At 65.5% G+C, this 56667-nt stretch carries 53 protein-coding genes and 1 pseudogene (1 of these 54 only partly in view); 35 read left to right on the forward strand and 19 right to left on the reverse strand.

The window, feature by feature from the left end:
• From GGR43_RS18175 to GGR43_RS18190, 4 genes and pseudogenes are all read right to left on the reverse strand, one after another.
• Positions 1 to 393 (reverse strand): annotated as a pseudogene (locus GGR43_RS18175) (hypothetical protein); the annotation flags it as partial.
• Positions 390 to 1274 carry an HpcH/HpaI aldolase/citrate lyase family protein gene (locus GGR43_RS18180; protein ID WP_021244057.1) on the reverse strand — a complete coding sequence of 295 codons (885 nt, stop codon included), beginning with the start codon at positions 1272 to 1274 and terminating at the stop codon, positions 390 to 392. The gene GGR43_RS18180 and the pseudogene GGR43_RS18175, both read right to left, overlap by 4 nt.
• Positions 1271 to 1723, reverse strand: a complete 453-nt coding sequence (locus tag GGR43_RS18185; protein ID WP_021244056.1) for a MaoC family dehydratase — start codon at positions 1721 to 1723, stop codon at positions 1271 to 1273. Before GGR43_RS18185 ends, GGR43_RS18180 begins: the two co-directional genes overlap by 4 nt.
• Before the next feature lie 25 nt (positions 1724 to 1748).
• On the reverse strand, positions 1749 to 2525 hold the full coding sequence (locus GGR43_RS18190; RefSeq protein ID WP_021244055.1) for an enoyl-CoA hydratase/isomerase family protein: 777 nt from the start codon (positions 2523 to 2525) through the stop codon (positions 1749 to 1751).
• Between the two features lie 117 nt (positions 2526 to 2642).
• Between GGR43_RS18190 and GGR43_RS18195 the strand changes: the two genes are divergently transcribed.
• The 18 genes from GGR43_RS18195 to GGR43_RS18280 all read left to right on the forward strand — a co-directional run bounded on the left by GGR43_RS18195 (position 2643) and on the right by GGR43_RS18280 (position 20484).
• Complete coding sequence (locus tag GGR43_RS18195; protein ID WP_021244054.1) at positions 2643 to 3347, forward strand: glutathione S-transferase family protein; 705 nt, start codon at positions 2643 to 2645, stop codon at positions 3345 to 3347.
• A gap of 247 nt (positions 3348 to 3594) precedes the next feature.
• Entirely contained in the window at positions 3595 to 4809 is a 1215-nt protein-coding gene (locus GGR43_RS18200) for an acyl-CoA dehydrogenase family protein (protein ID WP_021244053.1), read from the forward strand.
• A 79-nt stretch (positions 4810 to 4888) separates the two neighbouring features.
• Positions 4889 to 5482: an NADPH-dependent FMN reductase gene (locus GGR43_RS18205; RefSeq protein ID WP_031290697.1), complete on the forward strand. Its 594-nt coding sequence runs from the start codon at positions 4889 to 4891 to the stop codon at positions 5480 to 5482.
• 198 nt (positions 5483 to 5680) lie between these two features.
• Positions 5681 to 6295 (forward strand): winged helix DNA-binding protein, encoded by a 615-nt coding sequence (locus GGR43_RS18210; RefSeq protein ID WP_021244051.1) that lies wholly within the window; start codon positions 5681 to 5683, stop codon positions 6293 to 6295.
• 166 nt (positions 6296 to 6461) lie between these two features.
• Positions 6462 to 7652, forward strand: coding sequence for an acyl-CoA dehydrogenase family protein (locus tag GGR43_RS18215; RefSeq protein ID WP_021244050.1), 1191 nt, complete (start codon positions 6462 to 6464; stop codon positions 7650 to 7652).
• Positions 7649 to 8524, forward strand: a complete 876-nt coding sequence (locus GGR43_RS18220; protein ID WP_021244049.1) for an SDR family oxidoreductase — start codon at positions 7649 to 7651, stop codon at positions 8522 to 8524. Before GGR43_RS18215 ends, GGR43_RS18220 begins: the two co-directional genes overlap by 4 nt.
• Complete coding sequence (locus tag GGR43_RS18225) at positions 8514 to 9296, forward strand: SDR family oxidoreductase (protein WP_021244048.1); 783 nt, start codon at positions 8514 to 8516, stop codon at positions 9294 to 9296. Before GGR43_RS18220 ends, GGR43_RS18225 begins: the two co-directional genes overlap by 11 nt.
• Before the next feature lie 28 nt (positions 9297 to 9324).
• On the forward strand, positions 9325 to 10092 hold the full coding sequence (locus tag GGR43_RS18230; RefSeq protein ID WP_062066107.1) for an SDR family NAD(P)-dependent oxidoreductase: 768 nt from the start codon (positions 9325 to 9327) through the stop codon (positions 10090 to 10092).
• 5 nt (positions 10093 to 10097) lie between these two features.
• A complete protein-coding gene (gene kce / locus GGR43_RS18235; protein ID WP_021244046.1) occupies positions 10098 to 11021 on the forward strand; it encodes a 3,5-dioxohexanoate:acetyl-CoA acetone transferase in 924 nt (307 codons plus the stop codon).
• 33 nt (positions 11022 to 11054) lie between these two features.
• The gene (locus GGR43_RS18240; protein WP_021244045.1) at positions 11055 to 11831 is read left to right on the forward strand and encodes an enoyl-CoA hydratase-related protein; all 777 of its coding nucleotides are present in this window, start codon (positions 11055 to 11057) and stop codon (positions 11829 to 11831) included.
• 42 nt (positions 11832 to 11873) lie between these two features.
• Positions 11874 to 13046 carry an acetyl-CoA C-acetyltransferase gene (locus tag GGR43_RS18245; protein ID WP_021244044.1) on the forward strand — a complete coding sequence of 391 codons (1173 nt, stop codon included), beginning with the start codon at positions 11874 to 11876 and terminating at the stop codon, positions 13044 to 13046.
• A 14-nt stretch (positions 13047 to 13060) separates the two neighbouring features.
• On the forward strand, positions 13061 to 13813 hold the full coding sequence (locus GGR43_RS18250; protein WP_021244043.1) for an enoyl-CoA hydratase/isomerase family protein: 753 nt from the start codon (positions 13061 to 13063) through the stop codon (positions 13811 to 13813).
• A 124-nt stretch (positions 13814 to 13937) separates the two neighbouring features.
• The gene (locus GGR43_RS18255; protein WP_021244042.1) at positions 13938 to 15470 is read left to right on the forward strand and encodes an AMP-binding protein; all 1533 of its coding nucleotides are present in this window, start codon (positions 13938 to 13940) and stop codon (positions 15468 to 15470) included.
• Positions 15467 to 16942: an acetyl-CoA carboxylase biotin carboxylase subunit gene (locus GGR43_RS18260; protein ID WP_021244041.1), complete on the forward strand. Its 1476-nt coding sequence runs from the start codon at positions 15467 to 15469 to the stop codon at positions 16940 to 16942. Before GGR43_RS18255 ends, GGR43_RS18260 begins: the two co-directional genes overlap by 4 nt.
• On the forward strand, positions 16942 to 17433 hold the full coding sequence (locus GGR43_RS18265) for an acyl-CoA carboxylase biotin carboxyl carrier protein subunit (protein ID WP_021244040.1): 492 nt from the start codon (positions 16942 to 16944) through the stop codon (positions 17431 to 17433). The genes GGR43_RS18260 and GGR43_RS18265 overlap by 1 nt, the downstream gene beginning before the upstream one ends.
• Positions 17433 to 19043 (forward strand): acyl-CoA carboxylase subunit beta, encoded by a 1611-nt coding sequence (locus GGR43_RS18270; RefSeq protein ID WP_021244039.1) that lies wholly within the window; start codon positions 17433 to 17435, stop codon positions 19041 to 19043. The genes GGR43_RS18265 and GGR43_RS18270 overlap by 1 nt, the downstream gene beginning before the upstream one ends.
• A gap of 55 nt (positions 19044 to 19098) precedes the next feature.
• Positions 19099 to 20064, forward strand: coding sequence for a nuclear transport factor 2 family protein (locus GGR43_RS18275; protein WP_021244038.1), 966 nt, complete (start codon positions 19099 to 19101; stop codon positions 20062 to 20064).
• Positions 20065 to 20157: 93 nt separating this feature from the next.
• Positions 20158 to 20484, forward strand: coding sequence for a DMT family transporter (locus GGR43_RS18280; RefSeq protein WP_021244037.1), 327 nt, complete (start codon positions 20158 to 20160; stop codon positions 20482 to 20484).
• Between the two features lie 282 nt (positions 20485 to 20766).
• Here the strand turns inward: GGR43_RS18280 and GGR43_RS18285 are convergent, their stop codons facing one another.
• Both GGR43_RS18285 and GGR43_RS18290 read right to left on the reverse strand, forming a co-directional pair.
• The gene (locus tag GGR43_RS18285) at positions 20767 to 21630 is read right to left on the reverse strand and encodes an alpha/beta fold hydrolase (RefSeq protein WP_021244036.1); all 864 of its coding nucleotides are present in this window, start codon (positions 21628 to 21630) and stop codon (positions 20767 to 20769) included.
• Between the two features lie 32 nt (positions 21631 to 21662).
• Positions 21663 to 22403, reverse strand: coding sequence for a dienelactone hydrolase family protein (locus GGR43_RS18290; RefSeq protein WP_021244035.1), 741 nt, complete (start codon positions 22401 to 22403; stop codon positions 21663 to 21665).
• 109 nt (positions 22404 to 22512) lie between these two features.
• Here GGR43_RS18290 and GGR43_RS18295 point away from each other — a divergent pair, with 109 nt between their 5' ends.
• The 6 genes from GGR43_RS18295 (at position 22513) to GGR43_RS18320 (ending at position 29205) form a co-directional block, all read left to right on the forward strand.
• A complete protein-coding gene (locus tag GGR43_RS18295) occupies positions 22513 to 22995 on the forward strand; it encodes a MarR family winged helix-turn-helix transcriptional regulator (protein ID WP_021244034.1) in 483 nt (160 codons plus the stop codon).
• On the forward strand, positions 22992 to 24974 hold the full coding sequence (locus GGR43_RS18300) for an FUSC family protein (RefSeq protein ID WP_188073380.1): 1983 nt from the start codon (positions 22992 to 22994) through the stop codon (positions 24972 to 24974). The genes GGR43_RS18295 and GGR43_RS18300 overlap by 4 nt, the downstream gene beginning before the upstream one ends.
• A complete protein-coding gene (locus tag GGR43_RS18305) occupies positions 24971 to 25183 on the forward strand; it encodes a DUF1656 domain-containing protein (protein WP_021244032.1) in 213 nt (70 codons plus the stop codon). Before GGR43_RS18300 ends, GGR43_RS18305 begins: the two co-directional genes overlap by 4 nt.
• A 10-nt stretch (positions 25184 to 25193) precedes the next feature.
• Complete coding sequence (locus GGR43_RS18310; protein ID WP_062066109.1) at positions 25194 to 26102, forward strand: efflux RND transporter periplasmic adaptor subunit; 909 nt, start codon at positions 25194 to 25196, stop codon at positions 26100 to 26102.
• 2 nt (positions 26103 to 26104) lie between these two features.
• The gene (locus tag GGR43_RS18315) at positions 26105 to 27526 is read left to right on the forward strand and encodes an efflux transporter outer membrane subunit (RefSeq protein ID WP_188073381.1); all 1422 of its coding nucleotides are present in this window, start codon (positions 26105 to 26107) and stop codon (positions 27524 to 27526) included.
• Between the two features lie 569 nt (positions 27527 to 28095).
• A complete protein-coding gene (locus tag GGR43_RS18320; protein WP_223177517.1) occupies positions 28096 to 29205 on the forward strand; it encodes an aminotransferase in 1110 nt (369 codons plus the stop codon).
• A gap of 22 nt (positions 29206 to 29227) precedes the next feature.
• On the opposite strand, the gene GGR43_RS18325 is transcribed toward GGR43_RS18320, so the two are convergent.
• The 6 genes from GGR43_RS18325 to GGR43_RS18350 all read right to left on the reverse strand — a co-directional run bounded on the left by GGR43_RS18325 (position 29228) and on the right by GGR43_RS18350 (position 37469).
• Positions 29228 to 29929 carry a glutamine amidotransferase gene (locus tag GGR43_RS18325; protein ID WP_188073383.1) on the reverse strand — a complete coding sequence of 234 codons (702 nt, stop codon included), beginning with the start codon at positions 29927 to 29929 and terminating at the stop codon, positions 29228 to 29230.
• Positions 29892 to 30743 (reverse strand): uroporphyrinogen-III C-methyltransferase, encoded by an 852-nt coding sequence (gene cobA / locus GGR43_RS18330; RefSeq protein WP_188073384.1) that lies wholly within the window; start codon positions 30741 to 30743, stop codon positions 29892 to 29894. Before cobA ends, GGR43_RS18325 begins: the two co-directional genes overlap by 38 nt.
• Positions 30736 to 33336 (reverse strand): molybdopterin-dependent oxidoreductase, encoded by a 2601-nt coding sequence (locus GGR43_RS18335; protein WP_188073385.1) that lies wholly within the window; start codon positions 33334 to 33336, stop codon positions 30736 to 30738. Before GGR43_RS18335 ends, cobA begins: the two co-directional genes overlap by 8 nt.
• A gap of 1 nt (position 33337) precedes the next feature.
• Positions 33338 to 33676, reverse strand: coding sequence for a nitrite reductase small subunit NirD (gene nirD / locus GGR43_RS18340; RefSeq protein WP_188073428.1), 339 nt, complete (start codon positions 33674 to 33676; stop codon positions 33338 to 33340).
• 83 nt (positions 33677 to 33759) lie between these two features.
• Positions 33760 to 36246, reverse strand: a complete 2487-nt coding sequence (gene nirB, locus GGR43_RS18345; protein ID WP_188073386.1) for a nitrite reductase large subunit NirB — start codon at positions 36244 to 36246, stop codon at positions 33760 to 33762.
• The gene (locus tag GGR43_RS18350) at positions 36246 to 37469 is read right to left on the reverse strand and encodes a nitrate/nitrite transporter (RefSeq protein ID WP_188073387.1); all 1224 of its coding nucleotides are present in this window, start codon (positions 37467 to 37469) and stop codon (positions 36246 to 36248) included. The genes nirB and GGR43_RS18350 overlap by 1 nt, the downstream gene beginning before the upstream one ends.
• Positions 37470 to 37576: 107 nt before the next feature.
• On the opposite strand from GGR43_RS18350, the gene GGR43_RS18355 reads away from it, so the two are divergent.
• Entirely contained in the window at positions 37577 to 39265 is a 1689-nt protein-coding gene (locus tag GGR43_RS18355) for a bifunctional protein-serine/threonine kinase/phosphatase (RefSeq protein ID WP_188073388.1), read from the forward strand.
• A 328-nt stretch (positions 39266 to 39593) separates the two neighbouring features.
• Here GGR43_RS18355 and GGR43_RS18365 read toward each other — a convergent pair whose 3' ends face one another.
• On the reverse strand, positions 39594 to 40805 hold the full coding sequence (locus tag GGR43_RS18365; protein WP_188073390.1) for a CmpA/NrtA family ABC transporter substrate-binding protein: 1212 nt from the start codon (positions 40803 to 40805) through the stop codon (positions 39594 to 39596).
• The gene (locus tag GGR43_RS18370; protein WP_188073391.1) at positions 40802 to 41383 is read right to left on the reverse strand and encodes an ANTAR domain-containing response regulator; all 582 of its coding nucleotides are present in this window, start codon (positions 41381 to 41383) and stop codon (positions 40802 to 40804) included. The genes GGR43_RS18365 and GGR43_RS18370 overlap by 4 nt, the downstream gene beginning before the upstream one ends.
• A gap of 187 nt (positions 41384 to 41570) precedes the next feature.
• Between GGR43_RS18370 and GGR43_RS18375 the strand changes: the two genes are divergently transcribed.
• The gene (locus GGR43_RS18375) at positions 41571 to 42500 is read left to right on the forward strand and encodes a hypothetical protein (protein ID WP_188073392.1); all 930 of its coding nucleotides are present in this window, start codon (positions 41571 to 41573) and stop codon (positions 42498 to 42500) included.
• A gap of 7 nt (positions 42501 to 42507) precedes the next feature.
• On the opposite strand, the gene GGR43_RS18380 is transcribed toward GGR43_RS18375, so the two are convergent.
• A complete protein-coding gene (locus tag GGR43_RS18380) occupies positions 42508 to 43998 on the reverse strand; it encodes a lipopolysaccharide biosynthesis protein (protein WP_188073393.1) in 1491 nt (496 codons plus the stop codon).
• A 14-nt stretch (positions 43999 to 44012) separates the two neighbouring features.
• Positions 44013 to 45470 (reverse strand): UbiA family prenyltransferase, encoded by a 1458-nt coding sequence (locus GGR43_RS18385; RefSeq protein WP_188073394.1) that lies wholly within the window; start codon positions 45468 to 45470, stop codon positions 44013 to 44015.
• 533 nt (positions 45471 to 46003) lie between these two features.
• On the opposite strand from GGR43_RS18385, the gene GGR43_RS18390 reads away from it, so the two are divergent.
• Both GGR43_RS18390 and GGR43_RS18395 read left to right on the forward strand, forming a co-directional pair.
• Positions 46004 to 47524 (forward strand): hypothetical protein, encoded by a 1521-nt coding sequence (locus GGR43_RS18390; RefSeq protein WP_188073395.1) that lies wholly within the window; start codon positions 46004 to 46006, stop codon positions 47522 to 47524.
• 43 nt (positions 47525 to 47567) lie between these two features.
• Positions 47568 to 47936 carry a small multi-drug resistant family protein gene (locus GGR43_RS18395; protein ID WP_188073396.1) on the forward strand — a complete coding sequence of 123 codons (369 nt, stop codon included), beginning with the start codon at positions 47568 to 47570 and terminating at the stop codon, positions 47934 to 47936.
• Between the two features lie 253 nt (positions 47937 to 48189).
• Here GGR43_RS18395 and GGR43_RS18400 read toward each other — a convergent pair whose 3' ends face one another.
• Genes GGR43_RS18400 through ligK form a run of 3 tightly spaced genes read right to left on the reverse strand, consistent with a single transcriptional unit; the run spans position 48190 to position 50819 of the window.
• On the reverse strand, positions 48190 to 49083 hold the full coding sequence (locus GGR43_RS18400; protein WP_188073397.1) for an amidohydrolase family protein: 894 nt from the start codon (positions 49081 to 49083) through the stop codon (positions 48190 to 48192).
• A gap of 1 nt (position 49084) precedes the next feature.
• A complete protein-coding gene (locus GGR43_RS18405) occupies positions 49085 to 50152 on the reverse strand; it encodes a 4-oxalomesaconate tautomerase (RefSeq protein ID WP_188073398.1) in 1068 nt (355 codons plus the stop codon).
• Positions 50145 to 50819 (reverse strand): 4-carboxy-4-hydroxy-2-oxoadipate aldolase/oxaloacetate decarboxylase, encoded by a 675-nt coding sequence (gene ligK / locus GGR43_RS18410; protein WP_188073399.1) that lies wholly within the window; start codon positions 50817 to 50819, stop codon positions 50145 to 50147. The genes GGR43_RS18405 and ligK overlap by 8 nt, the downstream gene beginning before the upstream one ends.
• 112 nt (positions 50820 to 50931) lie before the next feature.
• Between ligK and GGR43_RS18415 the strand changes: the two genes are divergently transcribed.
• From GGR43_RS18415 to GGR43_RS18445, 7 genes are all read left to right on the forward strand, one after another.
• Entirely contained in the window at positions 50932 to 52095 is a 1164-nt protein-coding gene (locus tag GGR43_RS18415; protein ID WP_188073400.1) for a LysR family transcriptional regulator, read from the forward strand.
• Between the two features lie 88 nt (positions 52096 to 52183).
• Complete coding sequence (locus GGR43_RS18420) at positions 52184 to 53053, forward strand: NAD(P)-dependent oxidoreductase (protein ID WP_188073401.1); 870 nt, start codon at positions 52184 to 52186, stop codon at positions 53051 to 53053.
• Positions 53050 to 54075, forward strand: coding sequence for an amidohydrolase family protein (locus GGR43_RS18425; RefSeq protein ID WP_188073402.1), 1026 nt, complete (start codon positions 53050 to 53052; stop codon positions 54073 to 54075). The genes GGR43_RS18420 and GGR43_RS18425 overlap by 4 nt, the downstream gene beginning before the upstream one ends.
• On the forward strand, positions 54072 to 54533 hold the full coding sequence (gene ligA, locus GGR43_RS18430; protein WP_188073403.1) for a protocatechuate 4,5-dioxygenase subunit alpha: 462 nt from the start codon (positions 54072 to 54074) through the stop codon (positions 54531 to 54533). The genes GGR43_RS18425 and ligA overlap by 4 nt, the downstream gene beginning before the upstream one ends.
• Position 54534: 1 nt before the next feature.
• Positions 54535 to 55428: a class III extradiol dioxygenase subunit beta gene (locus GGR43_RS18435; RefSeq protein WP_188073404.1), complete on the forward strand. Its 894-nt coding sequence runs from the start codon at positions 54535 to 54537 to the stop codon at positions 55426 to 55428.
• Between the two features lie 150 nt (positions 55429 to 55578).
• Positions 55579 to 56529, forward strand: coding sequence for a Gfo/Idh/MocA family oxidoreductase (locus GGR43_RS18440; protein ID WP_188073405.1), 951 nt, complete (start codon positions 55579 to 55581; stop codon positions 56527 to 56529).
• Positions 56526 to 56667, forward strand: partial view of an aldo/keto reductase gene (locus GGR43_RS18445; protein ID WP_188073406.1) — the beginning only. The gene runs 860 nt beyond the window's last position; the window shows 142 of its 1002 coding nt (coding positions 1-142); the start codon lies at positions 56526 to 56528; its stop codon lies off the right edge, out of view. The genes GGR43_RS18440 and GGR43_RS18445 overlap by 4 nt, the downstream gene beginning before the upstream one ends.

Below are 56667 nucleotides of genomic sequence, written 5' to 3' on the forward strand. Positions count from 1 at the left end.
ACCGCAAGATCGCCGCTTAATATCAACCCCAGGACGAGGCCCGCACTCCGCTAATTTACGCCGCGAGTTGTGCCAAATGTTCTGACGACGGACAGCGCCGAACAGGCGGAGCGCCATGTCCACAGGCCGCCGTTCGGGCCGCATCCAGCGATCGACATGCTTGAGCGTATGCCGCAAGGTCTGGAGCGACGCGACAATGTCGTAGAGCTGGGACTGCTCGCGCGCGCGGACACCGAAATCCTCAGCCAGCGCGTGGCAGAACCGGGACTCATGACTCGACAGAGCCTCAATGGCGCGCCGCAGGCGGTCCTTGCGCAGCGCAGCCGATACGGGCGATGGATCGCGCGATTGCGCGCGCTGGCTTTCAAGGATCGCGCCCGGATCGTCGGTCATGATTGAAGTACCTCTCCTGTTGTCGCGAGCAGCCGTTGCGCGGCTACAAGATGCGGACGGTCCAGCATCCGGCCGCCAAGTCCCACGACGCCGCTTCCAGGCGACGCGGCGAAGGCCGCGACGACTGCCCTGGCGTCCTCGATCTCCGTCTCGCTCGGCGCGAAGACCTCGTTGATGACGGAAACCTGATCGGGATGGATCGCAATCTTGCCCGCAAAGCCGGCGTGCCGTGCAGCAAGACCGGCTGCCCGCAATCCTTCGCCGTCACGAAAATCGGCATGAAGCGTATCGATCGCAGGCACGTCGCACGCCGCCGCGGCCAGAAGGGCAAGCGCGCGCGCCAGGCGAAAGCTGTCGTCCCATTCGCCGGACGGACGCTTGTTCCCGCGGGCGCCAAGCACTGTCGCCAGATCCTCGCCGCCCCAGGTCAAGGCATGAAGCCGCCCGATCGGCGCGGTGAGTTCCGGCAATCTGAGCACCGCCGCAGCCGTCTCGGTAACGACGGGGAGAATGCCGATGGCACCGGGAGCGATGCCCTTCGCGCTCTCCGCCATATCCAGGTAATGCCCGCAACGATCGATGTCGTGACGGCCGCAAGCCTTGGGGAGAACGATGCCGGCGACGGCCGCGTGAGTCGCCGCGAGTAGGTCTTCGAGTACATGGGGGCTGTCGAGCGGATTGATCCGCACATAGAGCTTGGGCACAGTGCTGCCATCGAGATCGGCGAGTTGGCCGGCGAGCAGCTTCCGGGCCTCCGCCTTGCGGTCGGGCGCCACGGAATCCTCCAGATCGAGGATCAAGGCGTCGGCTTCCGATTGCAGCCCTCGGGCGATCTTCCGCTCATTGTCCGCGGGGACAAAGAGGAAGGAGCGCAGCATCATACCGATCGCCGCAGCATCAGTGCGGCGCGCAGGCATCGGGCGACAAGTTGGTCCTTCTGGTTGAAGGCCTGATGCTCGAAGGTGACGATGCCGGCATCATCCCGCGATTTGCTGATGCGGGCCTCCTTGACCGTGGTTCGAGCCTTTATGGTGTCGCCCACGAATACGGGAGCCGGAAAGCCGACATCTGTCATGCCGAGATTGGCGATGGTCGTGCCCAGCGTGGTGTCGCCAACCGAAAGACCGATCATAAGGCCAAGGGTGAAGATGCTGTTGACGAGCGGCTGCCCAAATTCCGTCCGCGCGCAATAGTCCGCGTCGAGATGGATCTGCGCGGGATTCATCGTCATCGTCGTGAACAGGACGTTGTCCGTTTCAGTAACGGTGCGCCTGGTTGCATGATCCAGGATCAGGCCCGGCGCCAATTCCTCGAAATATAATCCGGCCATGTCGATTCTTGATGTCCTTGTTGGTTCAGCCTTGAAAAACCGGCTGCTTACGGGTTGCGATGGCGTCGATCGCGCAGGGCACCTGATCGCCCGATGCAAGGGCGACAATTTCGGTGGCTTCGCGATCGAGATGGTCTGCCAGTCCCGATGTCCTGGCCGCCTCGGTGAGGCGCTTGATGGCCGCATAGGCCGCTGTCGGCCCCGAAGCCAATTGATCGGCGAAGGCCACCGCTTTGCCCTGAAGGTCCGCTTCGGGCACGACCTCATCCACGACTCCGATGCTTCGCGCCTCTTGCGCCGACAGGAAACGTGAACTGATCAGAAGCGCCGTCGCGCGCCTGGCCCCCAACGCGCGGGTCAGGAAGTAGCTGACGCCCGCGTCGGCGCTCAGGCCCAGGCGGGAATAGCCGGTCGAAAACCGAGCCGTGTCGGCGCACAGAATGAAATCGGCCGAAAGCGCGAGTCCGAAGCCGCCGCCAATCGCATTGCCCTGGACGGCGGAAACAATGGGCAGGGGCAGTTCGCACAACTTGAGCTGGGCTTCATGGAAGCGGGCGGCCATATCGCGCAGGACATCCGCCACGCCATTTCCTGAAGCGGCGAGATGACGAACATCACCGCCAAGACTGAAATTCGCGCCGCGCGCGTCAATCAGGATCGCGCGGCCCGGATCGGCGCAGGCGGCCTCAATCGCTTTTGCGAGATCGGCAATGAACTCAGGGTCGACGGCGTTTCCTGCTTCCGGGCGGTTGAGGGTCAACCGCCCTACCGCGCCTTCACGCGCATATTCGACAAGGGCCATAGGACGCTATCCTCTCATTGCCGAGCTTGTGATGTGCATTGACCCAAGCTCGCCCAAACCCTATCTTCCCTAAATAGTGTCGTCAATGCACAGTTTTAAGAATGACGGGAGAGCGCCGTGGCAGGGATCATCCTCCATCAACTGGAAATTTCACCGTTTTGCGACAAGGTGCGGCGTGTTCTCACCTATAAAGGCCTCGACTATGCGGTGCATAATGTGCCCATGGCGGACCTCGGCAAACTCAAGCGGCTGTCGCCGGTCGGAAAGGTTCCGATCCTTGAACTGGATGGGCGCGTCCTGCACGATTCGAGCGACATCTGCCGCGCGCTCGACCTCCACGCCCCCCAGCCCGCCCTTTTTCCGCAGGAGCCGAAGGCCCGCGCGCTGGTCGACCTGCTGGAAGACTGGGCAGACGAGAGCCTCTATTTCTTCGAGATGACGATGCGGTTCACCTGGCCTTATGACCGCGAACGCTGGGTGAGCGAAATCCTCAAATATGACAATGCGTTGATGCGGCGCATCGCCCGGCCGCTGGTTCCCTATCTCACGCGAAAGCAAGGAACCGGACAGGGCCTCGCGCGCCGGAGCGAAGCCGACATTCTGGAAGAACTGAAACGCCACGCGCGGGCGCTTGGCGCCCTGCTGGATGGTCGGGACTTCCTCGTTGGCGAGAGCCTCACGCTGGCGGACATTGCGGTGGTGTCCCAACTGGAATGTGTCGCCGGTTCCGGGCGCGGCCTGGACGTGCTGCGCAGCGAGCCTGCCATATTGCCGTGGATGGAGCGCGTAGAGGCCCTGACGGGAGGCCCCGCCATCCGGTGAGACAGCGCATCGCAAGCGCCATTTTGTTCATTCAATAAACACTTGCCAAAATGCAGTGTTTGGCTAGATAGAACCCCAAGTGCTGATCGGGAACATGCCGTGATCGAGGCCGAACCGCTTACATTTCCGCCCGGAAACAGGTTGGATTTCAAGCGATCGAGTCCCTGCCCTGGTGCGACCGATCGGCGCGTAGCCAGTCGCAAGATCGCCCATTTTCGCGATCTCTGCAGATGCGAAGGAGAGGCCCATGGGCAAGCATAGTATCGAAATCACACCGGCCGAACGTGACGATCTCGTGGCGCGTGCGCGCAAGCTCGCCGAGAGCTTTTCGGCGGTAGGCGCCAAGGCCGACGAAGAAAACCAACTGCCGCTCGAACTCGTCCCCCTCTACAAGGAAAGCGGTCTCGCGAAGCTCATCGTTCCCAAGAAATATGGTGGCTTCGGCGCCGACCTGTGGACCGTGGCGCTGGTCGAGAAGGAACTGGCTTCCTGGGGCGATCCGGCGATCACCCTGTCCTTCAACATGCACCATGTGATGGTGGGCATCTTTCGCGATCTCTTGCAGGAGGAAGCGCGAACCAGGCTGTTCAGGCAGGTGGTCGAGGACAATGCCCTGATCTCCGGTCCGTTCAGCGAGGAACGCGCCGGCTTTTCCACCATCGCGGATACGGTTGCCGTCCCCGACGGCAATGGTGGATGGCATGTTTCGGGCAAGAAGAACTGGGCAACCTTCATCGAGGGGGCGGACATCGTCACCTTCAACGCCACCATTACCGACGCCGATGGAAAGGTTCCGGAGGACTATGAAGAGCACAAGGCACGCGAGTCGGTCTTCATTGTTCCGGTGAACACGCCGGGGATCAGCATCCAGCGTACCTGGGATACGTTCAGCATGCGGGCTTCGGGCACGCAGACCTGCGTGTTCGACAAGGTGCCGGTGCCCGCCGACGGTTATGGCGGCCCGTTCCGCACCGGCCTGATCGGCGAAATGGAATGGGTAAGCTTCCCGTTCGCCGGCGTCTATCTGGGCGTTGCGGACCGGGCCTTGCGCCTGGTTCGGGATTCGCTCGCGAAGAAGTCGCTCGGCCATACCGTGTCGGGCGCGAACGTGATGGTCCGGGACGTGGGGCATATCCAGCACCAGCTCGGCCAGGCGATCGTGGAACTGGAACTGGCTGAACGCGCAGTGCGCGGAACCGCCGACCTTCTGGCGGCAGGCGAAGATGCGAACTGGAGCGCGGCTGAGCGCCCTGCACGGATTTCGATCGCGAAGATCGCCGCGACCGAGGCCGCCGTGCGGGTTTCCGATATCGCCATGCGCCTGACCGGCGGCGGAGCGATCCGGCGCGGTGGACCGCTGGAGCGCGCGTTCCGCGACGCGCGCGCCGGCATCTACCACCCACTTTCCGGAGATGCCGTTTACGAATTGCTTGGGAAATCGCAACTCGGCGTACTTGGCTAAGGTCGCTGTCCGGCACCGGCACGTAAGCGCCGGTGCCGGCCCCTGGGCTCGCCCTCTTCCCGGCGAAGGTAATTATTTCATGACTGCTGCATCGCCCTTCATTCTCGGCATAGGCGGAACGGTCTCTCCTGGGGGATCAACCGAGCAGGCCCTTGCCATGGCTCTCGCAACGGCCGAACAACTGGGTGCGCGGACGCTGTTGTTCGGCGGCGCGGACCTGGGCCGACTACCACACTACCTCAGCCCTCGCGCCATGGATGTTCCGGAGGCGAGAACGCTGGTTGACGCGGTGCGGCGCGCCGACGGCGTGATCATCGCCAGTCCGGGATATCACGGGTCGATTTCCGGCCTGGTCAAGAACGCGATCGATTATGTCGAAGAAACCGCGAAAGATCCCCGTGCCTATCTGGACGGTGTTCCGGTCGGTTTGATCGCTACCGCCTATGGCTGGCAGGCAACAGGGTCTACCCTCGCTGCGCTTCGCTCGATCACCCACGCCCTGCGGGGATGGCCGACGCCGCTTGGCGCGGCTGTCAACAGTTCCGGAGGCCTGTTCAGGGATGGCAGATGCACGGACGCGGCCGTTTGCGATCAACTCGCTTTGGTCGGGCGCCAAGTATATGATTTCGCGCGGCTCCGCACGGCTAGCGGCGGCGGGGAACCCGCACCATAGCCTGATTGTAGCACATTTATCGGCTGGTCGGAGAGGCGCTTTGAGAGATTTGCTCTTTCATGGAGACGCCCCCAAATCGCACGCATACGCCACATCAGATCGCACAATAATACACTTTCGTCATTGTCCTTTGATTGTAATGTTTTCAAGCGCCACTGAATATTCTATGAAGGGCGCAGGCAGATATCGAGGACGTAGATGACGGCGCAAACGGCCACCCGGCAGAAGAGGAAGGATGATGCGGTAGCCGAGCCGGCATATGGCCCGCCGCTCCCGTTGGTCGGCGAGTTGCTGAACTTCTTCTATCCGATCCACTATCGGATCGGCATGGACCTCGAAACGGTGATGTGTCAGGGGCGCATCTCTCGCAAGCAGGCGGCGATCCTGTGGCTCATTCATTCGCGCGCGGATGCAGCCGGTTGGGTGCGGCGCAAGGATATCGAAACTCGCCTCGCCACTTGGTTCGAGATGAGCAATTCAAACGTATCGAAGCTGTTGCGCGAATTGTCCAAGCCGCCCCTCTCTCTCGTTTCGCAAATCGAGAATCCTGATTCGGGGCGTGAGAAAGTCGTCAGACTGACAAAGGCCGGCGAGAAGTTCGTCGACGGAATGGTCAAGGCGTCGGTCGACTATCTGGCGGGCCAGTTATCGCATCTAACCACGGATGAATTGCGCTGGGGCGTCGATTTCTTTGCCTTATCGTTCCGCAATTCAGCCCGTGAAGCGCGCCTCAACGGCGCAATCCCGCACCTTGCGCCCCCGCCCGGTGAGATCGAAGGGGCCAACGAGCGGTCGCATCCGCCAACACGCTAAATTCAGCGTCATTCTCTTTTCATCGCGGCCTTCGCATGAGGGCCGCGTTTGCATGCCCATTTGCCGCAGTTCTGAATAGTGTCGTAATAGAATACTTGCCATAATGCACATTCCTGCTAGGAGACGATTCACAGCCTGATCAATGGCGGAAGAGGATGCATGCGGCATGGCGGAAAGCGATCAATCCGAGGCGTGGACATATCGGCTCAATACCGAGCGTCAGGAGATTCTCGACCAGGCCGACCGTTACGCGCGCGCCGAACTCTATCCGCTTGCCGAGCGGATGGATGGCGAGGAATGGTGGCCGGTCGATATTATGAGGCGGCTTGGCCATGCCGGCTATCTCGGCATTACGACTCCGGCGCAGTTCGGCGGGCTTGAGTCGGACATTTTCACCGCTGGACTTGTCGCGCAAGCCTTCGCACGATGGAACCATGCCCTCGCGCTCAGCTGGGTCGTTCACGAAAATCTTTGCCTCAACAACATCTATGCCAATGCTGACGACGAGCAGCGTACGCGCTTCCTGCCAAGGCTGTGCTCGGGCGAATGGACCGGTGCGCTTGGGCTGACGGAACCCGGTGCCGGTTCGGACGCGCTCGGTTCGATGCGCGCCACCGCGCGCCGGGATGGCGACGACTATGTGCTCAACGGCACCAAGATCTTCATCACCAACGGCCCGGTCGCTGACGTGGTGCTGGTCTATGCCAAGACCGATCCGGCGGCGGGAGCCAAGGGAATCTCGGCCTTCGTCGTCGAAACGGATCGGCCGGGTTTCCATGTTGCCCAGAAGCTCGAGAAAATGGGCTGGCGTGGCAGCCAGACCGGTGAGCTGGTATTCGACGAATGCCGCGTACCGGCCGCCAATCTGCTGCGAGAGGAGAATAGCGGCGTCCGGGTCGTCATGAGCGGCCTCGATCTCGAACGCGCGATGATCTCGCCCCTGTGCCTGGGCATTTGCGAACGGGCGCTCGAATTGTCGGTCGATTATGCCAAGACCCGCGTACAGTTCGGCAAGGCCATTGGCGAGTTTCAGATGGTGCAGTCGCGCCTCGCCGATATGTATGTCGCCGTCCAGACGCTGCGCGGCTTCTGCTATCAGGTTCTCTCGCGCTGCTCCGAACTGGGGCATGGCGAGGGCGGACGCGGCGAGATTCACGCCCTGACGGCCGCCTCGGTCCTCTACGCCGCCAACACCATGAACCAGGTGCTGGACAATGCGGTCCAAGTGCATGGCGGCACCGGCTATATCTGGGAGTCGGAGATCAACCGGCTCTTCCGCGCCACCAAGCTCATGGAGATCGGCGCGGGAACCACAGAGGTCCGCAAGCTCATCATCGCCGGCGAACTGCTCAAATGAGCGCGCGTACTGTCGATGATCTTCGGCTGGACGATGCTCCGCTGGCGCTTGCGTCCGGCCTGCTCGACGGGCGCACGGCCATCGTGTCGGGCGGGGGCAGCGGGATCGGCAAAGCGGCGGCATGGGTGCTGGCGCGTCTCGGTGCAAGGGTTGCGATTTGCGGGCGCAACCCCGAACGGCTCGAAGCGGTGCAATCAGCCTTCGACGCGCGTGGTTGGCCCATCCTCGCCCACCCCTGCGATATTCGCGACGAGGCCGGGATAGAACGGCTGCTGGACGCCGTAGCGGCGCGTTTCGGCTTGCCGGATATCCTCATCAACAATGCCGGCGGCCAGTTCGCGCAAGGCGCGTCGCAGATCGCGCCCAAGGGCTGGCGGGCCGTCATAGAAACCAATCTGACGGGGTGCTGGCTGATGATGCAGGCCGTGGCCCGGCGATGGATCGACGGAGGCAGGGGCGGTGTCATCGTCAATGTCACGGCCGCCAACGGCCGCGGCATGCCGGGCATCGCGCACAGCGCCGCCGCGCGCGCCGGCGTCGAGAATGTGACCCGCACCGCCGCGGTCGAATGGGCGCCCCATGGCATCCGCATCAACTGCCTCGCGCCCGGTCTTGTCGATAGCGGCGGCCTCTCTGTCTATCCGGAAGCCGCACGCGCCGCCTTCGCCCGCGCCAATCCCCAGCGCGCGACCGGCGATCCCTGGGACATCGCCCAGATCATCGCGTTTCTCGCCAGCGACACCACGCGATTCCTCACCGGCACGACCATCACGGCCGATGGCGGCGGCGCCCTGTGGGGCGACCTCTGGACGATCGAGCGTCCGGTCTATTTCTCCGACTCCTTTCAGAAAGCAGAAATCCATGTCGCTTGACCCGCAATGTCTCTCGGGCCGCAATGCCATCGTCGTCGGGGCGTCGAGCGGTATCAACCTGGGCGTCGCCCATCGGCTGGGTTCGTTGGGCGCGCGCCTGGCGATCGTCAGCCGCTCCGAGGATCGCATCGCCGCAGCGGCCGACACGCTGCGCGCCGATGGCGTGGACGTCACGCATCATGCCGGTGATGTCCGCGAGCCTGCCGCCCTGCAGGCGATCATGGAAGAGGTGGCGAATGCCAAGGGGCCGATCGATATCGTTCTCTCGGGCGCGGCGGGCAACTTCTTCGTGCCGGCGGCCAAGATGTCGCCCAACGCTTTCAAGACGATCGTCGACATCGACCTGATCGGCACATTCAACGTGCTTTCGGCCGCCTATCCGCATCTCAGGCGTCCCGGCGCCGTCCTCGTTAACATCACGGCGCCCCAGGCCCAGCGCGCCATGCCCATGCAGGCCCATGCCTGCGCGGCCAAGGCGGGCATCGACATGCTGACCCGTTGCCTGGCGCTCGAATGGGGCGCGGAAGGGATCAGGGTCAACGCTGTCTCCCCCGGCCCGATCGCGGACACCGAGGGGCTGGCGCGGCTCGCGACCGATGCGGACCTCGCCGAACGCATTCGCGGCGCGCTCGCGCTCCCCCGGTTCGGCCAACGTATCGACATCGGCAATGCGGTGGCCTGGCTGTGCAGCGAGGCGGCCAGCTTCGTGACCGGAACCACCATCGACTGTGACGGCGGCATGCGCCTCGGCAACCTCTACGCGCCTGAATGAAGCGCGCAAACCATCAAGGAGCAAACCCATGGATATCGGCAACAAGGTAGCGATCGTCACCGGCGGCGGCTCGGGCCTCGGCGAAGCGACGGCGATCAGGCTTGCGGAGGGCGGCGCCAGGGTCGCGGTCGTGGATCTCAACGCCGATGCGGCGAACGCGGTCGCGGAGAAGATCGGCGGCAAGGCGTTCGCCATCGACATTGCGGATGCACAGGCAGGCGAGAAGGCGGTCGCGCAGATCGTTGCCGAACTCGGCACGCCGCGTATCCTCGTCAACTGCGCGGGCGTCGGCACGCCGATGAAGATTCTTGGCAAGGACGGTCCGCTGGCGCTTTCGGCCTTCGAGAAGGTCGTACGCATCAACCTGATCGGCACCTTCAACATGCTGCGCCTCGTCGCCGACGCGATCGCGCGTGATCAGGAGCCGGGTGACGGCAAGCAGACCCAGGGCGTCATCATCAACACCGCCTCGGTCGCCGCCTTCGATGGACAGATCGGCCAGCCCGCTTATTCTTCCTCCAAGGCCGGTGTCGTCGGCCTGGCGCTTCCCGCCGCGCGCGAACTTGCGCGTTACGGCATCCGGGTGCTGACCATCGCGCCGGGCATTTTCCTGACGCCGATGCTCAAGATCCTGCCCGATGAGGCGCTGGAATCGCTCGGCCGCTCGGTTCCCTTCCCGCCGCGCCTCGGCGAGCCGGAGGAGTTCGCCAAGCTCGCGCTCCACATGATCGACAATGACATGCTGAACGGCGAGGTCGTCCGTATCGACGGATCGATCCGCATGGCCGCGAAGTAAGTTCCATGTCCAAGGTCATCATCAGTTGCGCGATCACGGGGTCGATCCACACACCTTCGATGTCGCCCCATCTGCCGGTGACGGCCGCCGAGATCGCGCAAAGCGCGCTGGAGGCGGCCGAAGCGGGTGCCGCGATCGTCCATCTGCACGCCCGCGATCCCGAAACCGGCAAACCCGTTCACACGCCGGAGGATTTCGAGCCGTTCCTCAAGGTCATCAAGCAGGGCAGCGATGTCGTGGTGAATATCACCACGGGAGCCTCGCCCTATATGCCGGTGGACTATCGGGTGAAGCCGGCGGAAGTGTGGAAGCCCGAAGTCGCCAGCCTCAACATGGGGTCGATGAACTTCGGTCTGTTCCCGATGCTCAAGAAGGATCGGACATGGAAGCACGCCTGGGAGCCGGAAATGCTCGAGGCCAGCCATGACCTCGTCTTCCGCAACAGCTTCCAGGACATTCGCTACGCGCTCGACACGCTGAACGCCACTGGCACGCGCTACGAATTCGAGTGCTACGACACCAGCCATCTGCATAATCTCCACTATTTCTGGACCGAGGGGCTGGTTCAGGCGCCTCTGTTCATCCAGACCTGCTTCGGCCTCCTGGGCGGCATCGGCGCGCACCCGGAAGAAGTGCTGCACATGAAGCGCACCGCCGACCGCCTGTTCGGCGACAACTACCGCTGGTCGGTGCTGGGCGCCGGGCGCAGCCAGATGCAGGTCGCGGCGCAGGCCGCCGCCATGGGCGGTCATGTCCGCGTCGGGCTGGAGGATAATCTCTGGCTCGACAGGGGCGTCCTCGCGCCCTCCAACGCCGCGCAGGTCATCCGCGTCCGACAGATCCTCGAAGGGCTTGGCCTCGAAATCGCCACCCCCGACGAAGCGCGCGACATCCTCAAACTCAAGGGCGGCGACAAGGTCGGGTTCTGACCCCGGCGCCGCTTCGACTTTCGGAGACACAAGATGAGCCAGTTTCAGACGATCATCGTGGAGCAGCACGGAGCGGTCACTCTCATCCGCCTCAACCGTCCCGATGCCCTCAATGCCCTCAACAGCCAGGTGCTGGCCGACCTGATCGAAGCCTTCGCGGCCTATGAGGCGGACGCCAGCCAGGGCTGCGCGGTGCTCACGGGTAGTGAGAAAGCCTTCGCCGCCGGTGCCGACATCAAGGAAATGTCCAACCGCGGCTTTTCCGAGATGTTCGGCGAAAATTATTTCGGCGGCTTCGACCGGGTCGTGGCGACGCGCAAGCCCTGGATCGCGGCGGTCGCGGGCTTCGCGCTGGGCGGGGGCTGCGAGCTTGCCATGATGGCCGATTTCATCATCGCCGCCGACACGGCGAAATTCGGCCAGCCCGAAGTCAAGCTGGGCGTTGCGCCCGGCATGGGCGGATCGCAGCGCCTGACCCGCGCGGTCGGCAAGGCGAAGGCGATGGACATGTGCATTTCCGGCCGGATGATGGACGTGCATGAAGCCGAACGCGCCGGTCTTGTGTCTCGCATCGTGCCCGCTGCGACCCTTGTGGAGGACGCCATCAAGGCCGCGGCGGAGATCGCCGCCTACCCTCCGCTCGCCACCATCGCCAACAAGGAAATGGTCAACGCCGCTTTCGAGACGGGTCTTTCGGCGGGCCTCCTGTTCGAGCGCCGCCTGTTCAATGGCCTGTGCGCGACCGCCGACAAGCGCGAGGGCATGGTCGCCTTCGTCGAAAAGCGCAAAGGCGCGTGGAGCGGAAAATGACCACGCTTTGCTCCCCCTTCAGCATCACCGGAGATTTCAGCCATGAGTGAAGCCTATATCGTATCGGCGGCGCGCACCGCCGGAGGACGCAGGAAGGGCGCGCTGGCCGGTTGGCATCCCGTCGAGCTGGCCGCCGAAGTTCTCAACGCCACCCTCGACCGCACCGGCATCGATCCCGCCGCGATCGACGATGTCATCATGGGCTGCGTCAGCCAGGTGGGCGAACAGAGCTTCCATGTCGGTCGCCATGCCGTGCTGGCGTCCCGCCTGCCGGAGACCGTGCCGGCCGTCACCATCGACCGCCAGTGCGGCTCGTCGCAGCAGGCGATCCATTTCGCGGCGCAGGCGGTCATGTCGGGCACGCAGGATGTGGTCCTTGCCGCCGGCGTCGAAAGCATGACCCGCGTACCTATGTTCACCGCGACGAAGCTCCCCGCCGAGGCGGGCCTGGGCACGCCGTTCGCGGACCGTATCCGCGAGCGGTTCGGGGTCGCCGAGTTCAGCCAGTTCACCGGCGCGCAGATGATGGCCGACAAATATGGGTTCGACCGGGATGCGCTCGACCGCTTCGCGCTGGAAAGCCATCGGCGGGCGGTCGCCGCGATCGATGCCGGCGCGTTCGACGATGAAATCGTCCCCGTCGCAATCACTGATGCACAGGGCAATTCGCAGTTACATGTCCACGATGAGGGCGTTCGCCGTGACGCTTCCCTGGAAGGGATCGGCTCGGTGAAGACGCTGCAGGAGGGCGGTGTCGTCACCGCCGCCAACTCCAGCCAGATTTGCGACGGGTCCGCCGCCGTTCTGGTGGTGAGCGAGGCGGCGCTTAAAGTCCATGGACTGACGCCGCTCGCCCGCATCGTCAATCTGACCGTGACCGCCGGCGATCCGATCATCATGCTCGACGAGCCAATCCGTGCAACACGGCGCGCGCTCGATCGCGCGGGCCTCACCATCGACGATATCGACCTTTATGAAGTCAATGAGGCGTTCGCGTCGGTCAATCTCGCCTGGCTGAAGGAAACCGGGGCCGATCCAGCCCGTCTCAACGTCAACGGCGGCGCGATCGCGCTGGGGCATCCGCTCGGCGCATCCGGCGCCAAGCTGATGGCGACCCTGGTTCACGGCTTGCGCAAGCGCGGCAAGCGTTATGGCCTCCAGACGATGTGCGAAGGCGGCGGCATCGCCAATGTGACGATCATCGAAGCTCTCTGACAGCGAGGCTCTTCATGCGTTGGCAGCACATATATTTCGGCATCACGGACGGCGTCGCGAGAGTGACGCTGGCCCGGCCGGAAAAGCGCAATGTGCTGAGTCGTGCCCTGCTCGCGGAGATCGGCGAGGCGCTGGGTGAGGTAGAGCGGACCAGCGCGCATCTTCTCATCCTCGATGCGGAGGGAAAAGCCTTTTCTAGCGGCGGCGACCTTGCCGATCCCATGACGCATGCGGGCGAACTGGGAACCCTGCTGGACGACCACTATCACCCATTGCTCAGACGCCTTGCCGGCCTTCCCTGCCCCACGGTCTGCATGGTCGACGGCCTGGTCGTCGGCGGCGCCTGCGGGCTGGTGCTCGCCTTCGACATGGTGGTGGCCACCGAGAAGGCGCGCTTTGCCTTCCCCTTCACCCGGATCGGCCTCATCCCCGATTGCGGGTTGAATTGGCTGCTTTCCCGAACTGTCGGCCCGATTCAGGCAAGGCGCCTGCTTCTCTTCGGCGAGACGATCGACGGCGAAGAGGCTGTCCGCATCGGCATGGTTTCCCGCCTTGTCGAGTCCGGCGCCGTAGCTTCCCTTCTGTCGTCGCTCATCGAGAATGCAACGACGCTCGATCCCCTGGCCGTCGCCGGGACCAAGCGCGCCGCCGCTCTCGCCGAAACCCAGACTTTTGAGCAATCGCTCGCGACCGAACGGGAACTTCAGCACCAGGCGGGACGGTCGGCGCGCTTTGCAGCGACCCTCGCCAGTCTATCGAACCGCTAGGATCGGAGAGGCACCAGCGATGGCCAGGATCATCCATGCGACAACATTGCATAAATTGAACATTTCATCTAATGCACAGTCAAAGAATCGGAGAGGATGGATTAGCCATGCGCGGTGACTTCTCATGAACCCGTTCCTGGTCGCAAAGGAAAAACCCGACGCCCTCGCCACGATCATCGCGGAAAGCGGCGTCACGATGACCTATGGCGAACTGGCCGACACGGCGGGGAAGATCGCTTCGGCCTTCCGCGCGCTGGGCCTTCAACCCGGCGATCATATCGCCCTCATGCTCCCCAACGGCATCTGGTATCATCCCATAGGCTGGGGCGCATGGCTCGCGGGCCTCTACTGGACGCCGATCAGCACTCGCCTTCAGCATGCGGAAGTGGCGCATATCCTCACCGACAGCGACGCCCGCCTTGTCGTCACGGCGCCGGAATATGAGCCGCTGATGGCGGAGTTGCAGGGCTGGGAAACGCCGGTCAGCCACTGGTTCACCACCGGCGAGGCGAATGATCGCTTCCTGTCCGTCACGGCGCTGATCGAAGGCCAGACGCCGCTTGAAACCAGTTCCGACACCCCAGCGGGCGCCGACATGCTCTATTCGTCAGGCACCACCGGGCGGCCCAAGGGCATCCTGCCCAAGCTCGGCCGCACGCGCGACGAAGCCGATCCGCTTTCGGTGCTGCTCGCCAAACTCTATAGCTTCACGCCCGACAGCGTCTATCTGTGCCCCGCGCCGCTCTACCACGGCTCCCCGCTCAAATATACGCTCGCCATCCACCGCATCGGCGGCACCAACGTCATCATGACCAAGTTCGATGCCGAACAGGCGCTGGCCGCCATCGACCGCTATCATGTGACGCACAGCCAATGGGTGCCGACCATGCTGAGCCGCATGGTCCGTCTGCCGGACGAGGTGAAGGCCCAATATGACCTTTCCAGTCACCGGGTCGCGGTTCACGCAGCAGCCCCTTGCCCCCCGGAATTGAAGCGCCAGCTCATCGACTGGTGGGGACCGATCGTCCACGAGTTCTACGCCGGATCGGAAGCGATCGGCTATACCGCGATCGACACCGAACAGTGGCTGGCGCATCCTGGGTCCGTGGGACGTCCGGTGCTGGGCGAAATCCATATCGTCGGCGATGATGGCGAGGAACTGGCCCAGGGCGAAATCGGCCAGATCTATTTCGGCAACGGACCGCAGATCGCCTACCACAACGACCCGGAAAAGACCGCCTCGGTCTATCATCGCGAAGGCTGGATCACCATGGGCGACATGGGCCGGCTCGATGAGGAAGGCTATCTCTATCTCTCCGACCGCAAGGATTTCATGATCATCACAGGCGGGGTGAACGTCTATCCCAAGGAGATCGAGGACCTGCTTTCAGTGCATCCGGCGATCGCGGATGTTGCCGTGTTCGGCGTTCCCAACGAGGAGTTCGGCGAGGAAGTGAAAGCGGTTGTCCAACCGACCGAGTGGCCGGAGAACGAAACCGCCTTTGTCGAGATGCTCACCGCGCATTGCCGCGCTCATCTATCGCCGATCAAGGTACCCCGTTCCTTCGACCTCGCCCGAGAACTGCCGCGCCAGGAGAACGGGAAACTCTACAAGAAGGCGCTACGCGCCGCGTATCTCGCAAAGGCGGGCGCATGACGAAGATCACAAAAGTCCTGATCGCCAATCGCGGCGAAATCGCCGTTCGCATCCTCCGCTCCGTCCACAAGGCCGGTCTTAAGGGCGTCGCCGTGCATCATGCCGTCGACGCGCAGACGCCGGCGGTGAAGCAGGCCGACACCGCAGTGGAAATCACCGGCGCAACGCCAGTGGCGGCCTATCTCGACGGCGCGCAGATTATCGCGGCGGCCAAGGAATCCGGCGCGGATGCGATCCATCCGGGCTACGGTTTCCTGTCGGAGAATGCAGGGTTCGCGAGGGCCTGCGAGGAAGCGGGCATCGCCTTCATCGGCCCCCGGCCCGAAACCATCGATTTGATGGGCGACAAGGTGCGCGCGCGCAATTTCGTGGAAAGCCGGGGCTTCCCGGTCGCGCCGTCCGCGATCGAGGACGATGACCCCGCGACCTTCGTGGAACGCGCTCGCGCGGTCGGCGCCCCGTTGCTCATCAAGCCCTCGGCCGGCGGCGGCGGCAAGGGCATGCGCATCGTGCGCGATCTTGCCCTTCTCGAAGAGGAGATCGAGCGCGGTCGCAACGAGGGACAACGCTATTTCGGCGATGGCCGGCTGTTCGCCGAACGCTATGTCGAGCGTCCCCGCCACATCGAGGTTCAGGTGTTGGGTGATACGCACGGCAATGTCGTGCATCTCTTCGAGCGCGAATGCTCGCTCCAGCGCCGTTTCCAGAAGGTGGTGGAAGAAGCCCCTTCCCCCACGCTGAGCGCCGATGAGCGGGAGCGCATCTGCGAGGTGGCCGCCGGTATCGCGCGGGCGGCGGGCTATGTCGGCGCGGGGACGGTCGAGTTCATCTACGGCAGGGGCGAGTTCTACTTCCTCGAAATGAACACCCGCATCCAGGTCGAGCATCCCGTCACCGAGGAGATTACCGGCACCGATCTCATCGCCGAACAGCTCCGCGTAGCCGCGGGCGAACCGCTGGGCTACGGCCAGGACGCACTTGCTATCAACGGCCATGCCATTGAGGTCCGCGTTTATGCGGAGGACGCCGCGCGCGACTTCGCACCCACGACCGGCCCTTTGCTGACGATGATTCCGCCCGGCGGCGCCGGCGTGCGGATCGATTCCGGCGTGGAACAGGGTGGCGCCGTGACGGCGGCCTTCGACCCGATGATCGCCAAGCTCATCGTCCATGCGGCGAACCGCGAAGCGGCGCTCGACAAGGCCGATGCCGCGCTCGCCGATTTCGTCATTCTGGGGTGCCGCACCAATATCGCCTATCTGCGACGCTTGCTCGCCGATCCCGATGTGCGCGCCGGCGCCATACATACGGGCCTGATCGGTGAGAAACCCGAACTGGCGGCCGACCCGGCTGTGGATGGCGCCACGGTCCGCGCCCTGCTGGCGGCGGCGGCGCTTTCGGCCCGCCCTGTCCTCGATGCCGCGAACGCGGTTCCCCCGCTTCACGCCGCCATCGGCGGATGGAGGAACTGATGCGGCATTGTATCGAACTGGATGGCCATGACCATCTGATCTGGCTGTCGAGAACGGCTGACGGCTACATCCTGCGCTTCGACGGCGGCGATGTCGCGATTTCCCTCGACAACGGCTTGCTGCGCGCAGGCGACAGCCAGGGCCCCGTCCACATCGCCGGGCAAGGTGACAGGCTTTTCATCCACTGGAACGGCGAGTCCCATGAGCTGCTCTTCAAGGATGCCGTCCTGCGCCATGCGGCCGGAGCGGCAAGTGGATCGGAAGATACGGTGCGCGCGCCCATGCCCGGCGCTGTCGTTGGCGTGTCGAGCGAAGCCGGGCAGACCGTCATGGAAGGCGACATATTGCTGGTGATCGAAAGCATGAAACTTGAAACGGCCATCCGCGCATCGCGCGACGGCGTTGTCGAAGCGGTCCACGTCACACTCTCGCAGTCGTTCGAGCGCGACGCGCCGCTCGTCACGCTCGCTCCGCTGGGAGAGGACGCATGATGCGCCGCATTCACAGCCGGATCGATCCCCGCGACGCCGCCTTTCTCGCCAATGTCGAGCATAATCGCGCGCTTGCGGCGGAACTGGAGAGGCGCCAGCACGCGGTCCGCACCATTCGTCCCGAACGCGACCTTCAGCGGCTCGAACGCCAAGGCAAGATGACGGTCCGCGCCAGGCTCGAGCAACTGCTCGACCCCGGCACGCCCTTTCTCGAACTGTCCACGCTGGCGGCAGGCGAAACACCCTATGCCGAGGATGCGCCGGGCGCCGGCCAGCTTGTCGGAATCGGCATCGTCTCAGGCAAGGAAGTGGTGATCCGCGCCGACGACAGCAGCGTCAAGGGCGGCGCCTGGTATCCCATGTCGGTCAAGAAGATCGTCCGCGCCCTCGACATCGCGATCGAGAACCGTCTACCGGTCGTGCATATGTGCGACAGCGCCGGCGGCTTCCTCCCGCTCCAGGCCCAATTCTTCGCCGATCGCTACGGCGCGGGGCGCATCTTCCGCAACCAGTCCACCCTCTCGAAGATGGGTGTGCCCCAGGTGGCGCTTGTCCTTGGCAACTGCACGGCGGGCGGGGCCTATATCCCCGCGCTCAGCGACTATTCCGTGATCGTGCGCGGCACGGGCGCGATCTTCCTCGGCGGTCCGCCGCTGGTGAAGGCGGCGACCGGGGAAGATGTCACCGTCGACGAGCTGGGCGGCGCGGACATGCACACGTCGGTTTCCGGGGTTGCCGACTATCCGGCCGACAACGAGCTGCACGGCATCGCGATCACGCGAGAGATCGTCGCGCAATGGCGCAGGCAACCCAAGGCTGGCGAGCCGGCGATCGATCCCGAACCGCCCGCCTATGACCCGGCGGAGCTTTACGGCATCCTGCCCGCCGATGGCCGCGTCCAGTTCGACATGCGCGAGGTGATCGCCCGCATCGTCGACGGCAGCCGCTTCCACGAATATCAGCCGGGCTACGGCACCACCCTCATCTGCGGCTATGCCCGCATCTGGGGCCAGCAGGTCGGCATCCTCGCCAACAACGGCGTGCTGTTCAGCGACAGTGCGCTGAAGGGTGCGCACTTCATCGAGCTGTGCGATCAGAACCGCACGCCGCTCCTGTTCCTGCAGAACATCACCGGCTTCATGGTCGGCCGCGAATATGAGCGGCGAGGGATCACCAAGGACGGCGCCAAGATGATCATGGCGGTGTCCGGCGCCTCGGTCCCGAAGATCTCGATCAATTGCGGCGCCTCCTTCGGGGCCGGAACCTACGGCATGAACGGCCGTGCCTTCGATCCGCGCTTCATGTTCTCCTGGCCGCGCTCGCAGGTGGCCGTGATGGGTGCCGAGCAGGCCGCTGGCGTGCTGACCACGGTCAAGATCAGGCAGATGGAACGAGAAGGCGGCGCGCTTACCGATGAGCAGATCGCGGCCATCCGCGAGCCCGTGATCGCGGAATATCAGCGTTCGTCCAGTGCCTGGTATGCCACCTCCGAACTGTGGGACGATGGCGTCATCGATCCGCTCGCCACCCGAGAAACCATTGCGATCGCGCTCAGCGCCGCGCTCAACACCCCCATCCCCGAACCGCGATACGGGGTCTTCAGGATGTAATGCCGACACATCGGATTATCGAGCGCAACGCTCGTCGCACGGAAGGAGCAGGACGATGCATTATTCATTTTGCGTGAAATGGCTGAAAGCCTTCAGGCACAGCCCGGAAGCGATCTGCAGCCTATATGGGCCAGGCGACGACTTCGTCTTCGAGGATGTGATGCTCGACCAGCACAACATCGACAACCAGGCGGACCTTCACCGGCTGTTCGTCCCCTACGCCAACAAGGATCGCACCAATGGCGTCGGCATCCACAATTTCAGGATGCGCTCCTATATCGGCGATGAGAATTTCGGGCTCCTGCGTTGGGAATGGGGACCCGAGGATGCGGCCATGTTCATCGGCCTCGACGTCAAGGACAAGCCCTTCACGACCCAGGGGCATACATTCCACATCTACAAGGACGGCTTCATCAAGCGGGAATCCTCCTGGTGGGATGCCGCTGCGGTCCTGCGCGCCGTAGGCCCCGTCAGCCCGACCAAGATCCTCACCGGCAAACCGCACGAAGGGCCTGCCCGTTCGGCGGATGTCAAACTGAGCGGGGCTCCCGCCGGAACGCTCGAATTCGCGCAGGACTGGTGCAATGCGCTCGGCGGCGACATCCATGTGCTGCGTGCGCTTTACGCCGACTTCTTTTCGTCGGACTGGTCGAAAATTGACGATCATGAAAACGACACGTTCACCGATACCGAAATGCTGGTCCGCAATCTGGGCGGCATCGCGGCCGGCGAGAATGGTCGCTATCGTTTCACGGCGACCGAATATCTCGGTAACGAACGCAGGGGCCTCATCCACTGGAACGTCCAGATCGAGGGCGCCGAAAGCTATCGTGGCATTGCGACGGGCGGGAAAACGATCAGCACGCTCGGTTCCACCTTCCTCGAGTTCGATAATAGCGGGAAGATCGTGCTGGAATCGACCTATTGGGAGGACAATCGCGCCTTCGCGGCACTCGGCCTTCCCATTGTCCGTCCACACTATTGGGAGGAAGGGTTCGACCCGGCAATCTTGGCTTCGTGACGTTGAAGGCAGGGGAAACGCTAATGCACATCCCGCATGACGTCTGCGCTCGTTGCAAAGCTTCCCGACAGCACTCCCCATGATCGCAGACAAATGAAAGCCTATCTGCTTCTTGCCCTGGCCATAGGCGCGGAAGTCATCGCGACTTCCGCGTTGAAGGCAAGCGATGGCTTCTCCCGCCCCGTGTGGGCGTTAGTGTCGATCCTGGGTTACATCGTCGCCTTCAGCGCGCTGGCGATGTCTTTGAAGACTATCCCGCTGGGTATCGCTTATGCGATCTGGAGCGGCGTCGGGATTGCCCTGCTCACCCTGATTGGCTGGATCGTATATCAGCAGCGCCTGAGTCTCACGGCTATGTTTGGGATCAGTCTCATCATAGCCGGCGTGCTGGTTCTTCAATTATCCATCAAGCGCACTTGAAGTCGAAGGCAGCATCGGAAGCGGTGACGGTCAGGGGACGTATCCGGCTCAGCCAGTTCGATGCGAGGGCTCTGCCGTGCGTCGTGGACAAAGAGCGGGGTTGCTCAAACTGGCGGACATTTATGAGCCAGCGGCCGCCCGCCTGAGTTGAATCTCACCAGCAGCGCTGAGGCCGGCAGTCTCGATGTGACGTTTCAATCCGACTGATTGGACGGCCGTCATGACAAATGCTCCAGCGCTGAGCCGCAAGCCTTCCACCTTCCGTTCATGCGGCACCCCGCATCATCCGAATGACGGTATGTGCCGCTGCAGGAAATCGATCACGATATCGTTGAAGACATCGTTTCGATCGCCGGCGACCATATGTCCGGCCTTCGGCACATCCCGAACCTCCGTCTGCGGCACGAGCCTGCACATGCTGACCACACCTTCATCGTCGACAATATCGCTCTGCCCTCCGCGGACCAGCAGCGTAGGCAGCGTGACATTGCCGCTGACCCGTTCCATATCGTCTGCGAAGGACGGCGGTTCCGAGTTGGGGAGGCTTTCGAGAAAGCGCGGATCCCAGTGCCAGTAAAGACGTCCGTCGTCGCGCAGACGGAGATTCTTCATCAAGCCGCTCGGGTCCGAAGGGCGCCTTCTCTGCGGATTATAGGCGGACACGGCGTTGGCCGCCTCATCGAGATCGCTGAACCCATGTGGGTGAGCCTTCATGAACCGCCGGATTTTCTCCGTACCTTCCGCTGCCGGCCGCGGAACGATGTCAACCATGACGAGCAAATCCGCGACAGATCGAGACGCCCTACCAATGGCATAGAAGCTCGTCATTCCACCCATGGAAGCGCCGACCAGCGCTACAGGCCGGGAAACTGTCGACAGGACCGCGCCCAGATCTGAAGCAAGCGCGGGAAGCGAATAGTCCCCATCGGGAGACCAGTCGCTGTCCCCATGTCCGCGAGCGTCGTAGTTCACGACGAAATAGCCTCGATCGGCAAGCTGGTTCGTCGCACCGGCCCAGCTGTGTCGCGTCTGGCCGCCGCCGTGCAGCAGAATGACAGTCGGCGCATCGGGCGGTCCGCCGACATCTCCGATCAGCGTCAAACCATCGGGTGTGAGGAAACGCCGCTGTTCCATCATATGTGCCATAGCCGTCCCGTTGTTGGCGATGCTGACATTGCCTAACGCAGCGAACCATCGAAAAGCCCGACAAGCTCTCGCCAGTGCCTTTCCGCGGCCGCTACATCGAACACGGGAAAGTCAGCCATGGTGAACCCGTGCAGCGCTCCGCTGTAAATCTCGCATCGATGGTCCACGCCAGCATCCGTCAGCGCCTTTTCCAAACGCTCGGCCATTTCGGGCGGGTACAAATCATCCTTGTCGGCGCCGGCGACATAGACCCGCGCACTGATCGAAGGCGCCAGCAGGTGCGGGCTGGTATCCGCGTCCGTTGCGAGATTGCCGCCGTGAAAGCTCGCCGCAGCGGCAATGTATTTCGGCCAGCTTCCGGCGATCGACAGCGCGATGCCGCCCCCCATGCAATAGCCGGTTACGCCATATCGAGGGCCGACAACATCAGGTCGTTCGTCAAGCAACGTGATGAACGCCTCCGCGTCCCGTGCCGCCCGATGGTTGTCGGTGGAAGCCAGCAAGTGACCGATGGCGCCCATGAGGTCACCACTCGCGAAAACCTCCGCGGGCACAAGCGGTCCATATGGACCTGCGCGATAATAGAAGTCGGGCAGCAAGACGGCGTAGCCGCTGTCGGCGAGCCGTTGCGCCATCGAGAACAGCGTTGGGCGGATGCCGAACCCGTCCATGCAGAAGATCACGCCCGGCCAGGGGCCCGCCCCGTCCGGCGTGAAAAAATAGGCGGGGCAGTTGCCCTCGCCGGTCTCGATTTGAAGCTGCTCCTGGCTCATGGCCAATCCTCCTTCAACATGAGCGTAGATAGGCGTTCATAGCCAAATATGTTGCAAAGGCAACCGTTGCCTATTGAATATATAGACACGTCGGTCTACAGGGACGTCCATGCCAACCCACCGATCCGTAGTCAGCGCGGCGACGCTTTTTGAATTCACCAACGCGTTGCAGCCAGTGCGGCGCATCTGGGTTCAGGCGGTCAACATGGCCTTGGCTGACTTCGGGCTTCCGGCATCGCTGACGTCGGCTCTGATCCTGGCTGCGCGCCGTGGAGAGGAAGGCATCAGGCAGAACGCGCTGGCCGAGGAAGTCGGGGTAAACCCGGGCGCCATGGTCCGCATCCTCGACCAGGCGGAAGCGGCCGATCTGCTCGAGCGCCGCGATTCTCCGGACGACCGCCGCGCCAAAATCATCCAGGCCTTGCCCAAGGGCCGCGAAATAGCCCGCAAGATGGAGAAGGCAGTCGACGAGCTGCGGGCCGGGATCCTCGGGGATTTGCCGTCTCAGGACATTGAGACGACGACCCGGACGCTCCGTCTGTTCGAGGCGCGCATCGGTCAATACCTGCAGCAGGAGCGTTCGGGCCGATGAAGGTCAGCGCCGACCAACTGATCTTTTCCGCCAAGCTGTTCGTTGCCGGCATGATCGCCTTCGCGCTTGCCGTGCGGATTGGCCTGCCCAACCCCTATTGGGCGCTTGTCACCTGCTGCGTGTGCATGAACCCGATGTCGGGCGCGATCCGGTCAAAGGCCGTCTATCGCTTCGCAGGAACATTCTGCGCAGGCATAGTCACTCTCGGGCTGGTGGCAATGTTTGCGAGCACGCCGCTGCTGCTCGTGGCGGCCGCAGGGATCGTCGCGACCATGGGCTTTGGCCTATCGTTTCTCGATCGCACGCCCCGCAGCTATGGTTTCCAGCTTTTCTCGATCACACTCATGCTGGTCGCTGTCGCCGGCGTGGACCATCCGGAGACGAGCTTCGACACGGTGGTGGCGCGGGTCAGCGAAATCGCGCTTGGGATTCTTTCGACCACGATCGTCGATGCCATCGTCATGCCGCGGTCGCTCGGCGGGACCCTGCGCGCGAGCATCCATCGCTGGCTGCCGGACATGGAGAATTGGGCCAGGGACATCTTCGACGGACATGAGGCGGATGCAAAGGGCGAACATGATCGGCTGAAGACGCTGGCCGACATCACCTCGCTCTCGCAGCTCATCAGTACGTTGCGCTACGATCCAACGATCAGCCGCTCGGAATTGCGCCATGCGCTTGCGATCCAGCAGCGTCTGCTCCGCATGATCCCTTTGCTCTCGGCGATCGGCAGCCGGATCGCCGGGCTCAGCGAGGCGGAGCGTGAAGCGCTCCGGCCCAGTCTGGCGGCTGCGAGCGCCTGCCTTGCAACTGGTGCCGAACCGCCGGCGGGACTTGCGGACGATGTGCGGGCGGTTCCGCTCGATGCCGGGCCCGGCAGGCGCTGGCAGCAACTCGTGCACGATTCGCTGGCTGGGATGCTCACTGAAGGGCTCACGCTCTGGAGCGAGGTGCGCCGGATCGAGGCGGTGCTCGACGGGAAAGCGGTGCTGACGCCGGCGCTCGCCGGACAGGTCAGGGAAACCCGCGCCTTCCCGCTGATCCCAGACTTCGATCACGCCAGCAGGTTGGCGGGGGGCATTCTCGTTTCCTATGCGCTGCTTTGCGGTCTCTGGTACATGACGGGCTGGCATCAGGGCGCGAATGCCGTGCTGCTCAGCACCGTCGCGCTGGCCTTCTTTGGAGGCGGCGACGAGCCAGGCAAGGCGATCGCGATGTTCGGCCGCTTCGCGGTGCTCGCGCTGACGCTTGCCGGGCTGCTCTGCTATGGCCTTCTGCCGCTCGCCAATGATTTTGCGGCATTTGCGCTCGTCATGGGTCTGTTCATGCTGCCGCTCGGAGCATGGGCGGCAGGCAATCCGATGGCGACCCTCGTGCTGGCCTACGGCCTCAGCAACATCAACCTCCAGGGCCATTATTCTCCGTTCGATTTCGGGGCCTTCCTCGAGACCGGCCTTGCCAGCCTTTTGGGTGTCTATGTCGCCTTTCTGGGCGCGGGGCTGTTCAGAAGCTGGGGCGTCCAGCATCAGCTTCAGCGTTTCCTGCGCAAGGAAGCGCGAGACATCGCCCGGCTCAGCCGCTCGGCAAACCAGAGAATACGGGACAGCTATGTCCAGAGGGCGCTCGATCGCATCGCCGTCATGACCGCCCGGCTTGCCGCGACGGGACAGATCGAACGCAGCGCGAGCCTGCTCTCCCGCCTTCGTGTCGGCGTGAACGTCGCCGACCTGCGTATGATCGGGAAAGCGCTTCCGCCCGCAGCCCGCGCGGCGACCGATAGCGTGCTCGACCAGTTCCGCGCCGAGTTCGATGCGCCGCAGCCGTCGTCGCGGCTGCTCACGATGATCGATGATGCCCTGGACCGGCTATGGTTCGAGCACAGGGTTCCAGGAGACCGGCCGGACCGCGTTATCCATGCCCTTGCGGGATTGCGTATCGCCCTGTTCGAACGCGCACCGGCGTGGGAGCCCTCCCGATGATCGGAGAGATCGATATTGCCGGCATCTTCCTCTCGCCGCTGCTCCTCTGCGTCGGCATCGGCTTTGCCGCCCGCCTGCTCGTCTCGCTATTGCTCGAAGCCGCGGGTTTCTATCGCCTCGTCTGGCAGCGACCGCTGTTCGATACTTCCCTCTTCCTCATCCTGACCGGCGCCGCGTTTCTCGCGTTGCGCCTGGTCACCTCATCCTGAAGCACACGCCATGACCATTGACCGCGATACGATCCTGCGCCTGCTCAAGCCGCTCCTTACCCTGCTCGTGCTGGGCGTCGCGGTGCTCGTCTTCTGGCAGCTCTATAATTACTATACTTACGCCCCCCAGACGCGAGATGGAAAGATCCGGGCCGATGTGGTTCCACTGGCCGCCGACGTATCCGGCCGGGTCGAACAGGTGCATGTCCGTGACAATCAGGTCGTGAGGCGCGGCGAGATATTGTTCACGATCGATCATGTCCGCTTGCGCAACGCCCTCCAGCAGACGGAAGCGGCGGTCGCCACCGCCCGCGCCACATTGAATGCGGCCGAGCGTGAGAACCGGCGCTATCAGGGCCTTGCCGACATCGTCTCGGGTCAGCAGCGCGACGACCGCCGCTCCGCCGCAGAGGAGGCCCGCGCCCGCTATGCGCAGGCGATCGCCGATCGCGATCTTGCCCGTATCAATCTCGAACGCGCTGAGGTGCGTGCGCCCGTCAACGGTATCGTCACCAACTTCTCGCTTCGTCCCGGTGCCTATGCCACCGCCGGCCAGCCAGTGATGGCGCTGGTCGATTCGGACAGTTACTATGTGGCGGGCTATTTCGAGGAAACCAAGCTTTCGCATATCCATCCGGGCGCGCGGGTGACCATCCGCGTTATGGGTGAGGACCGCCCCCTCTCCGGTCATGTCGAGGGTCGGTCAGCCGGCATTGACGATCGCGAGCGAACGACTGCCTCGGGCACACTGCTCGCCAACGTCAACCCGACCTTCAGCTGGGTCAGGCTTGCCCAGCGCGTCCCGGTGCGGATCGCCATCGACAAGGTTCCTCCCGGCATCGACCTGATCGCGGGACGAACGGTCACGGTGTCGCTTGATAGCGCGGGGGATGCACGCACGGTCGGTCTGGGCGCATGACAATGAAGCGTCTCGGCACGAGGGGATCATGGGCCTTCGCGGGCGCGCTGATGTTGGCGGGTTGCGCCACTGTCGGCCCGGACTATCACGCGCCGCCTCCGCCGGCAGGGATAGCAGAGAAACCGACCGCCTTCGCCGAGGGGAATTCGCCGGCCTTTGCCGCTGAGCCGTTGCCGGACCGTTGGTGGCGGCTCTATGCCATTCCCCAACTCGACGCGCTCGTCGAGGAAGCCATTCGAGCCAATACCGATCTGCGGATTGCCGCGGCCAATCTCGAACGCGCGCAGGCGATCGTCCAGGAGATACGGGCAAGCGCCCATGTCCAGACGTCGGTAAATGGTGGCGCCTCCGCGGGAGAGACCTCCAATCTCGGTCTCGGATCACCAGCGGGAACTCATGCAACATTCGATGCAGGCGTCGGGATCTCCTACGAACTGGACGTGGTGGGTCGGATCCGGCGCACCATCGAAGCGGCGGATGCCGATGCCCAGGCGCAGGCGGCTGCCTATGATCTTGCGCGTACCACAGTCATTGCGGGCGTGGTCGGAGCCTATTCCGACGCTTGTGCCGCCGGTGCGCGGCTGGTCGTCGCACGCCGCTCGATGGAGTTGCAGCGGCAAAGTCTTGCGCTCACCGACCGTGGCGTGCGCGCAGGCCTCTACACCCCGCTTGATGCTATGCGCTCCCGTGCGCTCCTGGCGCAGCTGGAAGCGGCGTTGCCGCCGCTGGAAGCGGACCGCAAGGCGGCCCTCTACAGTCTCGCCGTGCTGCTCGGCAGGGCACCCGAAGACTATCCTCCCGGCCTCGCGAGCTGCCAGATAATCCCGACCATCGACCAGCCGCTGCCGATAGGCAACGGAATGGCACTAATCCGGCGGCGACCTGATATCCGCCAGGCCGAGCGCCAACTCGCGGCGGCGACCGCGCGCATGGGCGTGGCCACGGCCGAACTCTATCCGAGCGTCAGCTTCGGCGCATCGCTGGGCACGACGTCGCGCGGCGTCGGCAATCTGTTCGATAGTTCGGCGTTCAGGTTCAGCCTGGGACCGCTGATCTCCTGGACATTCCCTAACCGGGGGGTGGCACGGGCGCGAATCGTGGAGGCCGACGCCGCCTCTCGCGGGGCGCTGGCGGCATTTGACGGCAGCGTCCTGTCTGCTTTGCGCGAAGTGGAAACCGCGCTTAGCACCTATGCGCGCGACCTCGAGCAGAACGCAAAACTCAAGATTGCGCGCGATGAGAACCGCAAAGCCTTCGGCCTGCAGACGCGAATGACTCGCGGCGGCTTGGGAACGGGCCTCGACCTGCTCGATGCCGAAAGAAGCCTCGCTGCCGCCGAATCGGCGCTAGCAGCGTCAAGCGCTACGATTGCGAACGATAGAGTCCGGGTATTTTTAGCCTTGGGCGGGGGATGGGAACAATAGACAAAGAGACAAGCTATGCGGTTTCTTGGATTTTTGGTTCGCAGCGCGGTTCATCGTTTCCGATGATCGATCACCATAGAGCTGATTGCATCGGCTGCTTCGTGGTCAAGGCCGTGCATCCAGACTCAATGCCGTCGGCGTGAGAAGCGTCAGACTCGAGCGATCAGTATTGCGGTAGAAGCACGCAGTTTGCTCGGAGACAAACAGCGATCGCATTCTGTCATCAGCCCCTGGAATCACCGAGGATTGAACGGACCCTCCGCCGTGGCACATTTCGTGGCACATTTAGGGTAATGGAGGGCAATCCAGGGTAAGTCGGTTGTTGAAAAATAGAGGTTTATTTCCCCTCTGATCCCCTGTAGCGCCCTGAAAATCCGGTTCGAGTCCCGTAGGGGTCACCATTTCCATGGCGCAATGCCCGATATCGGGCCCCGGCCAGGAAAAATCCCCCTCCCCTTCATTTCCGTTGATCCCCGCGCGCCGATCCCGCATCTCCTGTCGTATCGACAGCACAGGAAGCGCCGGTGAACCGCGATATCGCACGATTGGGAACCACGATATTCGAAACCATGTCCGGCCTTGCGCGGGATCTTGGCGCGATCAATCTGGGGCAAGGCTTTCCGGACGGTCCCGGCCCCGCGCCGCTGCTGGAGGCCGCCGCCCGCGCGCTGATCGAAAAATCGAGCCAATATCCGCCGATGCGCGGGCTGCCGGAACTGCGCGCCGCCGTGGCGGGCTATTATGCCGCGCATCAGCGTCTCGACATCGCGCCGGAAGAGGTCGTCATCACCTCCGGCGCGACCGAGGCACTGGCCGCCGCGCTGCTGGCGCTGCTCGATCCGGGCGACGAGGTGATCCTCTTTCAGCCGCTCTACGATGCCTATGCGCCGCTGGTGCGCCGGGCGGGCGGCGTGCCCCGCCTCGTCAACCTGATCCCGCCGCATTGGCGCCTGCCGCTCGACAGCATCGAGGATCAGCTTGGCCGGCGCACGCGGATGCTGGTGCTCAACAGCCCGCACAACCCGACCGGCAGTCTGATCGACGCGGAGGAATGGCACTTCCTCGCCGATCTGTGCGAGCGCCACGACCTCCTCCTCCTCTGCGACGAGGTGTGGGAGGCGATGCTGTTCGGTGAGGGCGCGCACCGATCCCCGCTCGCCATGGCGGCGCTGCGCGAGCGGGCGGTGAAGATCGGCTCGGCGGGCAAGATATTCTCGCTCACCGGCTGGAAGGTCGGCTGGGCCTGCGCCGCGCCGCCGCTGGCCGAGGCGATCGGGCGCATGCACCAATATCTGACCTTCACCACCCCGCCCGCGCTGCAATGGGCGGTTGCCGAGGGGCTGGCGCTGCCGCCCGCCTGGCATGCCGGGCATCGCCGTCTGCATGCGGCGGGGCGCAGCCGTCTGGCCGAAGGGCTGGCGCGCGCGGGCTATGCGGTGCAGGAAGGCCCCGCCACCTGGTTCCTGCTGGTCGACCTGACGCAATCCGGCATCGCGATGGACGACAGCACCTTTTGCGAAAGGCTGGTGCGCGAGGCCGGCGTCGCCGCCATTCCGCTCTCCGCCTTTTACGAACGCGACGCGGAAACCCGCTATGTCCGCTTCTGCTTCACCAAGGCGCCCGAGGTGCTGGACGAGGCGGTAGGGCGGCTGGCCGCCTTCCGCAGCGCGCTGGGCTAGGCCCTAAGGCGCCCGGCCCGGATCAGCAGGGCAGTTCGTCCAGCCATTGCCCGATCATCGACCGGCCCGCCGCGACCGCCTGCGGCCCCAGTTCGTCATGGATGGCGCGCATGGAATCGTCGCTCTCCCCGGCCTCGGCCACTGCTTCGGGCCATTGGTTCATCCACTCGTGGAAGCGCTCATCCTCGCCCATCTCGGCATGGAATTGCAGCGCCAACAGGTTGGATCCGCGCCGGAACGCCTGATATTCGTAGACATGGCTCGACCCCAGCAGCTCCACGCTGTCGGGCAGGGTGAAGGTGTCGCCGTGCCAATGCAGCACCGGCACCTCCTCCAGATAGCGCAAGGGCGAGGCGCGGCCCGCATCGTTGAGGCGGATCGGGTGGAAGCCGACTTCCTTGCGCGGCCCTTCATAGACATGCCCGCCCAGCGCGGCGGCGATCATCTGCGCGCCGAAGCAGACGCCCAGCGTCGGCCTGTCCGCCTCCAGCCGCAATTTCAGCCGCCGCAGCTGGCAGGCGATCCACGGATAGCGATCCTGCTCATAAACGCCCATCGGCCCACCCATCATGATGAGCAGGTCCGGCTCCCGCAGGTCGAGATCGGCGAAGGCGGGATCGGCGACGTCGATGCGATCCAGCTCATAGCCTGCTTCTTCGATCGGATGACGAAACCCCGCAATACCCTCATGCGGGACATGGCGAATGATGAGGCCCTTTTTCATGAGGGAGGATGATATATTCGGCCCGTGGCGGCAGGGAAGAAAGTCTTTCTTGTGGATAGACAAATCCGCTTGTCGGGGCGGAGGCAGCGCCCATCGCCTCCCCGACCAGCAGCACGACCGGCCCCTCGCCCAGCGAACGCACCGCGATTTCCAGCAGGTCGAGCCGCGTGCCGACATGGCGCTCGCCCGGCAGGCTGGCATTTTCGACCGCGACCACCGGGGTGGAGGACGGCAGCCCCGCCGCGATCAGGCGGCGGGAGAGCATTGCCGCGCTCGCCTTGCCCATGTAGATCGCCAGCGTCGCCCCCGGATCGGCCAGCGCCGACCAGTCGAGATCGAGCCTGTCGCCGTCCCGCGCATGGGCGGTCACGAACACCAGCTTGCGCGCCAGCCCCCGCAGCGTCAGCGACAGGCCAAGGCTGGCCGAGGCGGCGGAGGCGGCGGTGATGCCGGGGCAGACATGCGCGCTTATGCCGTGCGCGGCCAGCGCCGCCATCTCCTCCGCCGAGCGGCCGAAGATCGAAGGATCGCCCCCTTTCAGCCGCACCACCTTCCGCCCGGCCAGCGCGGCGCGGACGATCAGGTCGTTGATGCTGCGCTGATCCTTGCTGTGGCGGCCGGACCGCTTGCCCACGCTGACGCGCTCGACATGGTTCGGGATCAGGTCCAGCACGCCGGGGCCGACCAGCGCATCGTAAAAGACGATGTCGGCGGCGCGCAGCAGCCTTTCCGCCTTGCGGGTGAGGAGGTCGGGGTCGCCCGGCCCCGCGCCCACCAGCCATACTTCCCCTGCGGCAATCGATGGTTCAGCCATGGGCGAGCCTCCTTTCGGGTTCGAGCAATTTGGCGATGGCAGGGCGGCAGGATCCGCAATTGGTGCCCGCGCGCACCGCCTGTCCCACCGCCTCGACGGTGAGCAGCCCGCCGCCGCCGATCGCGGCGAGGATGGTCTTCATGCCGACATCGAAGCAGACGCAGACGATCGGCCCCATGTCGGGCGCGGGGGTCGCCGCCCGCCCTGCAAGCAGCTCCGCGCTCCGCGTCTCCTTGCGGCCGAGCTGCGCTGAGATCCATGCGCGCGGTGGCAGCACGCCGTTGCGGGTGAGGAACAGCGCGGCGATCAGGCGCCCGTCCTCGTCCAGCACCACCGCGCGGACCATGCCGCGCCTGATGTCCATCGCCTCCATCCGCCGCCCTTCGGGCAGCAGCGCGGCTATATCCGGCTCGCCATCGCCCGCCAGCTCGGTCAGCCAGCCGCCCGCCACGCGGGAGCGGGTCCAATAGGCGGCGCCCATGTGACGCGGGGCGTGCGCGCCGACCAGAAAGGCGCGCCATTCCGGGCTGTAGGCGCCGATCCGCGCGCCATGGTTCTTGAAGCCGGGCTGGCCGGAAACCGGATCGCGATCGCGCGAGGGCAGGCGACCCGTGCGCCCGCCCGACGACAGGCTGTCGGTCCAGTGCATCGGCACGAACAGGGTGCCGCGCGCCTGCGTATCGGTGACGGCGACGCGGTAGATGCTCGCGCCCGCGCGGCTTTCCACCCGCGCCAGCCCGCCGTCGAAGATGCCGTGCGCCAGCGCGTCGTCGGGGTGGATTTCGACCAATGGTTCGGGCCGGTGGGCCGACAGGCGCGGGCTGAGGCCGGTGCGCGTCATCGTATGCCATTGGTCGCGATAGCGCCCGGTGTTGAGGCGCAGCGGGAAATCGGCGTCCATCCTCGGCTGCGGCGGCTTCACCGCGATCAGCCGCGCCTTGCCGTCGGGCGTGGAGAACGGCCGATCGGCAAAGGGGGAAAGCCCGCCCCATTGGAACGGCTCCAGAGCCTCATAGTCCTCTTCCCCGATCCCGGCGAGGCCCCCCAGGTCGAGCAGGCGCGCGCCGTCATTCTCGAACGCGGTCTGCGCCGCATAGTCGCGGAAGATCTGCGCGGCATGGGTGTAGGCGAAGGCGTCGCCCCACCCCATCGCCCGCGCGACGGAGGCAATGATATCCCAGTCCGCCCGCGCCTCTTCCGGCGCGGCCAGAAAGCGGCGCTGGCGGGAGAGAACGCGCTCGCTGTTGGTGACGGTGCCGTCCTTCTCGCCCCAGCCGAGCGCGGGCAGCTTCACATGGGCGAACCGCGCGGTGTCGGTGTCGGCGATGCAATCGGACACGACGACGAGCGGGCAGGCCGCCAGCGCCGCCCGCACCGCGCCCGCATCGGGCATGGAAACGGCGGGGTTGGTGGCCATGATCCAGATCGCCTTGATCCGCCCATCCGCGACCGCCTCGAACATCTCCACAGCCTTGAGGCCCGGCCCGGCGCAGATGGTCGGCGCGTTCCAGAAGCGCTGCGCGCGGTCCCGCTCCGCTTCGCTGAAGCCCATATGCACGGCGAGCGTCGAGGCCAGCCCGCCGACCTCGCGCCCGCCCATCGCATTGGGCTGGCCGGTGATGCTGAACGGCCCCGCGCCGGGCGTGCCGATGCGGCCCGTCGCCAGATGGACGTTGATGATCGCATTGCCCTTGTCGGTGCCGCAGACCGACTGGTTCGCGCCCTGGCTGAACAGCGTCACCGTGCGCGGATGGGCGGCGAACAGATCGAAGAAGGCGGCGCGGTCGGCCGCGTCCAGCCCATCGTCGCCGCCGGTGTCGAGCGTTTCCCAAAAACCGTCAGGCGTCGCAACCCGGTCGCGCAGAAATGCCTCGTCCAGCACGCCCCGCGCGCGCAGGTCGGCGAGCAGCCGGTTGAACAGCGCGATGTCGCCATCGGGGCGGACCGGCAGATGCAGGTCGGCGCGCTCGGCCGTTTCGGTGCGGCGGGGGTCGATCACCACCAGCTTGGCACCAGTCGCCGCCCGCGCCGCCTCTATGCGCTGCCAGACGATCGGGTGGCACCATGCGGTGTTGGAGCCAACCAGCACGATCAGCTCCGCCGCCTCCAGATCGGCATAGGAGCAGGGCACCACATCCTCGCCGAACGCCCGGTTGTGCGCCGCGACCGCGCTCGCCATGCACAGCCGGCTGTTGGTGTCGATATTGGCCGAGCCAATAAAGCCCTTCATCAGCTTGTTGGCGACATAATAATCCTCGGTCAGCAACTGGCCGGAGACGTAGAAGGCGACGCTGTCCGGCCCATGCTCGGCGATGGTGGCGGAAAAGCGGTCCGCGACATGGGCGATGGCGGCGTCCCAGCCTACCCGCCGCCCGCCGATCTCCGGATAGAGCAGCCGCCCCTCCAACCCGATCGTCTCGCCCAGATGGGTGCCCTTGGAACAGAGCCGCCCGCTATTGGCCGGATGCGCGGCGTCGCCCCTGATGAGGGCGGAACGCGCGCCCGTCGGCGTGGCGGCGACCCCGCAGCCCACGCCGCAATAGGCGCAGGTGGTGCGGACGGTTCCGCCTTCGGAGGGTGCCGCCGCCGCCATCTCAGGCCATCCCCTGCAAGGCTTCCCTGCGGCCGATCAGGATGCGGCCGCCGTCGATCTTCACCGGAATCACCGGCACGCAGCCCTTGTCCTCGCCCAGCGCCTCGCCGGTCAGCAGGCTGATGCGCCAATTGTGCAGCGGGCAGGTGACGCTGCTGTCATGGACGATGCCCTCGCTCAGCGGTCCCTGCTTGTGCGGGCACTGGTTGAGCAGCGCATGGACCGCGCCATTGGCGGTGCGGAAGATCGCGATCTCCTTGCCGCCCCGCACCGGCAGCGTCCGCGCGCCCAGCGCCGGAAGCTGGTCCACCGATCCGATATCGAGCCATTCTGCAATCATATGAGGGGTCGCCTTGCTGCTCTGCTGCTGTTCCGCCAGTTTGCGGTTCGCGGCCGTGGCCATCGTCGTCGCCGTTGCCGTCGTCATGCCGCGCCTCCCACCACCGCGAAGGGCCGGATTTCCGCGATATGGCGGTGCAGATGGCTTTCCGCCCCCGCCGCGCGCTCGGCCCACGGGTCCTTCTGGAGATAGGCCTGCGCGTGGAGGAAGCGGGCGCGCAGCTCCTTGCGCCCCTCCGCATCCTCGACGATCCGCTGCCTCACATAATCGAGGCCGACGCGCTCCACCCAGGGCGCGGTGCGGTCGAGATAGCGCGCCTCCTCGCGGTAGAGCTGGATGAAGGCGGCGCAATAGTCCAGCGCCTCCGCCTCGGTCGCGACCTTGCACAGCAGATCGGTGCCGCGCAGATGGATGCCGCCATTGCCGCCGATATGCAGCTCATAGCCACTGTCGACGCAGATCACGCCGAAATCCTTGATCGTCGCCTCCGCGCAATTGCGGGGGCAGCCGGATACGGCGATCTTGAACTTGTGCGGCATCCAGCTGCCCCATGTCATCTGCTCGATGCGGATGCCGAGGCCCGTCGAATCCTGCGTGCCGAAGCGGCACCATTCCGACCCCACGCAGGTCTTCACCGTGCGCAGCGCCTTGCCATAGGCATGGCCGGAGACCATCCCGGCGGCGTTCAGGTCCGCCCAGATATCGGGCAGATCCTCCTTGCGGATGCCGAACAGGTCGAGCCGCTGCCCGCCCGTCACCTTGACCATGCGCGCGCCGTATTTTTCGGCGGCATCTGCGATGGCGCGCAGCTCGTCCGGCGTGGTGACGCCGCCCCACATGCGCGGCACCACCGAATAGGTGCCGTCCTTCTGGATATTGGCGTGCATGCGTTCGTTGACGAAGCGGCTCTGCGGGTCCTCCCGATGCTCGGCGGGCCAGGCGCACAGCAGATAATAGTTGAGCGCCGGGCGGCAGGAGGCGCAGCCGTCGGGCGTCGACCAGCTCAACGCCTGCATCACCGCCGGAATTTCCTTCAGCGCCTTGTCGCGGATGGCGGCGCGCACTTCCTCATGGGTGAAGCTGGTGCATTTGCACATCGGCTTGACCGCGCGCGATCCGTCGAACGCCTCGCCCAGCGTCAGCGCGAGGAGGGTTTCGACCAGCCCGGTGCACTGGCCGCAGCTGGCCGACGCCTTGCATCCCGCGCGCACCGCGTCCAGATCCTGCGCGCCGCCGGCGATGCAGGCGACGACCTTGGCCTTCGATACGCCGTTGCAGCCGCAAATCTCGGCATCGTCCGAGAGCGCCGCAACGGCCGCCTTAGGGTCCGCGAGGGCGCCTCCACCGCTCGCGAACGCCTGCCCGAAGATCAGCGCCTCGCGGATGGAGGAGATGTCCTCTTCCTTGCGTAGCAGGTCGAAATACCAGCTGCCGTCGGCGGTATCGCCATAGAGCACCGCGCCGATCACCCTGTCGTCGCGCACGACGACGCGCTTGTAGACGCCGCGCGTCGCATCGCGCAGCACGATATCCTCGCACCCTTCCCCGCCGGAAAAGTCGCCGGCGGAGAACAGGTCGATGCCGCTGACCTTCAGCTTGGTGGAGGTGACGGAGCCGGTGTAGCCGGTCGGGTTGCCCGTCTGGCTGTCCGCCAGCGCCCGGCACATGTCCCAGAGCGGCGCGACGAGGCCGTAGACCTGCCCGCGATGCTGCACGCATTCACCCACCGCCAGCACGGCGGGGTCGCTGGTCATCATATGATCGTCGACGAGGATGCCTCGCTCCACCTCCAGCCCGGCCTCGCGGGCAAGCGCGGTCGAGGGGCGGATGCCGACCGCCATCACGACGATGGAGCAGGGAATGTCGCGCCCGTCCTTCAGGCGCACGCCCTCCACCTTGCCGTCGCCGTAGATTTCGGCGGTGTCGGCCTGCGTCAATATGGTCTGGCCGCGCCGTTCCAGCTCGGTCTTGAGCAGCCAGCCCGCCGCCTCGTCCAGCTGGCGCTCCATCAGCGTCGGCATCAGGTGGATGACCGTCACCTTCATGCCGCGCAGGGTAAGGCCGTGCGCGGCCTCCAGCCCCAGCAGGCCGCCGCCGATCACCACCGCGTCGCCGCCCCGGTCGGCGGCCTCCAGCATCGCGCCGACATCGTCCATGTCGCGGAAGCTGATGACGCCGGGCAGGTCCCTGCCGGGCACCGGGATGATGAACGGATCGGACCCGGTGGCGAGCAGCAGCCGGTCGTAATATTCGGTGCGGCCCGACTTGCTGGTGACGGCCTGCGCGGTCCGGTCGATCGAGACGACCGGGTCGCCCGCGATCAGCGTGATGCCGTTGTCCGCATACCAGGCCTCGTCGTTGATCACGATATCCGCGAAGCTCTTCTCGCCCGCCAGCAGCGGCGAGAGCATGATGCGGTTGTAGTTGACCCTCGGTTCCGCGCCGAAGATGGTGATCCGGAACTTGTGCGCGTCGCGGGCGAGGATCTCCTCCACCGCGCGGCATCCGGCCATGCCGTTGCCGACGACGACGAGATGGGGCCTGTGGGGGGTATCGATGTCCTGTTGCATCAGATGCGAACTCCCTGAATGGCGGCGCCCCAGGTGGTGCGCCAGCGCTTCTTGACTGAGGTGAGGCCGGCGAGCGCGACCAGCGCCAGCGCGGCGAAGACGAGGAACCCGGCGGACGGGCTGCCCGTCCATTGCTTGGCGAGGCCGAGCGAGGAAGCGAGGTAGAAGCCGCCCACCCCGCCGCCGAAGCCGACAAGGCCGGTCATGATGCCGATCTGGTGGCGGAAGCGCTGCGGCACGAGCTGGAATACCGCGCCGTTGCCGATGCCGAGCGCCGCCATCACCGCGAAGAACAGCGGGAACAGCGCGGCGAAATGATGCGGCGCGAAGCAGATGGCGACGAGCAGAGCGGCGGCGACCGCATAGACCAGCGACAGGGTGCGGATGCCGCCGATCCGGTCGGCGCAGGCCCCGCCGATCGGGCGCACCAGCGACCCGGCGAACACGCAGGCCGCCGTCGCATAGCCGGCATGGACCGGGGTGAGGCCCAGCTCGGTGGTGTAGAAGATCGGCAGCGAGCCGGAGAGGCCGACGAAGCCACCGAAGGTCACGCCGTAGAAGAGAATGAACCACCAGGCGTCGCTTTCGCCCAGCATCGCGCAATAGTCGCGCAGGTAGACGCCCATGCTGCGTGCGGGCGGCTGGTCCGGGCTGTCCTTCACCAGCATCATGTATAGGGCGAACACCAGCGCGAGCGGGATGACCGCCAGGCCGAATACCGCGTTCCAGCCGAACAGCCCGGCCAGCAGCGGCGCGAACAGCGCGGCGAGCACCGTGCCGGAATTGCCCATGCCCGCAATGCCCATCGCCTTGCCCTGATGTTCCGGCGGGTACCAGCGCGACGCGAGCGGCAGCGCCACCGCGAAGGACGCGCCCGCGAAGCCGAGGACGACGCCCACCGCGATCAGGCCGTTGAGGCTGCCGACGCCGAAATGCCATGCGGCGAGCAGCCCGGCGATCACCACCAGCTGGCCGATGGCGCCGGTGATCTTCTGCCCGATCCGGTCGACCAGAAAGCCGTTGACGAGGCGCAGCACCGCGCCCGCCAGCGTCGGCACCGCGACCATGAAGCCCTTTTCGGCGTCGCTCAGGCCCAGTTCCCGCGCGATGATCGGCGCGAGCGGCCCCAGCATGTTCCACACCATGAAGGCCACGTCGAAATACAGGAACGCCATGATCAGCGTCGGCCTGTGCCCGGATTGCCAGAAGGATTTACCGCTCATTTCACATGTTCCTCATCGCTGGGAGCTTTCTGCTTGACGAAGGGCGGGACGGTCCGCTCCCCTCGTGCGCATGCGTGGGTGCGCGGCGAGTGGGAGGGATGACAGGCATGAAGCCCGAAGGACGTTTGCAGGTGGCGGCGGGGTTCCGCTCGGAACGCGGCCACCGGCCCGACAATCAGGACTTCGCCGGGGTCTATGAGGCCAGCGAGACGCAGCGCATCCGCCACGGCATGGTCGCGGCGCTGGCCGATGGCGTGGGCGGCGCGAGGGGCGGCCGCATCGCGGCGGAACTGGCCGTGCGCACGCTGATCGACGGCCTTTACGAGCAGCCCGACACCATCGGCCCGGCAGCGGCGGCGCAGCGGGTGATGGCCCCGTTCAACAGCTGGCTGCACGCGATGGGACGAACCGAATCCATGGCCCACGCCGCCACCACTTTCACCGCATTGGTTATCAAGGGCCGCCGCGCCCATGTGCTGCATGTCGGCGACAGCCGCGCCTGGCATTTCCGCGACGGGCGCCTGACGCTGCTGACGCAGGACCATGCCCACTCCCACCCGGATCGCCGCCATATCCTCTATCGCGCGCTCGGCATCGAGGAGCGGCTGCGGCTCGACCATCAGCAGATCCCGCTGGCCGAGCATGACCGGCTGCTGCTGACCAGCGACGGCGTGCACGGCAGCCTGTCGGCGCGACGCATCGAACGGCTGCTGGCCGCGCGCAACTCGCCCGAAGCCGATGCCGCCGCGCTGGTCGAGGCGGCGCTGGCCGCGGGCAGCCAGGACAATGCGAGCGCGGTCCTGCTCGATATCGTCGCCCTGCCCGCGATCGACCATGACAGCGTCGCGGGTGATCTGGCGCGCCTGCCCATCGCCGATCCGCCCGCGCAGGGCGAGAGCATCGACGGCTTCCGCCTCGACGCGCAGCTTGCCGACGGGCGCTACACCCGCCTGTTCCGCGCCACGGACACCCTCTCCGGCCGGAGCGTCGCGATCAAATTCCCCAAGCCCGCGCTGCTTTCCGAAGGCAGCGCCCGCCTCGCCTTCGCGCGGGAGATGCTTGTGGGCAGCCGGGTTTCCAGTCCGTTCGTGGCGAGCACCATCGCCATTCCGCCCGAACGCCAGACCCGCCTCTACGGCGTCCAGCCCTTTTACGAGGGCGAGACGCTGGAAGCGCGGCTCGCCCGCCCGGTCGATCTGAAGGACGGGCTGGCGATCGCGATCAAGCTGACCCGCGCGGTCGCCGCGCTGCACCGGCTCGACATCATCCATCGCGACATCAAGCCCGACAATGTGATGCTGCTGCCCGACGGCGGGCTGAAGCTGATCGACCTCGGCGTCGCGCGTCTGCCCCGCGTCGAGGAGTTCGAGAGCTGCGACATTCCCGGCACGCCCGCCTATCTCGCGCCGGAGATGTTCGCGGGCAATCCGGGCGACGAGGGCACCGACCAGTTCGCGCTGGGCGTTACCCTCTGGCGCCTGTTCGCCCGCGCATGGCCCTATGGCGAGGTCGAGGCGTTCAGCCGCCCGCGCTTCCGCCCGCCTACGCCGCCCGGCCGCATCAGGAGCGACCTGCCCGCATGGCTCGACAGCATATTGATGCGCTCGGTCGCCATCGATCCGGCGGAGCGCTTCGGCGATGTGGTGGAATTGCTCCGCGCGCTGGAGGGAGGCGCCGCCGTGCCGCGCGCCGCGCCGGGCTTCGTCCCGCTGGTCGAGCGCGACCCGGTGCGCTTCTGGCAGGTCGTCTCGCTGCTGCTCGCCCTCGCGCTGGTCGTGGCGCTGGCCTGGCGCTGAACCGGAGCGCGCGCGAAAGGTAAGGGTCGCGCCCTTTCCTCTTCCCGCCTGTGCCCGATCGCCTGTCATGATGCCGCCGCCGCTCCGTTCGAAAACGCAAAAAGGCCGCGCGGTCCGAGCCCTTATGCTCGAACCGGCGGCGCCATTGCCTGTGGTCATGTGATGAGCGATGCCACGCCGTTGCGGCATCTGGATGAATCGGAGAACGCCTTCGTTCTCCTGTCCGGATCAGATTGTGGCCGTTCGCCTTTTCTCGCAAGTGCAAAATTTGCATCGCGGAAAAACGGCAAAGCAGTTGTGGCCCGTCAGATCATAAAAGCGTTATAGATCAGATGGTTACGCCGTCCTGCGCCAGATAGGCGAAAGGCTCGTCCGGGTCGAACAGCCTGCCGTCGAAGAAGCGGTCCGGCCCCATCACCAGCCGCCCGCCATGGCTGCCCGCGCCCAGCGGCGCGCTGATCGCCCCTTCCACCTTCAGGCTCGCGCCCGGCAGCACCGCGCCCGTGCCCGCGAAGGCGGAACGGTAGATATCCGGGCGGAAGGTCGCGGCGGCGGCGGCAAAGCCTTCGGCGGTGGGCCGCGCATGGCCCCAGCGAGCCATCTGCGAATAGAGCCACATCGCCTGGCTGCGCCAGGGGAAGCTCGCCGCCTCGCCATGCAGCACGAGGAAATCGGGCACCCGCACCGCCTCTTCGCCCCTGCGGCAGACGAGCCTGCCCGACAGGCCGCGCGCGATCAGTTCGGCGGGCAGGCCGATATAGTCCGCGCGGGAAAGCAGATCGGCGACCGCCTCCAGATTGGCGGGGTCGGCGGCGAACTGCCCCGCCGCGTAGAGCGCCCGCAGCAGCGCCTCCACCTCGCTGCGCCGTTCGTCGAGCAGCTCGGCCCGGAACGCCAGCAGCTTCTCCACCCCGCGCGACCAGATGCGCGAGGTCGAGGAGATGATGACGGCATCGCCCCGCTCCACCGCAAGGCTGTTCCACGGCTCGCCCACCACCGATCCGTCGATCTCCCCGGCGGCGAACGCATCCGCGATCAGCGGCGGGGCGACGACGCGGATCTCCACGTCGCGCTCCGGGTCGCAGCCGCAGGCGGCGAGCCAGTAGCGCAGCATGTAGTTATGGCTGGAATAGCGATGCACCACGGCGAAGCGCAGGCGGCGGCCGGCGGCGGCCATCTCCTTCGCTATCCCGGCCAGCCTTTCGCCCAGCGGACGGGCCTCGGCCTCCATCCCCATGTCCAGCCTGTCGGCCAGCGCCGCCGATACCGCGATCGCATTGCCGTTGAGGCCCAGCATGAACGGCGCGCCGATGGGCTGCGGCGGGCGGTCCAGCCCCAGCGCCATGGCGATGGCGATCGGCGCGACCAGATGCGCGGCGTCGGTCTGCCCATAGGTCAGCCGGTCGCGCACCGCCGCCCAGGTCCGGTCCCGCACCAGCGCGATCTCCACGCCCTCGCGCGCGGCAAAGCCCATTTCGCGCGCCACCACCGGCAGCGCGCAATCGACCAGCGGCAGGAACCCTATGCGAAACCGGTTCATAAGCTTCCTCCCAGCAGGTTTTCCGCCGTTATCAGCGCCTCGGCGACTTCCACGATGCGCCGCCCGCCGTCCATCGCCTGCTTGCGCAGCAGCGCATAGGCGGTCGGCTCATCGACGCCGCGCCGCTTCATCAGCAGCGCCTTGGCCCGGTCGATGGTCTTGCGCTCGGCCAGCGCGGAGCGGGCCTCCTGCAATTCGGCCTGAAGCCGCGAAAAGGCATGGAAGCGCCGCACCGCCAGCTCCAGCACCGGCTTGATCCGGTCCTTGCGCAGCCCGTCCACCACATAGGCGGAAATGCCCGCATCGACCGCCTCGGCGATCGAGGCCTCGTCCGACTGGTCGACGAACATCGCGATCGGCCGGGCGAGCGCGCGGGAAAGGGCGAAGCTTTCCTCCAGCATGTCGCGACTCGGATTTTCGAGATTGATGAGAATGACGTCGGGCGCCAGCCGCTCCAGCTCCGCCACCACGCCGTGCCGCTCGACCAGCAGCGCGATGTCGTCCAGGCCCGCCTCGCGCAGCCCTTCCTCGATCACGGCCGCGCGGGCGGCGCTTTCATCGATGATGGCGATCTTCACGACATGTCCGTTTTCAAAGCCCCAGCAGCCACAGCGTCCGTTAGCGGTATCGGCAAAGTCAGTAAACCGCGCAAAGAGGAGGAGAGCGCAAGGCTCCTTTCACCATTTGGTGGCAGAAGGCTTGTCATCGTGCCCCAGTCCCCGCAAACCGGGCCGGGCACGGCAGGAAAGCAAAGGAAACGGGTCGATGTGGTCGGGAATCGAATGGCGGCTGAAGCGCGCGCTGTACAACCAGCGCTGCAAGGCGATTTTCGACACGCCCCCCATAGAGGCGCGGCAGGACGGCGTCGTGCTGTTCTCGATGATCGGCACGCAGGTGCTGATCCCCTATCTGGTCGCGGCGAAATCGCTGCACCATCATCTGCGACGGGGCCGCTTCGTCATCATGGACGACGGCACGCTGACGGATCGCGACAAGGCGGCGCTGGATCATCATCTAGGCAGGCCGCGCATCCTGTCGCTGCGCGATGTCGATGTCGGCCCCTGCCCCCATGGCGGCACCTGGGAAAGGCTGCTCACCATTCTCGACATGGCGGCGGACGATTATGTGATCCAGCTCGATTCCGACACCGTCACCACCGGCCCGGTGCCGGAAGTCGTCGAGGCGATCGCCGCCAATGCCAGCTTCACCCTGCTGGGCGCGGAAACCCCGGTCGAGGCGATCACCGACGTCGCGGATTTCACCCGCCGCTCCTTCCCCGATGGCGCGCCGACGCAGGAATGCCGCACCGGCCATATCCAGGGCGCGACCGAATCGATCCTGACGGAGCTGGTCATAACGGGCTGGCCGGACCTGCGCTATGTGCGCGGCTGCTCCGGCTTCGCGGGCTTCGCGCGCGGGCAGAACCGGCAGCTGGCGACCGCCTTCTCTCAGGCGGCGGGCGCGATCCTCGGCCCGAAGCGGTGGAGCGAATGGGGAACGGAGCAGGTGACGTCCAGCTTCGTCGTCGCCAACGATCCCAACGGGCGCGTGCTGCCCGCCGGCCGCTATATCAACTATTGGGGCGAGGCCCTGCCCGCCGACCCGCGCTTCCTGCATTTCATCGGCACCTATCGCTGGCACCGCTTCGAATATCTCAACCGGTCGATGCAGGCGATCCGTTTGCTGGGGCGCTGACCGGGTTTTAACCTTCAGCGGGCATTTCGATGGTCCGATTGCGCAGCATCGCGATCAGTTCCTTCAGCATGTCGCGCCAGAACAGGTACAATATCCCGCCATAGCTCACCACCCCCGCCGACACGAGCACGCCCAGCTGCACCACGGCGGGCAGCGGCGGCAGCATCCAGTATAGCACCAGCACGATCAGCGCCATCGGGATCGACGCGCCCAGCGCCGGGGTTATCGCCCGCACCAGATCGGCCGCATGCAGGCCCAGCACCGGCCCGGCGATGCGGATGGTCGCCAGCGTGAGCAGCGGAATGCCGGTCGCCCAGGCGACGGCCAGCCCCAGCCCGCCATAGCCCACGCCGATGAGGAAAGTCGTCGGCATCAGGATCGCGCCGACGCCCGAAATCCACGCCGTCAGATGCGGCCGCCCGACCGCGTTGAGCGCGGGGGCGAACAGCACCTGCAACGCATAGAAGGGCATGGACGCGGCGAGGATCGACACGAACGGCGCCATTTCCAGCCATTTGCGGCCGAACAGCAACTCCACCATCGGCAGCGCGACCACCGCCATGCCGAGATAGAGCGGACAGGCCGCCAGCAATATCATCCCCGCTGCCCGGCAAAAGGCGCGGCTGAGCATCGGCTTGTTCGCCTGCATGCGCGAATAGACCGGGAACGCCACGTCGTTGAGCGGCGGGATGAAGCGCGACACGAAAATCTGCGTCAGGAACAGCGCCTCGGCATAAAGGCCCAGTTCATGCGGATCGAGCACACGGCCGCCGATCAGGATATCCGCCTGGCTCTGCACCATGATGAGCAACTGCGAGCCGAGCAGCGAGGCGCCGAACAGCAATATCCCCCCCGACCCGCGAAAATCGAAGCTGGGCAGCATGAAGAATCGCGTCGCGATCATATTGCCGACGCCCTTCACCCAGAAGCCGATGATCGGCGCCACCACCAGCGTCCACACGCCCCAGCCCAGCAGCGCGCCGACCAGCGAGACGGTCGCCGTCACCAGCGCGGTGATGATGTTGACCAGCGCGGGCCGCTTGAAGCTGAGGCTGCGCCCGATCAGCACTTCGGGCAGCGAGATGAACGGCGTCGCCAGATAGATCAGCGCCTGCACCCGCAGCATCGTCGCGACGAGAGGCTGGTTGTAATAATCGGCCGCCACCCCGGCGAGCGCCAGTTGCGCCAGCGCCAGCCCCCCGTTCAGCACCAGCATCAGCCCGAACGCCTGCCGCAGCTGCCGGTTGTCGAGCGTCGGCGCCTGCACCAGCGCGCTGACGAGGCCGACGCCGTTCATGAAGCTCATGAAGTTGAGCACCACCTGCGTCATCGCGAACAGGCCATAGTCGGACGGGTCGAGCAGGCGCACGACGATCAGCGTGCTGGCCCAGGACACCGCCTGCGCGACGATCTGACTGCCTGATCGCCAGAACACGGCGTTCCTCACCCGGCTGCCGAAATTCCGGTCCTCGACATTGGCGTCCTGCATGTGATCCATCGTGTAAGGCGCCCTCAGACCGGCAGGGTGAGCTTCTGCGCGGCCAGGAACAGCAACGCGCACATCAGACCCACGGCGATGCTGCGCGGGTCGCGCACGGCGAAGGCCACGGGGTCGCCATCCACCTCGCCGCGCCGCGCCATCATCCAGATGCGGTTGATCCAGTATAGCAGCGGCAGGCAGATGAACCAGAGCAGCTCCGGCGTCGCATAATGGCGCGCGGTGCCGAGATCGTTGGCGAAGAGCGCCAGCACGAGGATCGACACCATGCCCGCGCCGATCCCCGCCGTCATCACCACGTCGAGGTCGCTCGGCACATAGCCCCTTCCCCGCAGCATCGCATCCGGGTCGTCGGCGTCGCGCAGCTCGATATAGCGCTTCAGATAGGCGAGGCTGAGGAACAGGAACACCGAGAAGAGCAGCAGCCAGAAGGACAGCGGCACGCCGATCGCCACCGCGCCGATCCACAGCCTTACCGTATAGAGCGAGGCGAGCGCGATCACGTCCGCCACCATCACCGCCTTGATGCGGAAGGAATAGGCGCAGGTCAGCACCACATAGGCGAGCAGCGCCGCCAGCAGCGGCCAGCCGCCCAGCAGCAGGCCGCCTGCCAGCCCCGCCACGCCCAGCGCGAGCGATAGGAGGATCGCGGCCGGGATCGACAGGTCGCCATGCGCGATCGGCCGACGATATTTGGTGCGGTGGGCGCGGTCGGCCTCCACGTCCAATATATCGTTGACGAGATAGATGGCCGAGGCGACCAGCGACATGCACAGCATCGCCGCCACCGCCTTGCGCGCCACCAGCGGGGAGAGGAAGAGGCCGGAGGTCAGCGCGGGGACAAGCACCAGCCCGTTCTTGGTCCATTGATGCAGCCGCATCGCCTTCAGCGCCGAACGCCAGAAAGGCGGCTTGCCTCCCCCTCCACCGCCGACCCGCCGGACCTCAGGCCCGCGTCCCGGCACGAAGCCCACGCTCCACCCCTCCCGCGCGGCGGCCCAGAGGCAGATATCGGCGCGGCTGTCCCCGACATAATCGAACGGCGCCCCCTCCCCGATCGCCCGCCGGATCGCGGCGAGCTTGGCGGCGGATTTGCGGTTGGCGCGCCCCCGCGTGCCGATGATCGCGGCATCGAGCCCCAGATGGCGGGCGATGCGGCTTATATGGCTCCAATGGCTGGCGCTGGCGAGGATGACGGGGCGCCCCTGCGCCCGCGCCTCGCCGATGAGGTCCATCACCTCCTGCCGATAGGGCAGGCGGTCGGCCTCGATCCGGCGGCTGCGCGCCACCATCGTCTTGGCGAGCGCCCGCCCGGCGACCAGCCAGAGGAACAGGCGCAACGCATGCCCCACCCCCTGCCGCGCATAGGCGACGAAACTTTCCAGCGAGATATCGGCGCGGGTCAGCGTGCCGTCGACATCGACGAAAAGCGGGACCTGCCCGTCGCCACCATGCTTTCCCTCATGCTGCATCGATACGCTTTCCCCACAGGTGACACCCTGCCGCCCCTGCGCATTGCTCCTTCCCGCAATGCCATCGTCCGGCGCGGCAGGGCAAGGCAAAAGAGGATCGCGGGGCGGAGGAATGGCCGGGCCTTCATGCATGCACGCCCTTTAGCCGGGAATGCTGAGGGTTTGGTTAAGGGACGGGGCGGGACTTCGGCCCCACCGTCACCCCGCGCAGGCTGGGGGCTGCGGCCATGCCGTGCAACATCTCCCTGAGATGCCAGCCTGCGCTGGCATGACGCGAGAGGGGCGGTTCGGGTGGTCAGTGCCCCTTCCCCACCGTTCGGGCTGAGCTTGTCGAAGCCCTGTCCTTCTTAGCCCAGGAAAGGCGGCCGTTGGGCTCCGGGTGAACGGAGTTTACCCTGCGGCTTCATTGGAAAATGGCCGTAACCCGCGATTCAACCGCAAGGGAAAAAGGGCTAATGAAAAATCAACACCCACCCGCTAGGGTCCTCCGCGACCTAAATCCGCCCGTCCCTTCCACAGCATCACAGGCCGCCATGCCCATCCGACAGTTCTTCCCGTCCCTCCGCCCGCTGCACTGGGCGTTGCTGGCGGTGCTGATCGGTTGCGCGCTGTTGCCCGTCATCGCCGCGCCCATTCCCGGCCTTGCCGACCTGCCCAACCATATCGCCCGCCATCATGTGTTCTTCCATCATGGCGAGGACGGGCCGCTGGACCGCTATTTCGACGTCGAATGGCGGTGGATCGGCAATCTGGGCGTGGACCTGCCGGTGCTGGGCCTGATGCACTGGATGGATGCGGAGAGCGCGACGCGGATTGTCGTCGCCTGCATCGCGCCGCTGATGGTGCTGGCGCTGCTCGCCCTCTCGCGCGCCGCCCATGGCCGTATCAGCGCCAGCGCGATGCTGGCGATGCCGGTGATCTACCACCATGCCTATATGTACGGCTTCGTCAATTACAGCCTCAGCGTCGCGCTGGGCCTGCTGCTGTTCGCGCTGTGGCTGGCGCGGCCACCGGAAGGTTGGCGCGGCGCGCTGCTCTATATGCTGCTGTCGCTGGCGGTGTGGACCGCCCATATGGGAGGATGGAGCATAATGTGCGTGGCGGCGGGCTTTGCCGAGCTGATCCGCCTGCGTTCCCCGCGCGATATCGTGGGCGCGGCGCGGCGCCTGTGGCCGCTGGCGACGCCGATCGTCCCGCTGCTGCTGTGGCGGGGCGAGCCGACCGGCGCGCCGCTCTATATCTGGACCGACCAGAATATCTTCTGGGCCAAGATCCTCAATTTCATCACGGTGATGAAGGGCTGGTCGCGCGAGGCCGACCTCGCGATGACAGGCGCGATCGGCCTGCTGGCGCTGCTCGCCCTGTTCTGGGCGGGCCGCCGCCGGCTCGATCCGCGCCTTGCCGCCGCCGGGGTGGGCGTGTGCCTGATGGCGACTCTGATGCCGACCACGATGCTGGGCAGCTGGGGCGCGGATTTCCGCGTCGCGCCCGCCGGGGTGATACTGCTGCTCCTCTCCATCTCGCCTGCCGCCGACCCGCGCCGGGAAAGGCTGGTCTTCGCCGCCGGGCTGCTGCTGTTCGTGGTCCGCTCGGTCGGCATCGCGGCGAGCTGGCACCGGGCGAGCGCGGTGCTGGAACGGCGGCTCGACACGATGCTGGAGGCGGTGCCGCAGGGCAGCCGCATGGGCTTCATCGCCGTGCAGTCGGATTGCGATTATCCGTGGGTGCTGAACCCGGATCGCAAGCTGCCGGGCCTTGCCATCGCCCGTCGCGACGTCTTTACCAATACCATGTTCAAGGTGGACGGCGCCGACCTGATGACGATCCGCGATCCCCGCGACAGGGCGGTCTGGTATGACCTGTCGGAGGATGTGCTGCCGCTCTGCCCCGTCAACGCGATCGACTATCCGGGCCTGCGCCAGCGTACCGAGGAGATGGCACGGGACCGGTTCGATCGCATCTGGATCTGGGGCGCGCCCGCCGATCGCATCCCGATCCCGCCCGGCTATCGCCTGCTGCGCGCCAGCGGCGAGGATGTGATGATCGGCCGGTGACCGGACAGGAGAAAACCATGGCTTTTCAGCAAAGGCACCCCGCATGACCCTTCGCCTCTTTCTGCTTATCCTCGCGAGCGTCAGCCTGTCCGCGCTGGCACAGCTGGCGCTCAAGATCGGCACCGGCAGCGCCGCCGCCGCACGGGCGAACGGGCTTGGCGGCGAGATGGGCGGGCTGCTGCAATCGCCGATGGTGTTCGTCGGGCTGGGCCTTTATGGCCTCGGCGCGCTGCTCTGGCTGTTCGTGCTGGGCCGGGCGCCGCTGTCGCTGGCCTATCCGTTCGTCGGCATCGGCTTCATCCTGACGATGCTGGCGGGCGTGCTCTACCTCAACGAAGGGGTGAGCGCGGCGCGGGTGGCGGGCACGCTGATGATCGCGCTGGGCTGTGTGTTGGTGGCGCGGTCGGCGTGAGAGAAAGACTGTTTTGGTGCTTGCCAAGCTGTTTCGAAAGGACTGGCTTGGGTGAGAGGCGGACGTTCGCCTTTACCGTCACCCCAGCGAAGGCTGGGGTCGTAAGCGATGTGGCGCGCCGCCTCAGCAGATGCCAGCCTTCGCTGGCATGACGCGACAGGATGTCCGCTTCAGCCGCAACCCGCCATTCAACAGGCGCAGGGTTCCAAGAAAAAGGCCGGGAACCACCGCCCCGGCCCGATCCCGCTTCCGCTCAGCCCAATTCCTCAGGCCAGTACAGCCGCATCGGATTGGTGACGAGCAGCTTCTGCTGCAATTCCGCCGTCGGCGCGATGCGCGGGATCATGTCGACCAGCGCGCCGTCGTCGGGAATGGCGTTCTGCATATTGGGATGCGGCCAGTCGGTGCCCCACAGCACACGGTCCTGATAATCCGCCACCAGCGGCGCGACCGCGCGGGCGAAATCGTCCCATGGCGGCCCTTTCGGTTCTTCCAGCCGATCCGGGCAGGTCACCTTGGTCCAGATGTCCTCGCGCGAATCGAGCAGCGCACGGAACGCCTTCATGTCCGCGCCGTCCGGCCCCTGCGTCACGTCCGGGCGGCCCATATGGTCGACCACGATCAGCGTCGGGATGGCGTCGAGGAACGGGCGCAGTTCTTCAAGGATATCCGCCTCGAAATAGATGACGACATGCCAGCCCAGCCCTTTGATCCGCCGCGCCACTTCAAGGAACTTGTCCTTGGGCGCGTCATCGACGAGGCGCTTGAGGAAATTGAAGCGCACGCCGCGAATGCCGCCTTCGTGCAGCCTTTCCAGTTCCGCGTCGGAAATCGCCGGATCGACCACGGCGACGCCGCGCGCCTTGCCGTTCGACTTCGCGATACCGTTCAACGTCGCCGCATTGTCGGTGCCGTGGCAACTCGCCTGCACGATGACATTGCGCGAAAAGCCGAGATGATCGCGCAGCGCGAACAGCATGTCCGGCCCGGCGTCTCCGGGAAGATATTTCGCCTTGGCGCTGAACGGAAACTCCGCCATCGGCCCGAACACATGGCAATGCGCGTCCACCGCTCCGGGCGGCGGGGTATAGGCGGGTTTCGACGGGCTGGCATGCCAGCTTATGATACGGTCCTGCGTCTCGCTCATGTCAGAAAACCTCTCCATCCATCAATTTGCGCGCGGTGCGCAGCAGTGCGGCGGTCTTGACCTGCCCGGCCTCGTCCAGTTCCATCACGCAGGTCATCTCGCCGGTCGGATGCTCGACCGAGAGCGTCTTGCGCCGCCCTTCGGGGATCGAGGCCACCTCTGCGGCGGGCGATCCCTCGATCAGACAGGCGGTGGCGACGCTGACCGCGCCCAGCACGCCGACCGACGCATGGGCGCGATGCGGGATGAAGCTGCGCACGGTGACGGCCCCGCCCTCGCGCGGCGGGGCGACCAGCATCATCTTGGGCACCGATTTTTCCCTGACGTCGCCAAGGTTCATCCGCTCGCCCACGGCGAGGCGGATCGCCTCGATCCTCGCCTTGAGGTCGGCGGCATTGTCCAGTTCCTCGCGGCTTTCATAGCCGGTGACGCCGACATCCTGCGCCTTCATCACGACACAGGGCATGCCGTTGTCGATCAGCGTGACGCGCACGCCGTTCACCTCGTCAAAGGCGTTGCCGGTGGGCAGCAGCGCGCCGCAGGACGACCCGGCGGTGTCGCGGAATTCCAGCGGCACCGGCGCATGGCTGCCCGGTACGCCGTCGATGCGTGCGTCGCCCGCATAGGTGACCTTGCCGCCCGGCGTGCACACGGTCGCGACCGCGATCTGGCCGGTATTCTCCATGAAGATGGTGACTTTCGTCTCGCCGTCCTGCGCGGCGACCAGCCCGCGCTCGATCGCGAAGGGGCCGATTCCGGCGAGGATATTGCCGCAATTCTGCGCATCGGTGACGATCGCCTGATCGACGAACACCTGGAGGAAGAGATAATCGACATCGACGCCCTCGCGCGCCGATTTGCCGACCACCGCGACCTTGCTGGTCAGCGGATCGGCGCCGCCCATGCCGTCGATCTGGCGCGGATCGGGCGAACCCATGATGCGCAGCAGCAGCGCGTCGCGCGCGGCGGTGTCGGCGGGCAGGTCGTCCTTCAGGAAATAGCCGCCCTTCGACGTGCCGCCCCGCATCCACATGACGCGGGTGCCTGCCGCGTTGGATAAATCAGACATATTTCAGCCCCATCTGCTCCAGCTTGCCGCGCATGTCGTAAATGTCGAGGCCGAGTTCGCCGGCGGCGAGGCGCTGGCGCTTGGCTTCCTCATTGGCCTCGCGCGCCTGCGCCTTTTCGAGCACGGCGGCGGCATCGGCGCGGGGCACGACGCACACACCGTCATCGTCCGCGATCACCACGTCGCCCGGATTGATCAGCGCATTGGCGCACACCACCGGCACGTTGACCGAGCCGAGCGTCGCCTTGACCGTGCCCTGCGCATGCACCGCCTTCGACCAGACCGGGAAGTTCATCTGCGTCAGGTCGCGTACATCGCGCACGCCCGCATCGATGATGAGGCCGCGGCAACCGCGCGCCTGCGCCGAGGTCGCCAGCAGGTCGCCGAAATAGCCGTCGGTGCAGGGGCTGGTCGGCGCCAGCACGATCACGTCGCCGTCCTGCAACTGCTCGATCGCGACATGCACCATCCAGTTGTCGCCCGGAGGGGCCGAGATGGTGACGGCGCTGCCCGCAATCCGCGCACCCGCATAGATGGGGCGCATATGCGGGGCCATCAGACCGGTGCGGCCCTGCGCCTCATGCACGGTGGCAACGCCGCACCGCGCCAGCCCGTCGATGACCGCCTTATCCGCGCGTTCGATGTTGGTGACGACGACTCCGGCCATGGCAAAAATCCTCCAGCTATAAATCCCGATTGGGCGCCTAATGTGATGAGGCGCCGGAATCAGGCAAATGCAAAAGGGTGCGCTGTTCATAAACTTTTGCTAAGTCTGGTTCATGAATGCTGAGCAATTGAATATCCGCCACCTGCATGCGCTGAGCGCGGTCGTCTCCTGCGGCGGGATCACCGCGGCGGCGCGGCTCGTCAATCTGACGCAGCCCGCGATCACGCAGGGCATCGCCAAGCTGGAGCGGCAACTGGGCATGCGCCTGTTCGATCGTCGCCCCGGCGGAATGGAGCCGACCGAGGCCGCGCTGATCCTCGCCCGCCGCGCCGACACCGCGCTGCGCCTGATCGGCAACAACCGGGCGACGGCAGCGCAGATCCGCGCCTTCATCGCGCTGGCGCGTGCCGGCAGCTATGCCGGGGCGTCGGCCGCCACCGGCCTTGCCGAGGCATCGCTGCACCGGGCGGTGAGCGACCTGTCGCTCGCCATGGGGGTGAAGCTCGCCGACCGGCGCGGGCGCGGCGTGGCGCTGACCCCGCGCGGCATGGCGATCGCCCGCAATTTCCGGCTGGCGATGAACGAAATCCACTCCGCTATGGCGGAGCTCGCCGCGCTGGAAGGGCGGGAAACCGGGCGCATCACCATCGGCGCCATGCCGCTGTCGCGCGCGCGCATATTGCCGTCGGCCATCACCCGCTTCCACGACCTCTATCCGCAGGTGGACATCACCGTCGTCGAAGGGTCGCACAGCGAACTGGTCGGCCCGCTGCGCGACGGCGAGATCGACCTGATGATCGGCGCGCTGCGCGCCGACGGGCCGGACGACGCGCTGGTCCAGCAGAAGCTGTTCGACGATCATCCGATCGTCATCGCCCGCAACGGCCATCCGCTCGCCGGGGCGGGGCCGGTCGAGGTGGAAACGCTGATGCGCTATCCCTGGATCATGGCCGGGGCGGACACGCCGCTGCGCAGACTATGGGAACAGATGTTCACCACCCTGTCCCGCGCGCCGCCGCATGTGCCGATCGAATGCGGATCGGTGATGACCATCCGCCAGATATTGCTGAACGGCGATTTCCTCACCCTCCTCTCCCCCGATCAGGTGGAGCTGGAGCTGAAGGCGGGCTGGCTCGTGGCGATCGGCCCGCTGCCCTACGCGATCAGCCGGTCGATCGGCGTGACCCAGCGCGAGGGCTGGCACCCGACGCCGATGCAGTCCCGCTTCCTCGCCATATTGGCGGAAGAAGCGTCGCGGATGGACGAGGACGGCTGATCGAACGATCCACTCTTCGTATAATCTAATGCCCTGTTCCGTGAATTGATTGGCGTTCCGGGGTTCGCGAAACCATAAGGTTCGCATCATGAACGGAACAGTCGCACTTATCGGATTTGGCGAGGCCGGGCGCACCTTCGCGGGCGCGGGGCATTGGGGCGCTTCCGCCAAGGCCCATGACCTCCTCATCGGCGAGGCGGAGATGGACGCCGCGATCGCGCAGGCGGGCGTAGCCCCTTGCGCGACGCTGGCCGACGCGCTGGACGGCGCGCCGCTGGTGCTCTCGCTGGTGACGGCCGATCAGGCCCCGCTGGTCGCGCAGGAAGCCGCGAAGCTGATCGCGCCCGGCACCCTCTATTGCGACATGAACAGCGTCGCCCCCCAGACCAAGCAGGAGGCCGCGCGGGCGATCGAGGCGGCGGGCGCGCATTATGTCGACGTCGCGGTGATGGCCCCGGTCAATCCGGCGCGGCTCTCCGTGCCGCTGCTGCTTGCCGGCGAACGGGCGGAGCAGGCGCGGACGCTGCTGGAGGCGCTGGGCTTCGCCAATACGCGCATCGTCGGTGGCGAGGTCGGCCGCGCCTCGGCGATCAAGATGATCCGCTCGGTCATGGTCAAGGGCATGGAGGCGCTGACCGCCGAATGCATGCTCGCCGCGCAGCAGGCGGGCGTGCTGGACGAGGTATTGTCCTCGCTCGACGCCAGCGAAAAGCCCAGGCCGTGGGAAGAGCGGGCCGACTATAATCTCGACCGCATGATGATCCACGGCCAGCGCCGCGCCGCCGAGATGGAAGAGGTGGTCAAGACATTGGAGGGCCTCGGCACCGGCGCCGCGATGACGCGGGGCACGGTGCAGCGCCAGCGGGCCATCGGCGCGCTTGGCCTCAAGCAGCCGGAAACCGGCCTCGCCGGCAAGATCGAACAAGTGAACAGGAAGGGAGGGATGCAGACAGCATGACCCTGATTATCGATTGCCACGGTCATTACACCGTATTGCCCAAGGGCCACGACGCCTGGCGCGAAGAGCAGAAGGCCGCGTTCAAGGCCGGGACGCCCTGCCCGCCTTACCCCGAGATTTCCGACGACGAAATCCGCGAGACGATCGAGGCGAACCAGCTTCGCCTGATCAAGGAACGCGGCGCCGACCTCACCATCTTCTCGCCCCGCGCCTCGGCGATGGCGCCGCATGTCGGCGACGAGGCGGTGGCGAAGGAATGGGCGATGCGCTGCAACGACCTGATCGCGCGCGTCGTCGGCCTGTTCCCCGAAACCTTCGTCGGCGTGTGCATGCTGCCGCAGTCGCCCAAGGCCGACATGACCAACAGCATCACCGAGCTGGAACGCTGCGTCACCGAACTGGGCTTCATCGGCTGCAACCTCAACCCCGATCCGGGCGGCGGCCATTTCACCCATCCGCCGCTGACCGACCGCTACTGGTACCCCTTCTACGAGAAGATGGTGGAGCTGGACGTCCCGGCGATGATCCATGTGTCGGGCAGTTGCAACCCGGCGATGCACGCGACCGGCGGCTATTATATCGCGGCCGACACCGTCGCCTTCATGCAGCTTCTCGAAGGCGATCTGTTCAAGGATTTCCCGACGCTGCGCTTCATCATCCCGCATGGCGGCGGCGCGGTGCCCTATCATTGGGGCCGCTACCGGGGCCTGGCCGACATGCTGAAGAAGCCGTCGCTCGACACCCATTTGATGAACAACATCTTCTTCGACACCTGCGTCTATCACCAGCCGGGCATCGACCTGCTGGCCGACGTGATCGAGAACAAGAACATCCTGTTCGGGTCTGAAATGGTGGGCGCGGTGCGGGGGATCGACCCGACGACCGGCCATTATTTCGACGATACCAAGCGCTATATCGACGCGCTCGACATCAGCGCGGAAGAAAGGCACGCGATCTTCGAAGGCAATGCCCGCCGCGTGTTCCCGCGCCTCGACGCGAAACTCAAGGAGAGGGGTTTATGAGTCAGGACACTTCCGGCGGCAAGGTACAGGATATTCACGAATATCTTGCCGAATTCGACGACATTCCCGGCACCCGCGTCTTCATCGCGAAGCGCGCGCGGCAGGGCTATCACATGAACCAGTTCGCGATGAGCCTGATGAAGGCCGAAAATCGCGAGCGGTTCAAGGCCGACGAACGCGCCTATCTGGACGAATGGCCGATGACCGAGGAACAGAAGCAGGCCATTCTCGACCGCGACTACAACCGCGCGCTGGACCTGGGCGGCAACGTCTATTTCCTTTCCAAGCTGTTCTCGACCGACGGGATCAGCTTTGCCGAGGCGGTTTCGACCATGACCGACATGAACTTCGAGGATTATACCAAGATGATGGTCGCCGGGGGCCGCTCGCCCGAAGGCGCCCGCTCGCTCAAGGCCAACGCCGCGCAAGGCGGCGATACTGACAAGGGAGGCCGCTGATATGGCACGCATTACCGCAGGCGTCGCGTCGAGCCATGTGCCGTTGCTGGGCGTCGCATCCGACTTCGGCAAGGACCAGGACGATTATTTCCGGCCCATCTTCGCGGGCTATGAATGGACCCGCGAATGGGAAAAGGCCGAAAAGCCGGATGTCATCATCCTCGTCTACAACGATCACGCCTCCGCTTTCGACATGAAGGTCATTCCGACCTTCGCCATCGGCTGCGCGGACCGCTACGGCATTTGCGACGAAGGCTGGGGCCCGCGCCCGGTGCCGGAGGTGGAGGGCCATGCGGACCTCGCCTGGCACATCGCGCAGAGCCTGATCCTCGACGAATTCGACATGACCATCATCAACGAGATGGACGTCGACCACGGCCTGACCGTGCCGCTGTCGATGATGTTCGGCAAGCCCGAAAAATGGCCGTGCAAGGTCGTGCCGCTGGCCGTCAACGTCGTCACCTATCCGCCGCCGTCGGGCAACCGCTGCTGGGCGCTGGGCGAGGCGATCAAGAGGGCGGTCGAGAGCTTCCCCGAGGATCTCAACGTGCAGATCTGGGGCACGGGCGGCATGAGCCACCAGTTGCAGGGGCCGCGCGCGGGCCTCATCAACAAGGAATGGGACAATATGTTCCTCGACGGCCTGATCGGCGACACCGACAAGCTGCGCTACATCCCGCATGTCGAATATCTGCGCGAAACCGGCAGCGAGGGCATCGAGATGGTGATGTGGCTCATCATGCGCGGCGCGCTCGGCAAGCGGACCCGTGCGCTGCACCGCCATTATCATGTGCCGTGCAGCAACACCGCGATCGGCCATCTCGTCCTGCGCCCCGACAATGGCGAAGGCTATGACATGACCGGCGACATACCCGACAGCGTCGCGGCCGAATAGCAGACGCTCCCCCTCTTCCGCCCCCTTGCTGCACAGGGGGGCGGAAGTCCTGTCTTGAAGGACTTCCCTCTTTCGCCCGCTCGCCCGCTTCCGGGCGGCGGCAAACCAACCCTCCCCCCGCGCAGGCGGGCAGAAGCAAAGGAGAAACCCATGAAAATCGCTCTCGTTGGCGGCGGTGCCTTTGGCGAAAAGCATCTCGACGGCCTGAAGAACATCGACGGCGTCGAAGTCGTCGCGCTGTGCGGCCGCCGCCAGGAACCGACCGAGGAAATGGCCGCGAAATATGGCGTGGGCTTCGCCACCACCGATTATGACGCCGTGCTGGCGCGCGAGGATGTCGACGCGGTGATCCTCTGCACCCCGACCCAGATGCACGCCGAGCAGGCGATCAAGGCGATGGACGCGGGCAAGCATGTAGAGGTCGAGATTCCGCTGGCCGACAGCTGGGCGGATTCGCAGGCGGTGCTCGCCAAGCAGCAGGAAACCGGCCTCGTCTGCATGGTCGGCCACACCCGCCGCTTCAACCCCTCGCACCAGTGGGTGCACAACCGGATCAAGGCGGGCGAGCTGAACGTCCAGCAGATGGACGTTCAGACCTATTTCTTCCGCCGCAAGAACATGAACGCCAAGGGCGAGGCGCGCAGCTGGACCGACCATCTGCTCTGGCACCATGCCGCCCACACCGTCGACCTGTTCGCCTATCAGGCGGGCAAGATCGTCGCCGCCAATGCGGTGCAGGGGCCGATCCACCCGGAACTGGGCATCGCGATGGACATGTCGATCCAGCTGAAGAGCGAAAGCGGCGCGATCTGCACCCTGTCGCTGTCGTTCAACAATGACGGTCCGCTCGGCACGTTTTTCCGCTATATCTGCGACAACGGCACCTATATAGCCCGTTACGACGATCTGGTGAACGGCAAGGAGGAACCTGTCGACGTGAGCAAGGTTGACGTCAGCATGAACGGCATCGAATTGCAGGATCGCGAGTTCATCGCCGCCATCCGCGAAGGGCGCGAGCCGAACAGCTCGGTCGCGCAGGTGCTCGATTGCTATCGCGTGCTGGGCGAGCTGGAGGTTCAGCTCGAAAAGGCGGGCGCATGATCGGCCCGCGCGCCATCGGGGGCCGGGCGGTCAAGCCGGTCGGCCTCGGCTGCATGAACCTCAGCCATGCCTATGGCTATCCCCTGTCGAAGGAGGATGGCGCGCGGCTGCTCGACCGGGCGCTGGACCTCGGCTACG

This window comes from Sphingobium jiangsuense (assembly GCF_014196495.1).
Lineage (GTDB): Bacteria > Pseudomonadota > Alphaproteobacteria > Sphingomonadales > Sphingomonadaceae > Sphingobium > Sphingobium jiangsuense.

Bases quoted from the DNA above. Each gene is read 5' to 3' on its own strand.
- GGR43_RS18180 (WP_021244057.1), bottom strand. From the start codon at position 1,274: ATGATGCTGCGCTCCTTCCTCTTTGTCCCCGCGGACAATGAGCGGAAG.
- GGR43_RS18185 (WP_021244056.1), bottom strand. From the start codon at position 1,723: ATGGCCGGATTATATTTCGAGGAATTGGCGCCGGGCCTGATCCTGGAT.
- GGR43_RS18190 (WP_021244055.1), bottom strand. From the start codon at position 2,525: ATGGCCCTTGTCGAATATGCGCGTGAAGGCGCGGTAGGGCGGTTGACC.
- GGR43_RS18200 (WP_021244053.1), top strand. From the start codon at position 3,595: ATGGGCAAGCATAGTATCGAAATCACACCGGCCGAACGTGACGATCTC.
- GGR43_RS18205 (WP_031290697.1), top strand. From the start codon at position 4,889: ATGACTGCTGCATCGCCCTTCATTCTCGGCATAGGCGGAACGGTCTCT.
- GGR43_RS18210 (WP_021244051.1), top strand. From the start codon at position 5,681: ATGACGGCGCAAACGGCCACCCGGCAGAAGAGGAAGGATGATGCGGTA.
- GGR43_RS18215 (WP_021244050.1), top strand. From the start codon at position 6,462: ATGGCGGAAAGCGATCAATCCGAGGCGTGGACATATCGGCTCAATACC.
- GGR43_RS18220 (WP_021244049.1), top strand. From the start codon at position 7,649: ATGAGCGCGCGTACTGTCGATGATCTTCGGCTGGACGATGCTCCGCTG.
- GGR43_RS18225 (WP_021244048.1), top strand. From the start codon at position 8,514: ATGTCGCTTGACCCGCAATGTCTCTCGGGCCGCAATGCCATCGTCGTC.
- GGR43_RS18230 (WP_062066107.1), top strand. From the start codon at position 9,325: ATGGATATCGGCAACAAGGTAGCGATCGTCACCGGCGGCGGCTCGGGC.
- kce (WP_021244046.1), top strand. From the start codon at position 10,098: ATGTCCAAGGTCATCATCAGTTGCGCGATCACGGGGTCGATCCACACA.
- GGR43_RS18240 (WP_021244045.1), top strand. From the start codon at position 11,055: ATGAGCCAGTTTCAGACGATCATCGTGGAGCAGCACGGAGCGGTCACT.
- GGR43_RS18245 (WP_021244044.1), top strand. From the start codon at position 11,874: ATGAGTGAAGCCTATATCGTATCGGCGGCGCGCACCGCCGGAGGACGC.
- GGR43_RS18250 (WP_021244043.1), top strand. From the start codon at position 13,061: ATGCGTTGGCAGCACATATATTTCGGCATCACGGACGGCGTCGCGAGA.
- GGR43_RS18255 (WP_021244042.1), top strand. From the start codon at position 13,938: ATGAACCCGTTCCTGGTCGCAAAGGAAAAACCCGACGCCCTCGCCACG.
- GGR43_RS18260 (WP_021244041.1), top strand. From the start codon at position 15,467: ATGACGAAGATCACAAAAGTCCTGATCGCCAATCGCGGCGAAATCGCC.
- GGR43_RS18265 (WP_021244040.1), top strand. From the start codon at position 16,942: ATGCGGCATTGTATCGAACTGGATGGCCATGACCATCTGATCTGGCTG.
- GGR43_RS18270 (WP_021244039.1), top strand. From the start codon at position 17,433: ATGCGCCGCATTCACAGCCGGATCGATCCCCGCGACGCCGCCTTTCTC.
- GGR43_RS18275 (WP_021244038.1), top strand. From the start codon at position 19,099: ATGCATTATTCATTTTGCGTGAAATGGCTGAAAGCCTTCAGGCACAGC.
- GGR43_RS18280 (WP_021244037.1), top strand. From the start codon at position 20,158: ATGAAAGCCTATCTGCTTCTTGCCCTGGCCATAGGCGCGGAAGTCATC.
- GGR43_RS18285 (WP_021244036.1), bottom strand. From the start codon at position 21,630: ATGGCACATATGATGGAACAGCGGCGTTTCCTCACACCCGATGGTTTG.
- GGR43_RS18290 (WP_021244035.1), bottom strand. From the start codon at position 22,403: ATGAGCCAGGAGCAGCTTCAAATCGAGACCGGCGAGGGCAACTGCCCC.
- GGR43_RS18295 (WP_021244034.1), top strand. From the start codon at position 22,513: ATGCCAACCCACCGATCCGTAGTCAGCGCGGCGACGCTTTTTGAATTC.
- GGR43_RS18300 (WP_188073380.1), top strand. From the start codon at position 22,992: ATGAAGGTCAGCGCCGACCAACTGATCTTTTCCGCCAAGCTGTTCGTT.
- GGR43_RS18305 (WP_021244032.1), top strand. From the start codon at position 24,971: ATGATCGGAGAGATCGATATTGCCGGCATCTTCCTCTCGCCGCTGCTC.
- GGR43_RS18310 (WP_062066109.1), top strand. From the start codon at position 25,194: ATGACCATTGACCGCGATACGATCCTGCGCCTGCTCAAGCCGCTCCTT.
- GGR43_RS18315 (WP_188073381.1), top strand. From the start codon at position 26,105: ATGAAGCGTCTCGGCACGAGGGGATCATGGGCCTTCGCGGGCGCGCTG.
- GGR43_RS18320 (WP_223177517.1), top strand. From the start codon at position 28,096: ATGTCCGGCCTTGCGCGGGATCTTGGCGCGATCAATCTGGGGCAAGGC.
- GGR43_RS18325 (WP_188073383.1), bottom strand. From the start codon at position 29,929: ATGAAAAAGGGCCTCATCATTCGCCATGTCCCGCATGAGGGTATTGCG.
- cobA (WP_188073384.1), bottom strand. From the start codon at position 30,743: ATGGCTGAACCATCGATTGCCGCAGGGGAAGTATGGCTGGTGGGCGCG.
- GGR43_RS18335 (WP_188073385.1), bottom strand. From the start codon at position 33,336: ATGGCGGCGGCGGCACCCTCCGAAGGCGGAACCGTCCGCACCACCTGC.
- nirD (WP_188073428.1), bottom strand. From the start codon at position 33,676: ATGATTGCAGAATGGCTCGATATCGGATCGGTGGACCAGCTTCCGGCG.
- nirB (WP_188073386.1), bottom strand. From the start codon at position 36,246: ATGCAACAGGACATCGATACCCCCCACAGGCCCCATCTCGTCGTCGTC.
- GGR43_RS18350 (WP_188073387.1), bottom strand. From the start codon at position 37,469: ATGAGCGGTAAATCCTTCTGGCAATCCGGGCACAGGCCGACGCTGATC.
- GGR43_RS18355 (WP_188073388.1), top strand. From the start codon at position 37,577: ATGAAGCCCGAAGGACGTTTGCAGGTGGCGGCGGGGTTCCGCTCGGAA.
- GGR43_RS18365 (WP_188073390.1), bottom strand. From the start codon at position 40,805: ATGAACCGGTTTCGCATAGGGTTCCTGCCGCTGGTCGATTGCGCGCTG.
- GGR43_RS18375 (WP_188073392.1), top strand. From the start codon at position 41,571: ATGTGGTCGGGAATCGAATGGCGGCTGAAGCGCGCGCTGTACAACCAG.
- GGR43_RS18380 (WP_188073393.1), bottom strand. From the start codon at position 43,998: ATGGATCACATGCAGGACGCCAATGTCGAGGACCGGAATTTCGGCAGC.
- GGR43_RS18385 (WP_188073394.1), bottom strand. From the start codon at position 45,470: ATGCAGCATGAGGGAAAGCATGGTGGCGACGGGCAGGTCCCGCTTTTC.
- GGR43_RS18390 (WP_188073395.1), top strand. From the start codon at position 46,004: ATGCCCATCCGACAGTTCTTCCCGTCCCTCCGCCCGCTGCACTGGGCG.
- GGR43_RS18395 (WP_188073396.1), top strand. From the start codon at position 47,568: ATGACCCTTCGCCTCTTTCTGCTTATCCTCGCGAGCGTCAGCCTGTCC.
- GGR43_RS18400 (WP_188073397.1), bottom strand. From the start codon at position 49,083: ATGAGCGAGACGCAGGACCGTATCATAAGCTGGCATGCCAGCCCGTCG.
- GGR43_RS18405 (WP_188073398.1), bottom strand. From the start codon at position 50,152: ATGTCTGATTTATCCAACGCGGCAGGCACCCGCGTCATGTGGATGCGG.
- ligK (WP_188073399.1), bottom strand. From the start codon at position 50,819: ATGGCCGGAGTCGTCGTCACCAACATCGAACGCGCGGATAAGGCGGTC.
- GGR43_RS18415 (WP_188073400.1), top strand. From the start codon at position 50,932: ATGAATGCTGAGCAATTGAATATCCGCCACCTGCATGCGCTGAGCGCG.
- GGR43_RS18420 (WP_188073401.1), top strand. From the start codon at position 52,184: ATGAACGGAACAGTCGCACTTATCGGATTTGGCGAGGCCGGGCGCACC.
- GGR43_RS18425 (WP_188073402.1), top strand. From the start codon at position 53,050: ATGACCCTGATTATCGATTGCCACGGTCATTACACCGTATTGCCCAAG.
- ligA (WP_188073403.1), top strand. From the start codon at position 54,072: ATGAGTCAGGACACTTCCGGCGGCAAGGTACAGGATATTCACGAATAT.
- GGR43_RS18435 (WP_188073404.1), top strand. From the start codon at position 54,535: ATGGCACGCATTACCGCAGGCGTCGCGTCGAGCCATGTGCCGTTGCTG.
- GGR43_RS18440 (WP_188073405.1), top strand. From the start codon at position 55,579: ATGAAAATCGCTCTCGTTGGCGGCGGTGCCTTTGGCGAAAAGCATCTC.